The organism is Streptomyces physcomitrii (genome assembly GCF_012273655.1).
Lineage (GTDB): Bacteria > Actinomycetota > Actinomycetes > Streptomycetales > Streptomycetaceae > Streptomyces > Streptomyces physcomitrii.
On sequence record NZ_JAAWWP010000027.1, the window covers coordinates 1 to 57,390 of the forward strand.

47 protein-coding genes and 1 pseudogene (1 of these 48 only partly in view) are annotated in these 57,390 nt (G+C 74.2%); 18 read left to right on the forward strand and 30 right to left on the reverse strand.

Features of this window, described 5'->3' with window-relative positions:
* On the forward strand, positions 1-416 hold a 416-nt coding region (locus HFV08_RS28460), incomplete at its 5' end, for a transglycosylase SLT domain-containing protein (protein ID WP_168543330.1).
* A 230-nt stretch (positions 417-646) separates the two neighbouring features.
* On the opposite strand, the gene HFV08_RS28465 is transcribed toward HFV08_RS28460, so the two are convergent.
* The 5 genes from HFV08_RS28465 to HFV08_RS28485 form a co-directional block, all read right to left on the reverse strand.
* A complete protein-coding gene (locus HFV08_RS28465) occupies positions 647-3,097 on the reverse strand; it encodes a SpoIIE family protein phosphatase (RefSeq protein WP_168543331.1) in 2,451 nt (816 codons plus the stop codon).
* Between the two features lie 223 nt (positions 3,098-3,320).
* On the reverse strand, positions 3,321-4,301 hold the full coding sequence (locus HFV08_RS28470; protein WP_168543398.1) for a hydroxyacid dehydrogenase: 981 nt from the start codon (positions 4,299-4,301) through the stop codon (positions 3,321-3,323).
* Between the two features lie 128 nt (positions 4,302-4,429).
* Complete coding sequence (locus HFV08_RS28475; RefSeq protein WP_168543332.1) at positions 4,430-5,341, reverse strand: carbohydrate ABC transporter permease; 912 nt, start codon at positions 5,339-5,341, stop codon at positions 4,430-4,432.
* Entirely contained in the window at positions 5,338-6,267 is a 930-nt protein-coding gene (locus HFV08_RS28480) for a carbohydrate ABC transporter permease (RefSeq protein ID WP_168543333.1), read from the reverse strand. Before HFV08_RS28480 ends, HFV08_RS28475 begins: the two co-directional genes overlap by 4 nt.
* Complete coding sequence (locus tag HFV08_RS28485; RefSeq protein ID WP_312885869.1) at positions 6,267-7,547, reverse strand: ABC transporter substrate-binding protein; 1,281 nt, start codon at positions 7,545-7,547, stop codon at positions 6,267-6,269. The genes HFV08_RS28480 and HFV08_RS28485 overlap by 1 nt, the downstream gene beginning before the upstream one ends.
* Between HFV08_RS28485 and HFV08_RS28490 the strand changes: the two genes are divergently transcribed.
* Both HFV08_RS28490 and HFV08_RS28495 read left to right on the forward strand, forming a co-directional pair.
* On the forward strand, positions 7,540-7,743 hold the full coding sequence (locus HFV08_RS28490) for a hypothetical protein (RefSeq protein WP_168543329.1): 204 nt from the start codon (positions 7,540-7,542) through the stop codon (positions 7,741-7,743). The two genes, HFV08_RS28485 and HFV08_RS28490, sit on opposite strands and share 8 nt — an antisense overlap.
* 214 nt (positions 7,744-7,957) lie before the next feature.
* Positions 7,958-9,898, forward strand: a complete 1,941-nt coding sequence (locus tag HFV08_RS28495) for a DUF2264 domain-containing protein (protein WP_168543335.1) — start codon at positions 7,958-7,960, stop codon at positions 9,896-9,898.
* A 73-nt stretch (positions 9,899-9,971) separates the two neighbouring features.
* On the opposite strand, the gene HFV08_RS28500 is transcribed toward HFV08_RS28495, so the two are convergent.
* Positions 9,972-11,060: a LacI family DNA-binding transcriptional regulator gene (locus tag HFV08_RS28500; protein WP_168543336.1), complete on the reverse strand. Its 1,089-nt coding sequence runs from the start codon at positions 11,058-11,060 to the stop codon at positions 9,972-9,974.
* Between the two features lie 236 nt (positions 11,061-11,296).
* Between HFV08_RS28500 and HFV08_RS28505 the strand changes: the two genes are divergently transcribed.
* Positions 11,297-13,276 carry a right-handed parallel beta-helix repeat-containing protein gene (locus HFV08_RS28505; RefSeq protein ID WP_168543337.1) on the forward strand — a complete coding sequence of 660 codons (1,980 nt, stop codon included), beginning with the start codon at positions 11,297-11,299 and terminating at the stop codon, positions 13,274-13,276.
* A gap of 100 nt (positions 13,277-13,376) precedes the next feature.
* Here the strand turns inward: HFV08_RS28505 and HFV08_RS28510 are convergent, their stop codons facing one another.
* From HFV08_RS28510 to HFV08_RS28530, 5 genes are all read right to left on the reverse strand, one after another.
* Entirely contained in the window at positions 13,377-14,216 is an 840-nt protein-coding gene (locus HFV08_RS28510) for a sugar phosphate isomerase/epimerase family protein (RefSeq protein ID WP_168543338.1), read from the reverse strand.
* A complete protein-coding gene (locus HFV08_RS28515; RefSeq protein ID WP_168543339.1) occupies positions 14,213-15,373 on the reverse strand; it encodes a dihydrodipicolinate synthase family protein in 1,161 nt (386 codons plus the stop codon). The genes HFV08_RS28510 and HFV08_RS28515 overlap by 4 nt, the downstream gene beginning before the upstream one ends.
* A complete protein-coding gene (locus HFV08_RS28520; protein WP_168543340.1) occupies positions 15,370-16,521 on the reverse strand; it encodes a Gfo/Idh/MocA family protein in 1,152 nt (383 codons plus the stop codon). Before HFV08_RS28520 ends, HFV08_RS28515 begins: the two co-directional genes overlap by 4 nt.
* A 187-nt stretch (positions 16,522-16,708) precedes the next feature.
* Complete coding sequence (locus HFV08_RS28525; protein ID WP_168543341.1) at positions 16,709-18,505, reverse strand: ATP-binding SpoIIE family protein phosphatase; 1,797 nt, start codon at positions 18,503-18,505, stop codon at positions 16,709-16,711.
* Positions 18,506-18,727: 222 nt separating this feature from the next.
* The gene (locus HFV08_RS28530; protein WP_168543342.1) at positions 18,728-19,213 is read right to left on the reverse strand and encodes an SRPBCC family protein; all 486 of its coding nucleotides are present in this window, start codon (positions 19,211-19,213) and stop codon (positions 18,728-18,730) included.
* A 313-nt stretch (positions 19,214-19,526) separates the two neighbouring features.
* Between HFV08_RS28530 and HFV08_RS28535 the strand changes: the two genes are divergently transcribed.
* Complete coding sequence (locus HFV08_RS28535; RefSeq protein ID WP_168543343.1) at positions 19,527-21,815, forward strand: glycoside hydrolase family 3 N-terminal domain-containing protein; 2,289 nt, start codon at positions 19,527-19,529, stop codon at positions 21,813-21,815.
* A gap of 164 nt (positions 21,816-21,979) precedes the next feature.
* Here HFV08_RS28535 and HFV08_RS28540 read toward each other — a convergent pair whose 3' ends face one another.
* Complete coding sequence (locus HFV08_RS28540) at positions 21,980-23,206, reverse strand: metallophosphoesterase (RefSeq protein WP_168543344.1); 1,227 nt, start codon at positions 23,204-23,206, stop codon at positions 21,980-21,982.
* 271 nt (positions 23,207-23,477) lie between these two features.
* Here HFV08_RS28540 and HFV08_RS28545 point away from each other — a divergent pair, with 271 nt between their 5' ends.
* Positions 23,478-24,095 (forward strand): snapalysin family zinc-dependent metalloprotease, encoded by a 618-nt coding sequence (locus HFV08_RS28545; RefSeq protein WP_168543345.1) that lies wholly within the window; start codon positions 23,478-23,480, stop codon positions 24,093-24,095.
* A 264-nt stretch (positions 24,096-24,359) separates the two neighbouring features.
* Here the strand turns inward: HFV08_RS28545 and HFV08_RS28550 are convergent, their stop codons facing one another.
* The gene (locus tag HFV08_RS28550; protein WP_168543346.1) at positions 24,360-27,326 is read right to left on the reverse strand and encodes a LuxR C-terminal-related transcriptional regulator; all 2,967 of its coding nucleotides are present in this window, start codon (positions 27,324-27,326) and stop codon (positions 24,360-24,362) included.
* A gap of 147 nt (positions 27,327-27,473) precedes the next feature.
* On the opposite strand from HFV08_RS28550, the gene HFV08_RS28555 reads away from it, so the two are divergent.
* Positions 27,474-28,151: an ATP-binding protein gene (locus tag HFV08_RS28555; protein WP_168543347.1), complete on the forward strand. Its 678-nt coding sequence runs from the start codon at positions 27,474-27,476 to the stop codon at positions 28,149-28,151.
* A 94-nt stretch (positions 28,152-28,245) separates the two neighbouring features.
* On the opposite strand, the gene HFV08_RS28560 is transcribed toward HFV08_RS28555, so the two are convergent.
* The 7 genes and pseudogenes from HFV08_RS28560 to HFV08_RS28590 form a co-directional block, all read right to left on the reverse strand.
* Entirely contained in the window at positions 28,246-29,106 is an 861-nt protein-coding gene (locus HFV08_RS28560) for an SDR family oxidoreductase (RefSeq protein ID WP_168543348.1), read from the reverse strand.
* Between the two features lie 327 nt (positions 29,107-29,433).
* The gene (locus HFV08_RS28565) at positions 29,434-30,084 is read right to left on the reverse strand and encodes a DUF6629 family protein (RefSeq protein ID WP_168543349.1); all 651 of its coding nucleotides are present in this window, start codon (positions 30,082-30,084) and stop codon (positions 29,434-29,436) included.
* 124 nt (positions 30,085-30,208) lie between these two features.
* Positions 30,209-30,364, reverse strand: a complete 156-nt coding sequence (locus HFV08_RS28570; protein ID WP_168543350.1) for a hypothetical protein — start codon at positions 30,362-30,364, stop codon at positions 30,209-30,211.
* Complete coding sequence (locus tag HFV08_RS28575; protein WP_159392984.1) at positions 30,361-30,534, reverse strand: hypothetical protein; 174 nt, start codon at positions 30,532-30,534, stop codon at positions 30,361-30,363. Before HFV08_RS28575 ends, HFV08_RS28570 begins: the two co-directional genes overlap by 4 nt.
* A 329-nt stretch (positions 30,535-30,863) precedes the next feature.
* Positions 30,864-31,679 carry an SAM-dependent methyltransferase gene (locus HFV08_RS28580; protein ID WP_168543351.1) on the reverse strand — a complete coding sequence of 272 codons (816 nt, stop codon included), beginning with the start codon at positions 31,677-31,679 and terminating at the stop codon, positions 30,864-30,866.
* 107 nt (positions 31,680-31,786) lie between these two features.
* Positions 31,787-32,035 (reverse strand): annotated as a pseudogene (locus HFV08_RS28585) (DUF397 domain-containing protein); the annotation flags it as partial.
* Complete coding sequence (locus tag HFV08_RS28590; RefSeq protein ID WP_168543352.1) at positions 32,032-32,904, reverse strand: Sco1979 family transcriptional regulator; 873 nt, start codon at positions 32,902-32,904, stop codon at positions 32,032-32,034. The gene HFV08_RS28590 and the pseudogene HFV08_RS28585, both read right to left, overlap by 4 nt.
* 327 nt (positions 32,905-33,231) lie before the next feature.
* Between HFV08_RS28590 and HFV08_RS28595 the strand changes: the two genes are divergently transcribed.
* Positions 33,232-33,666, forward strand: a complete 435-nt coding sequence (locus tag HFV08_RS28595; RefSeq protein WP_078844726.1) for an ATP-binding protein — start codon at positions 33,232-33,234, stop codon at positions 33,664-33,666.
* Between the two features lie 48 nt (positions 33,667-33,714).
* Here HFV08_RS28595 and HFV08_RS28600 read toward each other — a convergent pair whose 3' ends face one another.
* The 7 genes from HFV08_RS28600 to HFV08_RS28630 form a co-directional block, all read right to left on the reverse strand.
* Entirely contained in the window at positions 33,715-35,820 is a 2,106-nt protein-coding gene (locus HFV08_RS28600) for a glycosyltransferase (RefSeq protein WP_168543353.1), read from the reverse strand.
* Between the two features lie 294 nt (positions 35,821-36,114).
* Positions 36,115-36,306 carry a DUF6381 family protein gene (locus HFV08_RS28605; RefSeq protein ID WP_040246760.1) on the reverse strand — a complete coding sequence of 64 codons (192 nt, stop codon included), beginning with the start codon at positions 36,304-36,306 and terminating at the stop codon, positions 36,115-36,117.
* 179 nt (positions 36,307-36,485) lie between these two features.
* Positions 36,486-37,517 carry a serine hydrolase domain-containing protein gene (locus HFV08_RS28610; RefSeq protein WP_168543355.1) on the reverse strand — a complete coding sequence of 344 codons (1,032 nt, stop codon included), beginning with the start codon at positions 37,515-37,517 and terminating at the stop codon, positions 36,486-36,488.
* Positions 37,514-38,449 (reverse strand): DUF6895 family protein, encoded by a 936-nt coding sequence (locus tag HFV08_RS28615; protein WP_168543357.1) that lies wholly within the window; start codon positions 38,447-38,449, stop codon positions 37,514-37,516. Before HFV08_RS28615 ends, HFV08_RS28610 begins: the two co-directional genes overlap by 4 nt.
* Positions 38,446-39,420, reverse strand: a complete 975-nt coding sequence (locus tag HFV08_RS28620) for a DUF6895 family protein (protein ID WP_168543359.1) — start codon at positions 39,418-39,420, stop codon at positions 38,446-38,448. The genes HFV08_RS28615 and HFV08_RS28620 overlap by 4 nt, the downstream gene beginning before the upstream one ends.
* The gene (locus HFV08_RS28625; protein ID WP_168543360.1) at positions 39,417-40,112 is read right to left on the reverse strand and encodes a hypothetical protein; all 696 of its coding nucleotides are present in this window, start codon (positions 40,110-40,112) and stop codon (positions 39,417-39,419) included. The genes HFV08_RS28620 and HFV08_RS28625 overlap by 4 nt, the downstream gene beginning before the upstream one ends.
* Positions 40,113-40,116: 4 nt before the next feature.
* Positions 40,117-40,299: a hypothetical protein gene (locus HFV08_RS28630; protein WP_168543361.1), complete on the reverse strand. Its 183-nt coding sequence runs from the start codon at positions 40,297-40,299 to the stop codon at positions 40,117-40,119.
* Between the two features lie 724 nt (positions 40,300-41,023).
* On the opposite strand from HFV08_RS28630, the gene HFV08_RS28635 reads away from it, so the two are divergent.
* The 9 genes from HFV08_RS28635 to xylB all read left to right on the forward strand — a co-directional run bounded on the left by HFV08_RS28635 (position 41,024) and on the right by xylB (position 53,122).
* Positions 41,024-41,857, forward strand: a complete 834-nt coding sequence (locus HFV08_RS28635) for a hypothetical protein (protein WP_168543363.1) — start codon at positions 41,024-41,026, stop codon at positions 41,855-41,857.
* Positions 41,857-43,986, forward strand: a complete 2,130-nt coding sequence (locus HFV08_RS28640; protein ID WP_168543365.1) for a bifunctional serine/threonine-protein kinase/ABC transporter substrate-binding protein — start codon at positions 41,857-41,859, stop codon at positions 43,984-43,986. Before HFV08_RS28635 ends, HFV08_RS28640 begins: the two co-directional genes overlap by 1 nt.
* Before the next feature lie 13 nt (positions 43,987-43,999).
* The gene (locus HFV08_RS28645) at positions 44,000-46,216 is read left to right on the forward strand and encodes a bifunctional serine/threonine-protein kinase/ABC transporter substrate-binding protein (protein WP_168543367.1); all 2,217 of its coding nucleotides are present in this window, start codon (positions 44,000-44,002) and stop codon (positions 46,214-46,216) included.
* A gap of 320 nt (positions 46,217-46,536) precedes the next feature.
* On the forward strand, positions 46,537-47,307 hold the full coding sequence (locus tag HFV08_RS28650; RefSeq protein WP_168543369.1) for a DeoR/GlpR family DNA-binding transcription regulator: 771 nt from the start codon (positions 46,537-46,539) through the stop codon (positions 47,305-47,307).
* 90 nt (positions 47,308-47,397) lie between these two features.
* Complete coding sequence (locus HFV08_RS28655; RefSeq protein ID WP_168543371.1) at positions 47,398-48,759, forward strand: ABC transporter substrate-binding protein; 1,362 nt, start codon at positions 47,398-47,400, stop codon at positions 48,757-48,759.
* Positions 48,756-49,712, forward strand: a complete 957-nt coding sequence (locus tag HFV08_RS28660) for a carbohydrate ABC transporter permease (RefSeq protein WP_168543373.1) — start codon at positions 48,756-48,758, stop codon at positions 49,710-49,712. The genes HFV08_RS28655 and HFV08_RS28660 overlap by 4 nt, the downstream gene beginning before the upstream one ends.
* Positions 49,712-50,581 (forward strand): carbohydrate ABC transporter permease, encoded by an 870-nt coding sequence (locus HFV08_RS28665; RefSeq protein WP_168543375.1) that lies wholly within the window; start codon positions 49,712-49,714, stop codon positions 50,579-50,581. The genes HFV08_RS28660 and HFV08_RS28665 overlap by 1 nt, the downstream gene beginning before the upstream one ends.
* The gene (locus HFV08_RS28670; protein WP_168543377.1) at positions 50,578-51,573 is read left to right on the forward strand and encodes a zinc-dependent alcohol dehydrogenase family protein; all 996 of its coding nucleotides are present in this window, start codon (positions 50,578-50,580) and stop codon (positions 51,571-51,573) included. Before HFV08_RS28665 ends, HFV08_RS28670 begins: the two co-directional genes overlap by 4 nt.
* A gap of 118 nt (positions 51,574-51,691) precedes the next feature.
* Entirely contained in the window at positions 51,692-53,122 is a 1,431-nt protein-coding gene (gene xylB, locus HFV08_RS28675; protein WP_168543379.1) for a xylulokinase, read from the forward strand.
* Between the two features lie 411 nt (positions 53,123-53,533).
* Here xylB and HFV08_RS28680 read toward each other — a convergent pair whose 3' ends face one another.
* Both HFV08_RS28680 and HFV08_RS28685 read right to left on the reverse strand, forming a co-directional pair.
* Positions 53,534-54,307, reverse strand: a complete 774-nt coding sequence (locus tag HFV08_RS28680) for an oxidoreductase (RefSeq protein WP_168543382.1) — start codon at positions 54,305-54,307, stop codon at positions 53,534-53,536.
* 165 nt (positions 54,308-54,472) lie between these two features.
* Positions 54,473-55,051, reverse strand: a complete 579-nt coding sequence (locus tag HFV08_RS28685; protein WP_168543384.1) for a TetR/AcrR family transcriptional regulator — start codon at positions 55,049-55,051, stop codon at positions 54,473-54,475.
* A gap of 94 nt (positions 55,052-55,145) precedes the next feature.
* Between HFV08_RS28685 and HFV08_RS28690 the strand changes: the two genes are divergently transcribed.
* Entirely contained in the window at positions 55,146-55,664 is a 519-nt protein-coding gene (locus HFV08_RS28690; RefSeq protein ID WP_168543386.1) for an META domain-containing protein, read from the forward strand.
* Between the two features lie 78 nt (positions 55,665-55,742).
* Here the strand turns inward: HFV08_RS28690 and HFV08_RS32620 are convergent, their stop codons facing one another.
* Positions 55,743-57,390, reverse strand: the 3' portion of a protein-coding gene (locus HFV08_RS32620; protein WP_168543388.1) for an N-acetylmuramoyl-L-alanine amidase. 491 nt of this gene lie beyond the right edge of the window; only the last 1,648 of its 2,139 coding nucleotides appear in the window; its start codon lies off the right edge, out of view; it ends in the stop codon at positions 55,743-55,745.

The following is a 57,390-nucleotide window of genomic DNA, read 5'->3' on the forward strand; positions in this document are numbered from 1 at the left end:
CGGAGAAGAAGGGCGAGAAGGCCGAGGGCAAGGCGAAGGCCGACCGCAAGGACAAGCCCGCCGCCAACCGCTCCTCGGACCGCAAGCCCACCTACGCGAACAACCTCGACGGCTGGATCCGCGAATCCCTCGCCATCATGAAGGACAAGGGCATCCCCGGCTCCTACGAAGGCCTGCACCGCAACATCATCCGCGAGTCCGCGGGCGACCCCAAGGCCATCAACGACTGGGACATCAACGCCATCAACGGCGTCCCCTCCAAGGGACTCCTCCAGGTGATCCCCCCGACCTTCGACGCCTACCACGTCAAGGGCACCCCCAAGGACATCTACGACCCCGTCGCCAACATCACCGCCGCCGCCAACTACGCCGCCGACAAGTACGGCTCCATGGACAACGTCGACAGCGCGTACTGACGGCCCCCTCGCGGCCCACCGGCACACCCCCCGCCGGTGACCGGGCGACACCCGCCGAAGGCCGGCACCCACCAGGTGCCGGCCTTCGGCCGTGCCCACCGCCGGGCCCGCTCAGTGCGGCCCGGCCGCCTCCGTACCGCAGGGTCCGCCCCCGGCACTCCCGGCGAGGGAGAGGTCCCGGCCGTCCAGGCTCAGCGGCCGGTGGAAGCGGGCGGCGGCCGGGGCGGACGTCACAGCCCCGGGCCGCTGTCCGGCAGTACCTGCTCCGCCCAGATGATCTTCCCGCCGGCCGAGTAGCGGGTGCCCCAGCGGCGGGCCAGCTGGGCGATCATGAACAGCCCCCGGCCGCCCTCGTCGGTGGTACGGGCGTGCCGCAGCCGGGGCGAGGTGCTGGTGCCGTCGGTGACCTCGCAGGTCAGCACCGACTGCCGGATGAGCCGCAGCCGGATCGGCTCGCCCGCGTACCGGATGGCGTTGGTCACCAGTTCGCTCACGATCAGCTCGGTGGTGAAGGCCATCTCCTGGAGCCCCCACTGCTCAAGCACCTCGGCGGCCAGCGCCCGCGCCCGCGCCACCTCCGCGGGGTCGGCGCGCAGCTCCCAGGTGGCCATCTGCTCCTCGCTCAGCCCGTGCGGGCGGGCCAGCAGCAGGGCGACATCGTCGGTACGGGCCTGGATCCCCATCCCCGCGAGGACGTCGTCGGCGGCGTCCTGGAGGTCGGTCCTGGCCCCGGCGAGCGCGGTCCGCAGCCGGGCGGTCGCCTCGTCCAGGTCGGTGTCGGCGGCGCGCAGCAGCCCGTCCGTGTAGAGGACCAGGGTGGCGCCCTCGGGCAGGGCGAACTCCACAGCCTCGAAGGGCAGCGCGCCGACGCCGAGCGGGGGCCCGGCGGGCAGTTCGGGGAAGGTGACGGTGCCCTCCGGCGAGAGCAGCGCGGGCGGTACGTGACCGGCCCGGGCGACGGTGCACAGACGGGTCGCCGGGTCGTGCACCACGTACAGGCAGCGGGCGCCGACCGCGGCGGTGGCCGCGCCCTCGACCTCCGGTTCCCCGGACTGCTCGTCGGCGACCCTGAGCACCAGGTCGTCCAGGTGGGCGAGAAGCTCGTCCGGCGGCAGGTCCATGTCGGCGAGGGAGTGCACCGCCGTGCGCAGCCGCCCCATGGCCGCGACGGCGTGGATGCCGTGGCCGACCACATCGCCGACGACCAGGGCGACGCGCGCGCCGGAGAGCCTGATCACGTCGAACCAGTCGCCGCCGACGCCCTCGTGCGCGGTGGCCGGCACATAGCGGTGGGCGATCTCCACCGAGGGCGGCACCGAGAGGATCTGCGGGAGCAGGCTGCGCTGGAGGGCCAGGGCGGTGCGGTGCTCGCGGGTGTAGCGGCGGGCGTTGTCCAGGCAGACCGCGGCGCGGGAGACGAAGTCCTCGGCCATCGACAGATCGTCGGGCTCGAAGGGGTCGCGGCGGTCGGAGCGGCAGAAGGTGGCGAGTCCGAGCACCTTGCCGCGGGCCCGCAGCGGCACCGCGAGCAGCGAGCGCACCGGATAGGTCAGCTGGACCGCGCTGCGCTGGGGATCGTGGCCGAGCCAGGAGAAGTCGCTGTCCGGGCCGGGCACCCGGAGCGTCCGGCCCTCGTGCATCGCCCGGCTCATCGGGGAGTCCACCGGGTAGTACGGGGCCGTGCCCAGCTCGGTGACGATGTCGGCGTTGCCGGGCCGCACGCTGAGGTGGGCGATCCGGCGCAGCTTGCCGCCGGAGTCCGGACCGGGTGTGCCGGCCGGTTCCTCGCTGCGCAGCACCGGTTCCAGGAGATCCACCACCGCGAAGTCGGCCATCCGGGGGACCGCGACCTCGGTCAGTTCCTCCGCGGTGCGCTGCAGGTCCAGGGTGGTGCCGATCCGGCTGCCGGACTCCATGAGCAGGTCCACGCGCTGCCGGGTCCGCCAGCGCTCGGTGATGTCGACGGCGGTGTAGCAGACACCGAGCACCCGCCCCTCGGTGTCGTCGAGCCGCAGGCAGGAGGTGGAGAAGGCGTGCTCGCGGTGCGGGTCGGCGGGGACGTAGCCGCGGTACTCGAATTCGCCCACCGGCTCCCCGGTCCGCAGCACCTCCCGCAGCCGCCCTTGGAGCACCCCGGGGTCGAGGTCCGGCAGTACCTCGGCCATGGTGCGGCCGAGGCGCCGCGCGCAGTCGGCCCCGGACATCGCGTCGAGGGCCGCATTGGTCCAGACGTAGCGCAGCCCGGGGTCGAGCACGCCGATGCCGAAGGGCGCGTTGCGCAGGAAGCGCTCCACCACCGAGTGGCTGGTGCTCCACCAGGGGTTGCGGGCCATGTCCACCGCGGAGAGGTGCCAGTGGCGTCCGCCGTCCGCCGTCAGCGCGGTGGCCTGCACCCCGAGGACGAGCGTGCGGCCGTCCCGGTGCCGGGCGCGGAGCACCCCGGTGGGCTCGGGGACCGGGTGCCGCGCGTTCAGGGCGGTACGCAGGGCGCCGCCGTTCTCGCCCTCGGCGAGGAGTTCCGCGACCGGCCGCCCGAGGACGTCCCGCGCGCGCAGGCCGAGCAGTCGGGCCGCCGCCTCGGACCAGCCCGTCAGCACTCCGCTGTCGTCGCAGACGGCGGTGGCTGTTCTGGGCAGATCGAAGGGGGCGGCCGGCTCTCCGCCGCCCTTGAGGCCGGGCATGGGCAACCCTTTCGGAGGCAGATGCCCCAATTCTCCGGCCTGCCCGGCCTCGCTGCCACCTCCGGCCGGTCCCCCGGCCCGACCACCGCTTCCCCGCCCCTCGAAGGCGCCGCTCTCACGGTGCGTACCCGCCGCGTACTCTCTGCGACCGCTCTCCGGGGGCAGGCGGCCGAGCGGATCAGACAGGTCAGGCGGATCAGACGGGTCAGGCAGGTCAGGCGGATCAGGCCGAGATGCGGGCCTCCTCGGGGGTGACCGCGTGGGCGAAGGGGCGGCCGTCGACGTAGCGGGCCAGTTCGTCGGCGGCAGCGGCGGCCATCCGGTGCAGCTCGGTGCCGAGGGAGCCGGCCACATGCGGGGTGAGGACGACGTTCGGCAGGTCGTACAGCGGTGAGTCGGGCGGCAGCACCTCGGGCACGGTCACGTCGAGGACGGCTTCCAGGCGCCCCGAGACCAGTTCCTCGGTCAGCGCCTCCTGGTCGACGAGCGAGCCGCGGGAGGTGTTGACGAGGGTGGCACCGGTCGGCATCAGGGCGAGGCGCCGGCGGTCGAGGAGGTGCCGGGTCTCGGGGAGTTCGGGCGCGTGCACGCTCACCACGTCGCTCGCGGCGCAGAGTTCGTCGAGACCGGCGGAGCGGGCGCCGAGCCGGGCGGCCTCCTCCGCGCCCACGTACGGATCGTGCAGCAGCAGTTCGAGGTCGTGGGCGCGCAGCAGTTCCAGGACCCGGCGGCCGATCCGGGAGGCGCCGACGACACCGACCGTACGGCGGTAGTTGCCCGCGCGGCCGTAGGCGGCCTGCCAGTCGTGGGCGGCCCGGCGGCCGCGGTAGTCCTCGCGCAGCCGCAGGATCTGCTTGTTGGCGAGCAGCACCGCGGCGACCGTGTACTCCGCGACCGGCAGGGCGTTCGCCCAGGCCGCGGAGGTGACATCGATGCCGCGCTGCCAGCAGGCCTCGGTGATGTGGTGCTTGACCGAACCGGCCGCGTGGATCACCGCGCGCAGCCGGGGCGCGCGGGCGAGCACCTCCTCGTCCAGCGGCGGGCAGCCCCAGCAGCTGACGATGACCTCGGTCTCGCGCAGCGCCTCGACGGCCCGCGGGGTGTGGAAGTCGTCGGCGACGAAGCCCGGGTCGAGGTCGGCGAGGCTGGTCAGCCTGCGCATGGTGTCCGGGTCGATGAGCCGTCCTGCGAGGTCGGCGTGCATGGCGAGCAGGGCCCGCGGGCGCCGTCGGCCGCCGGGCGCCGCGGCGGGCGCGGGCAGCGGGAGGGGGCTGTGCACGGAGGTCTCCCGTGGAGGATGGGGGTGGGCCGCGGAGGTCTCGCGGGTGCCGGTCACTTGACGCTCCCCGCGGTCAGCCCGGCCTTCCAGAACCGCTGGAGGGCGAGGAAGGCGACGACGAGCGGGACGACGGCGAGCAGCGAACCGGTCACGACCAGCGGGTAGTACTCGGGGAAGGAGCGGGTCTGGGTGTTCCACGAGTAGAGCCCGAGGCTGACCGGGAAGAGCTTGGTGTCGGAGAGCATCACCAGCGGCAGGAAGAAGTTGTTCCAGATCGCGGTGAACTGGAACAGGAAGACGGTCACGAAGCCGGGCATCACCATCCGCAGCCCGATCGACCAGAAGGTGCGCAGCTCCGAGGCGCCGTCCATGCGCGCGGCCTCCAGGACCTCGCCGGGTACGTAGCCCGCGCAGAAGACCCGGGCCAGGTAGACGCCGAAGGGGTTCACCAGGGAGGGCACCAGGACCGCCCAGTAGGTGTTGACCACGTCCAGCTCGGAGGCGAGCAGGTACATCGGCAGGGCGAGGGCCGTGGTGGGAACGAGGACCCCGAGCAGGACGAGGCCGAAGAGCTTCTCCTTGCCGGGGAAGTCGTAGACGTGGAAGGCGTATCCGGCGGCCACGCAGACCAGGGCGCACAGCAGGGCGCCGAACCCGGCGTAGAGCAGGGAGTTGAGGTACCAGCGGAAGTAGACGCCGTCGCCGGTCTCGGCGAGTCCCGCCAGGTTGTCGCCGAGGTTCCAGCGGGCGGGGGTCAGGGTGCGGCCGCCGAGCAGGTCCCCGGTGTTCTTCGCGGCGGCGGTCAGCAGCCAGAGCAGCGGGAAGAGGGTGTAGACGGTGGCGAGCACCAGGGCGCCGTTGACCGCGGTCTTCGACAGCGACCAGGGGCGGCGCCCGGGGGCCGGGGCGGGCGGCGGCAGCGGGCGGCTGCGGCGGCTCGACCGCACGGGGGCGGTGGTGCTCATGTCCGGGCCTCCTTCGCCTTGGCGGAGCGGCCGCCGAGGCGGGTGACGGCGAAGGAGAGCACGGCGGCGGTGAGCGCGAGCAGCACGGAGGCCGCGGCGGCCAGACCGTAGTCGTTGCGCTCGAAGGCGGCGGTGTAGGCGTACATATTGGGCGTCCAGGTGGTGACGACGCCGGGGGCCGCGTCGTGCAGGATCATCGGCTCGGTGAAGAGCTGGAGGGAGCCGATCACGGTGAAGAGCCCGACCATGGTCAGGGAGGCGCGGATCAGCGGGACCTTGATGCTGAGGGCGGTCCGCAGCGGTCCGGCGCCGTCGACCACGGCGGCCTCCAGGACCTCGCGCGGGATCGCCTGGAGCGCGGCGAAGAAGATGATGAGGTTGTAGCCGGTCCACTCCCAGAGCGCGATGTTGACGACGGCGGGCACCGGCTGGCCGAGCAGGTCGATCCGGTACCCGGCCGAGTCCAGCGCGCCGATCACCGGGCTGACGCCCGGGGTGTAGAGGTACATCCAGATCAGCGCGGCGATGATGCCGGGCACCGCGTGCGGCAGGAAGAGCGCGAGCTGGAAGAAGCGCCGGGCCCTGGCGAGCGTCGAGTCCAGGAGCAGCGCGAGGACCAGGGAGAGGCCGATCATCAGCGGGATGTAGAGCACGCAGTACTGGGCGAGGGTGAGAAAGCCGTCCCGGAAGGCCTCGTCCGCCAGGGCCCGCCGGTAGTTCCCGAGGCCGGTGAACGCCTTCTCCACGCCGCCGAAGCCGAGCCCGGAGCGCTGCTCGCGGTAGAGGCTGAGGTGGATCGCGTAGCCGATCGGCACCAGGGTGCAGGCGGTGAACAGGAGGAAGAAGGGGGCCAGGAGCAGCAGCGGCGCCCCGAGGGGGCCGCGGCGGCGCCGGGGGGCCGGACCCTCGGTGAGGGGGGCGGCCATCAGCGGCTCACCTCGATGCCGCGGTTCCTCAGTTCCCTCTCGGTGTCCCGCTGGGCGCGCCGCACGCTCGCGAAGAGGTCGCCGCCGCTCTTGAGCTCGGCGAAGGAGTCCTTCAGGGAGTTGTTGGTGACGCCCATGACCGGGCCCCAGGTCCACCGCTCGTTGATGGACACGGCGCCCTTGCGGTGGAGGGCGTAGACGTCCTGCCCGCCGAGGAAGCCGGTCTTGAAGGCCTTCTGCGCGACCGGCACCAGGGCGGGCGCCGCCGGGTACGCGGAGGAGGTGCCGGTGGCGATACGGGCCTTGAACCCGGCCGCGGTGGTGGTCGCCCACCTGGCGAACTCCACGGCGGCCTCGGCGTGTTCGCTGTCCTTGGCGACGGCGAAGGTGGTGCCGCCGACCATGCCGCTGGCGGGCTTGCCGTCCCAGCTGGGCAGCGGGGCGGCCCGCCACTTGCCGGACTGGTCGGGGACGGTCTCGCCGAGGACACCGGCGCCCCAGCTCGCGCCGAGGTAGCCGACGGTCTGGCCCTTCTGCAGCGAGGCGGTCCACTGCTGGGAGAAGGAGGGGGTGACCCGGATCAGGTCGTCGGAGATGAGCCGCTGCCAGAAGTCGGCGGTCCTGCGGGTGGCGCTCTGCTGGAAGTCGACCTTCCAGGAGTCCTTCCCGGTCTCGAACCACCGGGCGCCCGCCTGCCAGGCCATCGCCTCGAAGGCGCTCGCGTCGTCCGGGAAGAAGGTGGCGATACGGGCCTCGGGGTCGGCCTTCTTGATCTTCTCGGCGTCCGCGCGGAACTCCTCCCAGGTCTTCGGCGGGCTGGTGATCTTCGCCTTCTCGAAGACGTCCGCGCGGTAGTAGAAGGTCTGCGGCGCCACGTCCAGCGGCAGCGCCCACTTCTTGTCCCCGAGCGTGGTCAGCTCCACGGCCTGCGGCAGGTACTGCCCCTCGACGTCCGGGGTGACGTACTCGCTGATGTCCCGTACGGCGCCCTGGCTCACGAAGTCCGGCAGCTGCGGGTACTCGACGTTGAAGACATCGGGGGCATTGCCCGCCTTCACCGCGTTGGAGAGCTTGGCGTAGCCGCCCGCGTTGCCGGAGGGGATCTCCTTGTAGTCGACCTTGATGTCCTTGTGGGAGGCGTTGAAGGCGTCGACGACCTCCTTGGTGCCCTTGGCCCAGCCCCAGAAGGTCAGGGTGACCGGCTTGCCGTCACCGGCGGCCGAATCCTCGGAGCCGCCGCAGGCGGAGAGCGTCAGGCACAGGGCGGCCGCCGTGGCCACGGCGGCGGTGAGCACTCCCCGGCGGGAGGCCCGAGAGGAGGAAGAAGACGCAGAGGACACAGCACGGCTCCAGGGGATTCACGAACGCCGGCAGTCCCTCGGCGCTCCGGAAGGCGAAGTCAGGCTTGAATTGACCGCCATCCTGAAGCTCACATCGATCGACGTCAAGGTTTCACGATCAGATGATCTGAAATGATCAGACAACAATCCCGTCACCTCTCGCTCAGAGGCTCGTTTCCCGCTGGACAACAGCGCTTATCAGGGAGGTTGCGGGCTGCTATCGTCAGATCAACTCGATCGTTTGATCGCTTACGCCGGAGTGTGCCGCCCGCTTCCCCACCCGCACCGCACCCCTCCTGACCGGCGCGGACACCGGCGGCGCCCGGACCGTCCGACAAAGGAAATGATCCATGCGGCTGCCCCCCGAGGACCGGAAGCTGAGCCCGTACACCGGCTGGACCAGAAGCCACTGGGAGGCGGCGGCCGACGCGATGCTCGCCGCGGTCGCCCCGCACGCCACTCCCGGCCAGGCACTGATCAACCTGCCGGGCCCGCGCCCGAGTTGGTCCGGACCGCGCTCCGACGGCCTGGAGGGGTACGCCCGCACCTTCCAGCTCGCCGCGCTGCGCGTCGCGGGCGCCGGGGGCGAGGACCCGGCCGGTCTCCTCGACCGGTACGCCGCGGGCCTGGACGCCGGCACCCGGCACCCCACCCGCGCACCCGAGCTCACCGGCGGTGACGGCGAGTCCTGGCCGGTGATCACCGACCGCGGCCAGCCCATGGTGGAGGCCGCCACCGTCGCGCTCGCCCTGCGGCTCACCCGCCCCTGGCTGTGGGACCGGCTGGACGACGGCGTCCGCGAGCGGGCGGGCCGCTGGCTCGCCGAGGCGCTGCACCGCACCCCGCACGAGAACAACTGGTGGCTCTTCCCGCTCGCCGTCGGCGGCTTCCTCGCGGAGGCGGGCATCGAGACCGTGGCGGCCGAGGCGGCGGTCGCCCGCGGCCTGGAGAAGATCGACGGCTGGTACCTCGGCGGCGGCTGGTACACCGACGGCCGCCCCCGCGCCTTCGACCACTACAACGGCTGGGCCATGCACCTCACCCCGGTGCTCCACGCCCACCTGGCCCGGGACACCGCCCTGACGGCGCGGTACGGCGAGCGGCTCGCCGCCTATCTGGACGCGTACACCGGCATGTTCGGCGGCGACGGCGCCCCGGTGCACCAGGGGCGCTCGCTGAGCTACCGGTTCGCCGCCGCCGCGCCGCTGTGGGCCGGGGCGCTGACCGGGCGGACCCCGCTGGCGCCGGGCGCGACCCGCCGGATCGCCTCGGGGGCGCTGCGCTACTTCCTGGACCGGGGCGCGCTGGACGCCGAGGGCCGCCTCACCCTCGGCTGGCACGGCGCCCACCCGCCCCTGGTCCAGCCCTACTCGGGCCCCGCCTCGCCGTACTGGTCCGCCAGCGGCTTCCTCGGCCTCCTGCTGCCGCCGGACCACCCGGTGTGGACCGCGACCGAGGAGCCGGGACCCGCCGAACTCGCCGACACGGCAAGGGGGTTGCCCGAACCGGGCTGGCTGCTCCAGTCCACCGCGGCGGACGGGATCGTACGGCTGCACAACCACGGCAGCGACGACCAGCCCGCCGCCGAGGTGGCCCCCGACAACCCGCTCTACGCCGCGCTCGCCCACTCCACGGTGACCGGTCCGACCGAGGGGCTCCCGGACAACCACTTCGGGCTGCGGGACGGGGACGAGGTCAGCGAGCGCGGCCGGATCGAGCCGCTCGGCGCGGGCCCGGGCTGGGCGGCCTCGGCGCACACGCCCCGGCTCGGCGGCCGCCCCCTGCCCGGGGTCCGGGTCACCTCGCTGAGTCTCGCGGACGGCGCCGAGGAGGTGCGGCTGCACCTGGTGTCCGGGGCCGCGCCCGACACCCCCGTGGTGTGCGGCGGTTGGGCACCGGCGGGCGAGGAACTGCGGACCGGCGCCGAGGACGGCACCGCCTGGGTGCGCACCGCGGACGGGACGCACAGCGAGCTGCGCGGGCTGCTCGGTCTCGCCGGGGCCGAGGTGCGGACCACCGCGTCCGGTACCGCCTTCGGCCCGCGGGCGGCGGTGCCGGTGCTGCACGGGGCGACCGGGGCGGGCGGGAGCCTCTTCCTCGCCGCGCTGCGGCTGACCGGCGCCGATGCGCGGGACACCGGGGAGCGGCCCCGGGTGCGGGTGACACCGCGGCCCGCGGGCTGGTCCGTACGGGTGGACTGGCCCGGCGGCGGCAGCCACCGCGCGGAGGTCGCCGCGGGCTCGGTACGGGTGGCGCACTCCCCCGCGCCGCGGGCCGAGCCCGGCGGCTGAGCAGAGACTTCCCGGGCGCTCCCTCGGGCCCGGGGCTCCTCGGGTCTCCGGGGCGCCTCGGACCTGCGGGGCCTCAGGCCTGCCGTGCGCCCCGGACCGGCTCGCCGCAGGAGGCGCGCAGCTTGAGCGAGGGCAGCAACTCGACGTGCTGGACCGGGAGTTCACCGGGGGCGTCCAGGCGGCGCAGCAGGGCGTCGAGGGCGGTCGCGCCCACCGCCCGCTTGGGCGGCGCCACCGCGGTCAGCGGTGGCGCGGAGAGCGAGGCGAAGACGTCGTCGTAGGAGATGAGGGCCATGTCCTCGGGCACGCTGAGGCCGAACGAGCGCAGCAGGGGCGGGAGTTGGATGGCGTCCTGGTCGTTGTGGACGAGCAGGGCGCGCGCTCCGGAGGCGGCGGCCTCGGCGATCCGGGCGGCGACCTGCTGCCGGTCGACCGCGGAGCGGGGGTCGGCGGCGCTCGGCGTGTCGATCACCGGCGCCCCGCGCAGGCCGAGTTGCTCCACCGCCTGGGCGTAGCCCGCGCGCACCTCGTAGGCGGTACGGGTGTCGTCGCGGGCGGCGAGCAGCACCGAGCGGTGGCCGAGCCCGGCGAAGCGGCGCAGCGCGAGCAGGACGCCGTGCCGGTGGTCGGAGCAGACCGCGTCCAGCTCGGCGGCCGGGCTCGCGGGCGCCGCCCTGCGCTCCACCAGGACGGCGGGCACCGGCAGTTCACCGAGCCAGTCGCTCTCGTCGAGGCCGGTCCCGGGCTTCCAGTTCGGGGTGAGCAGCAGCCCGTCCACCGCCGATTCGAGCAGCCGCTCCACCTGGGCGCGGTCGTCGCCGGAGTCGTAGGGGGCGATGCCGAGGACCACCCGGGCACCGGCGGCCGCGGCGGCGGCGCTGGCGCCCGCGACCACCTCGTCGAAGTAGGAGCCCAGCGTCGGCACCAGCATGCCGATCAGCCGTTCGGCGCCGCCCCCGGCGGTCGCGGCGGCGCCCTCGGGCAGCGCGACCGCCCCGTGGGTGCGCACCAGCCTGCCCTCGTCCGCCAGCGCGGCGACATCCCGGCGCACGGTGACCGCCGGGATCTCCAGGCGGCTCGCCAGATCCACCACCCGTACGCTGCCGAGCCCGCGTACGGCTTCGAGGATGCGCCTGCGACGGTCCTGCGCCGAACTGCTCATCGGGCCCCTTCCGTGGTCTTCGCCGAGCCGCGGTCCCCCCGCCGCTCGCCGCGCTGCCGGGGACGATCCTGCACCGCTCGTCCTGACGACCGGCAGCCCGGGTCAGACAAGATACCCGATCATTTGCCCGTCGTTTGATCGCTTACCGATCGACTTGGTCAGAACCGTTGACTCGATCGAATGGCCGATTTTACGTTGTGGGACATTCACCGTCCCCTCCCTCCGGGAGTCCCACCATGCTGCTCTCCCTCAGACGGGCCGCGGTGGCCGGCCTCGTCCTCGCGGGCGCGCTCGCCGCCCCCGAGGCCGCCGGCGCCCCGGCCGCCGCCGACCGCTACCTCGACTGCTCGGCCGCCACGGCGGGTTCCGGCACCGAGCAGAGCCCCTGGAACAGCCTCGCCCAGGCGAACGGCCACACCTTCGGCCCCGGCGACCGGCTGCTGCTCAAGCGCGGCGCCACCTGCGAGGGGACCCTGAAGCCGAAGGGCTCGGGCAGCGCGAAGGCCCCGGTCCGGCTGGCTCCGTACGGCGCGGGATCCGCCCGGCCGGTGGTCGCGGGCCGGGCGGCCGGCACCGAGAAGGCGGCGGTGCACCTCTACAACGTCGAGCAGTGGGAGATCTCCGGCATCGAGATCACCTACCGGGACACCGGCGCCACCAAGCGCGAGCGCAACGGCCTCCTGGTGGAGATCGAGGACCTGCCGGACGGGGTCGGCAGCCACTACCGGGTGGACGACGTCTATGTGCACGACGTGAACGGGGACGCCACCAAGCAGAGCAACGGCATCCAGTTCCGGGTCAGCGGCACGAGAACCCCGACCAACTTCGACGACGTCCTGGTCGGCGACTCCCGTATCTCCCGGGTGGACCGGGAGGGCCTGACCAACTACAGCACCTGGATGTGCCGCCCGGAGTACGGCACCGGGGACGGCTGCGGCAGCAAGGTGAACTGGCGGGCCAACACCCGGATCGTCTTCCGCGGCAACACGATCGACGACACCGGCGGGGACGGGATCGTGGTGCGCGCCGCCGAGAAGGCGCTCGTGGAGCACAACACCGCCTACGACCTCGCGATGCGGCCGATGGGTGCCAACGCCGGTATCTGGACCATCAATTCGGACCACACCACGATCCAGCACAACGAGGTCCACCACGTCCGGCGGCTGAAGGACAACAACGACGGCATGGCCTTCGACGCCGACTACGGCAACAAGGGCGCCCTCTTCCAGTACAACTACAGCCACGACAACGAGGGCGGCTTCATGCTGTTCTGCGGGGCCTGCGGGGCGGGCTCCAGCGCCACCGGCACGGTCGTGCGCCACAATCTGAGCGTCGGGGACAAGAGCCGCTGGCTGTTCGCGGTGGGCGAGAAGGACGCGCAGGTCCACCACAACACCGCCTATCTGCCGAAGGGTTCGACGACGGCGATCATCCAGCAGGGCGCCGGTTCCTCCCTCACCCGGCTGAGCGGCAATGTCTTCCACAACCTCGGCTCCGGCGGCTACACCGGCTTCGGCGACAGCACCTACCGGCCCGGCGACTTCACCTGGCGCGGCAATGTCTTCTCCGGCAACCACCCGGCCAATGAGCCCGCCGACCCGCTGAAGGTCACCGCCGACCCCCGCTTCGTGCGGCAGGACGGGCGCGAGGCCGCCGACTACCGGCTCGCCGAGGGCTCCCCCGCGCGGGGCGTCGCACCGGTGCTCGCGGACGGCGGCAAGGACTACTTCGGCACCCCCCTGCCGCGGATCTGCCACCCCGACGCCGGTTTCCACCAGGCGAGCACGGTGGACGACGCCCAGTGCACCCCCGGCACCCTGATCCGCAACGGCGGCTTCGAGACCGGCTCGCCGAGCCCGTGGACCACCTACGGCGGCACCGCCCTCGACCCCGGCGCCCACCGAGGCGGCGGCGCCGTGCGCACCGGCCGCTCCCCGGCAGCCGCCGAGCAGGTGGTCGCGGTCGAGCCCGGCACCACCTACCGGCTCACCGGCTGGGGCCGCGTCTCGGCCCCGGGCACCGAACTCTCCCTCGGCGCCAAGTCCTACGACGACCAGGGCTCGACCGCACGCACGGCCTTCACCGGCACCGCGTACCGGGAGGGCTCGGTGCGCTTCACCACCGGGCCGGACGCGAGCACCGCGCGGATCTACTGCTATGCCCGCAGCGGCGAGGGGAACGGCTTCTGCGACGACGTCCGTCTGGTGGCGGAGTGAGGGCGGGGTGCCGGTGAGCCGTTGACAGCAAGCAAGCCCCACATCCCCCGTACCTACAGGGGGTTTGGGGCTTGTCCGCCGTCAACGGCCGGGACCGGCCTCACAGCACGTGCGCCGCATACCTCTCCGCCGTCTCCGCCAGGACGGCCGCGCCCTCGCGCTCCCACTGGCCCTCGTTGAAGATCTCCACCTCTACGGGGCCGGTCCATCCGGCCGCGGTGACCGCCGCGTGGAACCAGCGGAAGTCGACGCTGCCGTCGCCGAGTTGACCGCGGCCGAGCAGTACCCCGGCGGGCAGCGGGGTGATCCAGTCGGCGAGCTGGAAGGAGGCCAGGCGGCGGCCGGCGCCGGCCCGGGCGATGTCCTCGCCCACCCGGTCGTCCCACCACAGGTGGTAGGTGTCGACGACGACGCCGACCTGCTCGGCGGGGAAGCGCTCCGCGAGGTCGAGTGCCTGGCCGAGGGTGGAGACCACGCAGCGGTCCGCGGCGTACATCGGGTGCAGCGGTTCGATCGCGAGGCGCACCCCGGCCGAGGCCGCGTAGGGGGCGAGGACGGCGAGGGCGTCCGCGACCCGCTCCCGGGCGCCGTGCAGATCCCGGTCGCCCTCGGGCAGGCCGCCGCTGACCAGGACCAGGGTGCCGGTGCCGAGCGCCGCCGCCTCGTCCACCGCGCGCCGGTTGGACTCCTCGGCGGCGGCCCGGGCGGCCGGGTCCCGGTCGGTGAAGAAGCCGCCGCGGCACAGGCTGGTGACGGTGAGCCCGGCCTCGCGCACCAGCCGGGCCGCCGCCTCGACCCCGTACTTCTGCACCGGCGCCCGCCACAGGCCGACGCCGCCGATGCCCGCCCGGGCGCAGCCCTCGACCAGTTCGGGCAGCGACCACTGGCGGATGGTCTCCTGGTTGATGCTGAGGCGGGAGAGGTCGGGCGGGTTGCTCATCGGGGTACTCCGTGGACGTGCAGCAGGGCGGACATCCGCGCCTCGGCGAGCCCCGGATCGGGGAACAGGCCGAGGGTGTCGGCGAGTTCGTAGGCGCGGGCCAGGTGCGGCAGGGAGCGGGCCGAGTGCAGCCCGCCGACCATGGTGAAGTGGGACTGGTGGCCGCCGAGCCAGGCGAGCAGGACCACGCCCGTCTTGTAGAAGCGGGTCGGCTGCGCGAAGAGGTGGCGGGCGAGCGGGGTGGTCGGGTCGAGGAGGGACCGGAAGCGCTCGGCGTCCCCGGTGTCCAGGGCCCGTACCGCCTCGGCGGCGAAGGGGGCGAGCGGGTCGAAGACGCCGAGCAGGGCGTGGCTGAAGCCCTGGTCGTCGCCCGCGATCAGCTCCGGGTAGTGGAAGTCGTCGCCGGTGTAGCAGCGCACCCCGACGGGCAGCCGCCCGCGCAGGGCGATCTCGCGCTCCGCGTCGAGCAGCGAGACCTTGATGCCGTCCACCTTGTCGGGGTGCTCGGCGAGCACGGCGAGGAAGGACTCGGTGGCCGCGTCGAGGTCCGCCTCGCCCCAGTAGCCGTCGAGGTGGGGGTCGAACATCGGCCCGAGCCAGTGCAGGATCACCGGTTCGGCGGCCTGGCGCAGCAGGGAGCCGTAGACCTTCAGATAGTCCTCGGGGCCCTGGGCCGCGGCGGCGAGCGCGCGGGAGGCCATCAGGACGGCCTGGGCGCCGCAGCCCTCGACGAAGGCGAGCTGCTCCTCGTAGGCGGCGGTGACCTCGGCGAGGGTGTGCGGTCCGGGGCCGAGCTGGTCGGTGCCGACGCCGCAGGCGAGCCCGCCGCCGACCGCGCGCGCCTCGGCGGCCGAGCGCCGGATCAGCTCCTTGGCGCCCGCCCAGTCCAGGCCCATGCCCCGCTGCGCGGTGTCCATCGCCTCGGCCACCGCGAGGCCGTGGCCCCACAGATGGCGGCGGAAGGCGAGGGTGGCGTCCCAGTCGACGGCCGCCGGGTCGTCGGGGCCGGTGTCGGCCAGCGGGTCGGCGACCACATGGGCCGCGGAGAAGACCCGCCGGGAGGCGAGCGGCGGTCCGCCGGGGGCGAGGGTGAGCGCCCGTCCGCCGGGCCGGTAGTCGCGCAGGGAGCCGTCCGGCGCCGGGAGTCGCAGGGTCACAGGGTCAGCTCCGGTACGTCGAGGCGGCGGCCCTCGGCCGAGGAGCGCAGGCCGAGTTCGGCGAGCTGCACCCCGCGGGCGCCCGCGAGCAGGTCCCAGGACCAGGGCTCGTCGAGGACGACGTGGCGCAGGAACAGCTCCCACTGGGCGCGGAAGCCGTTGGTGAACTCGGTGTTGTCCGGGACCTCCTGCCACTGGTCCCGGAAGGACTCGGTGACCGGCAGATCGGGGTTCCACACCGGCTTGGGGGTCGCCGAGCGGTGCTGCACCCGGCAGTTGCGCAGCCCCGCCACCGCGGAGCCGTGGACGCCGTCGACCTGGAACTCGACCAGTTCGTCGCGGTTGACGCGCACCGCCCAGGAGGAGTTGATCTGGGCGACGGCGCCGCCCGCCAGCTGGAAGACGCCGTACGCGGAGTCGTCGGCGGTGGCCTCGTAGGGCGCGCCCCGCTCGTCCCAGCGGCGCGGGATGTGGGTGGCGGTGAGCGCCTGCACGGTGGTGACCCGGCCGAAGAGCTCGTGCAGCACGTACTCCCAGTGCGGGAACATGTCGACCACGATGCCGCCGCCGTCCTCGGCGCGGTAGTTCCAGCTGGGGCGCTGCGCCTGCTGCCAGTCGCCCTCGAAGACCCAGTAGCCGAACTCCCCGCGCACGGACAGGATCTCGCCGAAGAAGCCGCCGTCGATCAGGCGCTTCAGCTTGAGCAGGCCCGGCAGGAAGAGCTTGTCCTGGACGACGCCGTGCTTGACGCCCGCCTCGTCGGCGAGCCGGGCGAGGGCGAGGGCCCCGGCGAGCGTGGTGGCGGTGGGCTTCTCCGTGTAGAGGTGCTTGCCGGCCGCGATCGCCTTCTTGAGCGCCTCCTCGCGGGCGGCGGTGACCTGGGCGTCGAAGTAGATGTCGATGCTGTCGTCGGCGAGCACGGCGTCCAGGTCGGTGGACCACTCCCCCAGGCCGTGCCGCCCGGCGATCTCGCGCAGCGCGTGCTCCCGCCGCCCGACGAGCACCAGCTCCGGCCAGAGGGTGTCCCCGCCGCCGAGGTCCAGCCCGCCGTCCTCGCGCAGGGCGAGCAGGGACCGGACGAGGTGCTGGCGGTACCCCATCCGGCCGGTCACGCCGTTGAGGGCGATACGGATCGTTCTGCGCGCCATGTCTGGACCTCACTCACCCGATAGAAAGCGCTTTCTACGTGCGTACGCTAACCCTTCGCGCAGCGGTGGACAAGCGTGGGGGCGGAGGCGGGCGGCGCGGAGGCGCGCGGGGCGCCCGAGGCGCGGAGAGGCCGGCCGGCGGCACGGTTCCCCGGCCCGGGGCAGGGGGACCCAGACCCCGAGGCCCTTAGGCCCCGAGGTCCTGCTCCGCCCAGACCACCTTCCCGGTGGCGGTGCGGCAGGAACCCCAGCTGCGGCAGAGCATGTTGATGAGCTGCAGGCCGCGGCCGCCCTCGTCGCTCACGTCCGCGTGCTGGATCTGCGGCAGGTCGGGGCCGCTGTCGGAGACCTCGACCACCAGGCGTTCGCCGCGCAGCAGCCGCAGCTGCCCGGGGCCCTTGCCGTAGCGCAGCGCGTTGCCGACCAGCTCGCTGACCACCAGCTCGGTGACGTCGGCCAGCTCGTCGAGGCCCCAGGCGGCCAGCTGCTCGGTGACCCGGCGGCGGGCGGTGGAGGCGGCGGTGCCGTCGCCCGGCAGCTCCCAGACGCGCAGCTCGGTACCGGCGGGCGGGGCCTGGCGGGCGACCAGGAGCACCGCCTCGTCGAAGCGGGACTCGCCGGTGGGCGCGGAGGCGAGCAGACCGCCCTCGTCCAGGCGCCCGATCGCCAGGTCCTCGGCGGCCTCCCGCAGGCGCTCCAGCTGGATGTGCACATCGTCCTCACGGGTCTTCACCAGCCCGTCCGTGAAGAGCACAAGACGGCTGTCCGGCGGCACCGGCACCCGCAGCGGGTCGTACGGGATCACGCCCGCCCCGAGCGGCGCGCCGACCGGGACCGGCAGGAAGGCGGCGGCGCCGGACTCCTCGCGCAGCAGGGGCGGTGGGTGGCCCGCGCTGGCCAGGGTGTAGCTGGAGTCGGCGGGGTCGTAGACGGCGCACAGGCAGGTGGCGACCTGTTCGTCCTCCAGGTCGCGGGTGGCCAGCTCCAGGCGGGCGAGCACCCGCTCCGGCGCCATGTCGAGCATCATCAGGGTGCGGGCGACGGTGCGCAGCCGCCCCATGGTGGCCGCCGCGGGCAGCCCGTGGCCCATCACGTCGCCGACCATCAGGGCGGTGCGGCCGCCCGGCAGCGCCATCACGTCGTACCAGTCGCCGCCGACCCCGCGGGCGTCCATGGCGGGGGCGTAGTCGGCGTGCACCCGCAGGCCCGGGGTGTGCGGGGTGGCGCGCGGCAGCAGGCTGCGCTGGAGGGTGACCACGTGCTCGCGCTCGCGGCCGTACAGGCGGGCGTTGTCGATGAACACCGCGGCCTTGGAGGCGAGTTGCTCGGCGAGGGCCAGGTCGGTGGTGCTGAAGGGCGGGCTGCCCTGGGCGCGGACGAAGTCGGCGGTGCCGAGGAGGACTCCGCGGGCGATCAGCGGGACGGCGAGGTAGCTGTGCACGCCGGTGCGGCGCATCTTGTCGGCGGCGCTGTCGGTCGGGGCGACCCGGTCGAAGTCCTCGTCGGCCATCCGGCTGACCAGGACCGGCTTGCCCTGCCGCAGGCAGTAGCGGTGCAGCAGGGTCTCGCGCTTGCGCTCGGTGCGGATGATGGTCTCGCCGACCGGGGTGGGCTCCAGGGAGGCGAGGGAGTCCACCGCCTGGACCGCCATGGCGCGGCTGTCGGGGATGCCCGCGCCGGTCCAGCGGGCGCCCTCCTCGCCGCGCAGCACCGCTTCGAGGAGGTCGACGGCGGCGGCGTCGGCGAACCGGGGCACGATGAACCGGGCCAGCTCCTCGGCGGTGCGCTCCAGGTCGAGGGTGGTGCCGATCCGGGTGCTCGCGAGGTTCAGCCAGGCGAGCCGGGAGCGGGTGGTGAACTGCTCGGTCCCCGCCCCGCGTCCGCGCCGGAAGCGCAGGCTCCGGCCGGTGGAGTTGTGGGTGGTGGAGGCGTTCTGCGCGGCGAGCCGACTGGTCAGTCGCCGATTGCGGCTGCCGCCGTTCACCGTCCTGTCCTCCCCGTCACTGTCGCGGGCGCCCCCGCCCTACCGAGTGTGCGCCCGAACCGGCGTGGATGCCCGCCGTGCCCGGCGGGGCCTTTCGGTACGCGGACACTCATCGTAACCGCGCCACCCGGAAGTGATCCCCCGGCTGCACGGCGGGATTCCCGCGGATACCGGGCCGCGGGCACCGGGCGGCAGGCGCGGGCCACCGCGGTGGTACCCCGCTCAGGCCGCCTCGTACCCGCTCTCCAGGGACTCCTTGAGCCGCGCGAGGGTCACCCGCATCGTCCCGCGGTTGTGGGCGGACCGGTCGCGTACGCCGCTGACCAGGGTGCTGATGACCCTCATCAGGGGGCCGCGCTGGTCCACCCAGGTCTCGGTGACCTCGGTGGAGCGGCCGTCCGCGGTGGGGGCGAAGGCGTAGCTCCACTCGGCGACCGGCAGGCCCACGCCCCGCACCTCGAAGGTGAACCGCCGACCGGGCTCGGCGGCCGTGACGACGCACCGGGTCGACCAGGGGAGCCGCCGGGCGACGGCGTTGCGCCCGGTGAAGCGGTCGCCCGCCTGGAGCCCGGCGGCACCGACGTCCTTCACCCGGGCGCCGGTGCACTCGGGGCTCCAGCGGCCCATGTCGCCGACGTTCGCGACGGCCCGGTAGACGGCCTCCGGGGGCACGGCGATACGTATCGACTCCGAAACCGGCTGCTCCATGGATGCGGTCCCTTTCCTTCCTCGGCCGCGGTGGCCCCGCTCTGCCGCCGCACAGGTGACGCGGCCCCCGAAGGCTCGCCCGTGGAGCGCGCCGGGGCAAGGGGTCGTGGCGGACGCCACGTTCCTGACGGGGCGTCAACTGCGGTGCGGTGCGCGGCGGGTGGTGTCCAGGAGTGCCCGCCGGGCCGGTTCACCTGGTACGGAACACCTCGGTCCGCACCCTTGACGGGTACCGGGGCCGCCCCTAGCTTCGCTTCATCTTTCGCAGGCAGAGCGGGCGATCGACGGGACCCTGAGTCGAAGTGGTGAAGCCATGGCAGTGATCAGACGACGTACCCTCCTGTCCGCCGTGGGCGGCGCGGCCGTGGCCTCCGGCGCCGCGGTGCAGGGCGCCGCCGCGAGCGGGGCACCGGCCGCGGCGGGGCCGGCCCCGCTGGCGCCCGGCCCGCACGACGCGCGGATCCGCGCGCTCCTGAAGCGGATGACCGTCGAGGAGAAGCTGGGCCAGCTCCAGCAGCTGCCGTGGACCTGGGACACCGGGCCCGGCGGCGGCGAGACCAAGGAGATCGAGGACGCGGCGCGGGCCGGGCGGCTCGGTTCGGTGCTGAGCATCCTCGGCGCCGAGGCGACCAACGCGCTCCAGCGGATCGCGGTGGAGGAGTCCCGGCTCGGCATCCCGCTGCTCTTCGGTCTGGACGTGATCCACGGATTCTGGACAACGTTTCCCATTCCGCTCGCCCAGGCCGCCAGCTTCGACCCCGAGGTCAGCGCCCTGGACGCCGAGGTCTCCGCGCGGGAGGCCCGCTCCAACGGCGTGCACTGGACCTTCGCCCCGATGATGGACGTCACCCACGAGCCGCGCTGGGGCCGGATCGCCGAGGGCAACGGTGAAGACCCGTATCTGACGGCCGAGTTCGCCGCCGCGAAGGTACGCGGCTACCAGGGCGAGAGTCTGCGGGCGAAGGACCGGGTGGCCGCCTGCGCCAAGCACTTCGTCGGCTACGGGGGCGCCGAGGGCGGCCGGGACTACAACACCGTCGACGTCTCCGAGTCGCGGCTGCGCAACCACTACCTGCCGCCCTTCAAGGCCGCCCTGGACGCGGGCGCGGCCACCGTGATGGCCTCCTTCAACACCGTCAGCGGCATCCCCGCGCACGGGAACACCCACACCCTGACCCAGATCCTCAAGCGCGAGTGGAAGTTCGGCGGGGTCGTGGTCAGCGACTGGACCGGCGTTCAGGAACTGATCCCGCACGGCTTCGCCGAGGACGGCGCGGACGCGGCCCGGCTCACCCTGAACGCCGGGGTGGACATGGAGATGACCAGCACCCATCTGGTCGACCACGGCGCGAAGCTGCTCGCCCAGGGCGCCATCAGCCGGGCCCGGCTCGACGAGGCGGTCACCCGGATCCTGCGCCTGAAGTTCACCCTCGGCCTCTTCGAGAAGCCGTACGTGGACGAGTCCGAGGCGGTCGACGAGCCGAGCGCGAAGGCGCGGGCGGCGGCCCGGGAGACCGGCGCCCGCTCCATGGTGCTCCTCAAGAACGAGGACGGGGCGCTGCCGCTGAGCACCTCGGTGGGCTCGATCGCGGTGGTCGGCCCCTTCGCCGACTCGGCCGATCTGCTCGGCACCTGGGTCATCCCCAAGGCGCAGGAGCGCTTCCCGGCCGGGAAGATCCTGGACGCGGTGCGGAAGGCCGCCCCGAAGGCGAAGGTCACCCACGCCCGCGGCACCGACCCCGAGGGCGAGGACACCGGCGGCATCGCGGCGGCGGTCGCCGCGGCGAAGGCGGCCGAGGTCACCGTCGTGGTGGTCGGCGAGCCCGCGGCGATGAGCGGCGAGGCCGCGGCGCGCAGCGACATCACCCTGCCCGGCGCCCAGGAGAAGCTGATCGAGGCGGTGGCGGCGACCGGCCGCCCCTACGTGGTGGTCCTGGTCAACGGCCGCCCCCTGGTCCTCGGCGACTGGCTGGCGAAGGCACCCGCCGTCCTGGAGGCCTGGCACCCGGGTGTCGAGGCGGGCAACGCGGTCGCCGACGTCCTGTTCGGCAAGGTCAACCCGGGCGGCAAGCTGCCGGTCACCTTCCCGCGCTCGGCCGGGCAGATCCCCGTCTACTACAACCACGAGAACACCGGCCGCCCCTACGACCCGGAGAACAAGTACACCTCCAAGTACCTGGACCTGGCGCACGGTCCGCGCTTCCCCTTCGGCCACGGGCTCAGCTACACCCGCTTCGAGGTGGGCGCCCCGCGCCTGGGCGCCGACCGGATCTCCGCCGCGGCACTGCGTGGCGGGCGCACGGTCGAGGTCACGGTCAGCGTGCGCAACACCGGCAAGCGCGCCGGGGACGAGGTGGTGCAGCTCTATGTGCACGACCTCGCGGCGAGCCTGGCCCAACCGGTGCGCAGGCTGCGCGGGTTCCGCCGGGTCACCCTGGAGGCGGGCGAACGCACCACGGTCCGCTTCGCGCTGGGCGCCGAGGACCTCGGCTTCTGGACCAACTCCCCCGAGGGCGAGTTCCTGGTCGAGCCGGGAACTATCGACGTGTACGCGGGCGCCAGTTCGGCCACCGAGCAGAAGCGGACGCTGCGGATCACCTGAGGGCGGCGGGGCCGCACCACCCGAGGGCGGTGGATCCGCGTGACCTGAGGCGGGTCCGCCCGGCGCGATGCCGGACGGACCCGCCTCAGGGGCTCAAGGGGCAGGAGGCTCAAGGGCCAGCGGGCTCAAGGGGCCCCACGAATCGGCCCGTTCGGTCGGCGGCCTCAGCGCCCGGCCCTGACCCCCGCCTCGCCGACCGGCACCGTGGTGCGCACCCGGTGCGCCAACTGCGCCTTGCCGGCGGCGACATCGACGGTGTACGCCTCCAGGGTCAGCGCCTCGGCGCTCGCCCGCAGCAGCATGAACCCCCGGGCGGCGAAGTCCTGCCAGGCCGCCGGGTGCGTGAAGTGGGCTGTGCCGTCACCGGACTTGGCGGCCGCCCCGCAGACCACCGGCCGGGTGCCGCCGGTGCGCACGGTCGGCTCCAGGATCTGCAGGGTGTGGTCGTGCCCGGACATGATCAGGTCGGCCCGCCCGCAGACCACCTCCTCGTACAGCTCCTTGAGGTGGATCCCGCTGGTGTAGTCCCCGAAGGTGAAGCCGTCGTACGAACCGGCGCTGCCGTGCTTGCCGTTGTTCAGGTACGGGTGGTGGCTCAGCACGATCTTCCAGCGCGCCCGGGAGGCGGACAGCGCCCCGTCCAGCCAGGCCCGCTGCTCGCGCATGTACGGACCGTCCCAGTGGTAGTACGGGTCGAGCTGGATCACCGAGGAGGCCACCGGGTTGGAGTCGATCCCGAAGAACTCGACCAGCGGCGCCCCGCCTTCGGGCAGCGCGACCTGGTAGTAGCGGCTGGGCATGTACCAGCGCGGGGAGGTCCGGGCGTAGGCCACCTCGCGGTCGCCGCGGGAGGGGTCGCCGCCGCTGCCGGGGATGAGACCGGAGCAGTCGTGGTTGCCGAGGACCATCAGCCAGGGCACGTCGATACCGGTGTTGGGCGCCTCGAACTTCTCCTGGAACTCGGAGTCGTCGTCGGACTCGGGGCCGTTCTCGTAGATGTTGTCGCCGAGGCCCACGGCCAGCTGGACCCCCTCGGCGCGGCAGACCTCGCGGGCGGCGGCCGCCACCGCGTACTGCTCCTCGGCGCCGGTCCCGGCGTCCCCGGTGACCAGGACGGCGAACTCCCCGGCGCTGTTCGGGGCGGTGGGCAGCGGGAACTTCTCCACCGCCTCCCGTCCGGCGGCCGCCGCCGGGAAGCCCGTGGCACCCGGCAGCACGGTCAGCGCGGCCGCGCCCGCCACCGCCCCGCCGAGCAGCGAACGGCGCCCCACCAGGCGGGCGGTGCCGCCGGGTGCCTCCCCGGGCGCCGGTGCCTCCCCCGCCGCCGCCTTCGCGTCCAGCCACTGCCGCTCGGTCATGTCCGCGCTCGGCGGTATCAGGTCATCGCACATGGCGACTTTCTTCTCATGCCGACCGCCACGGCTGATGGCGAATCCATGAAGAGAGCGTGTACGTGGCGTGTGCCCCGGGCGTCTGGCGCCAACTACGGGTGGTCCGTGGGTACTTGGCGCGGCACCGGCGCCATTTTCTACGTATGCGTAGCCGGTGCCCTCCTGATTGTCGTGCCCATGAGCACACGACCAGAGTGCTCGTCACCCGGCCGGCCCGCGGCGAGACAACGGCCCGTGCGGCGCGCCGGAGACGAACAGGAGCACACCCCCCATGAGTGCACACCCACGCGCGCTGCGCCTCGCCCTGGGCCTCGCGGCGGTGGCCGCGGCCGCCGCGCTGCCGGCCACCGCCGAGGCGGCCGGCGCGGACAGTTCCCGCACCGCCGTCGCCGCCTACGCCCAGGGCGGGGACGCCGCCGGCGGGGACTTCTCCGAGCTGGTCCTGCGGGCGGCCCGCGCCAAGCAGGCCGAACAGCCCGGCCTGCAGACCGTGACCCTCACCTACAACGACTCGGCGGCGCCGGGCTACCAGGAGATCATCGACGCCAGCACCGAGATCTGGAACAGCTCGGTGCGCAATGTGCGGCTGGAGGAGACCGACGGCGAGGGCGACTTCCTCTACCGCGAGGGCGAGGGCCAGGGCTCGCACGCCAGCCGCGACGGCGGCTTCGTCTACCTGGACAGCAAGCAGATGGCCGACGAGGGCTTCGACCCCACCCGCGTCGTCGCCCACGAGACCGGGCACATCCTGGGCCTGCCCGACCACTACGCGGGCCCGTGCAGCGAGCTGATGTCCGGGTACGGCGGCGGCGCGGGACCGGACTGCGCCAACTCCCGGCCCGACGCGGACGAGCGCGCCGAGGTGGACCGGATCTGGGCCGGACGGTGACGCCGGCACCCCGGGGAGCGTTCCGGCGGCTGCTCCCGGGGGCGCGAACGGCCCGGCGCCCGGCGCCGGGCACGCCCTGAGCGGCTGAACGGACCGCGCCGCGGGGGCGGCCACCCACGCCCCCGCGGCCGGAGCCGCTCACGGCACAGGGCGCCGGTGCCCGGGAGACTCCTCACCCGTGCACCGGCGCCTTCGGGTTCCGGGGAGTCGCGGAACCCGGGGAACCGGGGAACCACGGAACCGGGAAACCAGGGGGCCGGAGGTTCAGGTCCGGGCGTCCGGCGCGTCCCGCTCTCCGGCGGCGCCCTGGTCCGGCGGCTCGGGCGGCAGGGCGGCGAGCCCCGCCCGGGTCTGCGCCCCGGTCTTGCGCATGGCGTGCGCGATGTGCTGCTCGACGGTGCGCGGCGACAGGTGCAGCGTCAGCGCGATCTCCCGGTTGGTCAGGCCGGAGGCGGCGAAGCGCGCGACCTCCTCCTCGCGCGGCGAGAGCCGGCCGCCGTAGCTGGGCCTGCCGCGCGGGCGGCGCTCCTCGGGCGGCTGGAGGTCGCGCAGCACCGCGCGCACCCGTGCCGCGTCCCAGAGCGCGCCGAGTCCGCTCAACTCGGCCACCGCGCGCTGGAGTTCGCCGAGGGCCCGGTCCGTCCCCGCGGCGGCGGCGAGGGTACCGGCCCGCTCCGTCGCGAGCGCCGCCAGATAAGGCCGGGGCAGCGCGGCGAAGGCGGCACCGGCACCGCGGAAGCGGCCGACCGCCTCGGCCACCTCGCCCTCCGCCTCGGCCAGCGCTCCCCGGCACCACTCCAGGGCGGCGCTCGCCGCGGGGGCGTCCCTGCCCTGAAGGCCCGCGGCGAACTCCTCGACCATCGACCGGGCCTGCTCCCGCTGCCCCGTGCCGAGCACGGCGTCCAGGGCCCAGGGCGCCGACTCGGCGGCCCACACCCAGACGCCCTTGGCGCGCAGCCGCCGCCAGGCCACGGCTGTCTCCGCGGCCGCCTCCTCGCGCTGGCCGCGGGCGAGCGCGAGCCGGATGCGCAGCGCGGAGGCCATCGCCATCACCGTCACCGGCGCGGCGTTCTCGGCAGGCGCGTGGGGCCCGTACAGGCGCCGCTCGACCTCGGCCCAGTCGCCGCGGGCCAGCGCGAGCCCGGCGAGCGCCATCCCGGGCAGCCCGCTGAGCATCGGCATCCCCTCGGACTCGTCGGCGAAGGCCCGGGCCCGCTCGGGCAGGTCCTCCCAGTGACCGGTCATCCAGTCGCGGAGCAGCTGGGCCCCGCGCCCGCTGGCGACGTTGTACGGGGTGCCGGTGCGCCGGGACAACTCGATGCCCTCGGCGAGCAGTCGGGTGGCCAGCGCGTAGTCGCCGATGCCCACCGCGTCCTCGCCCGCGTTGACCAGACCGCGGGCCGCGTGCTGGCGGCAGGCGAGCAGTCCGTGCTCGCGCGGCAGCCGGTCGAGGAGGGCGCGGGCCGCCGGGTGGCCGGTGCCGAGCAGCGCGCTGAGGCGGTTGGCGAGCACCGCGGCCCTGGCGACCTCGTCCCCGGAGCGCTCGGCCGCCTCCTCGGCGCCCTCCAGCCACCGCATGTTCTCGGCCAGCGAGAGCCCGGGCCAGTCCGGCATCGCCAGATGGGACATGGCCCGGGAAGCGAGGGCGGGGCGGTCGGCCAACTCCTCGACGGCGCGGATGAGTTCGGTGTTGCCCTCCAGCGGCTGCCCCGCCTGGTTGCTCAGCAGCATGCCGAGGTCGAGCCGGGCCTCCCCGCGTACCCCCCGGTCGAGGTCCGGGTCGTCGATGATCTGCCGGAGGACCTGCACCGCCCGATCCGAGCGGGGGCCCTCCAGGGCGTTGTGGGCGAGCAGGATCGCCAGCCGGTCGCGCAGCTGCCGGGGGACCCGGGCCACGGCGAGGGTGCGTTCGAGCAGGCTGATCGCGGCCAGATGGTCGCCGGTCCCGCCGTAGTGCCGGGCGGCGCGCTCCACGGCCCGCAGCCACAGCCGCAGCTGCCGGGCGCCGCGGCGGTGCCCGGCGACCCGCTCCCAGGGCACCGGCTGCTCGCGGCCCAGCATCTCGGCGGCGGCCCGGTGCAGCCGCTCCCGCACGGGCCCCGGCAGATGCTCCCGGACCGCCCGCGCGGCCAGCGGCACCCCGAAGCGGTAACCGTCCTGCCCGCTCTCCTCCAGGAGTCCCGCCGCCAGGGCCGCGGTGAGCGCCGCCTCGGGGTCGGGGCAGCGGGAGACCGCGGCCAGCTCGCCGGAGAGCGCGGGCACGTCGAGGACCGCGGCCGCCTCCACCACCGGACGGCAGGGCCCGGGCAGCGCGGCCAGCCGCCGCAGGGTCAGGGTGGCCAGGCGCGCCGGTACCCCGGCCTCGTCCACGTCCTCCGCGGTACGGGGCCGGGTGTCGCCGTCCGCGGGGGCGCAGAGCCCGAGCAGATCGACGAGCACCTGCGGGTTGCCGCCGGACCGCGCGTGCAGCCGTGCGGTGAAGCCGGGGCCGCACACTCCGGGCCCGAGCGCCGTCCGCGCGAGGTCCGCGGTCCGCTCCTCGTCCAGGGGCGCGAGGCGGTGCCGCAGCACGGTGAGCCGGGCGGGGTAGTCCCGCTCCCGGCCCCAGGGCAGACCGGGGACCGGCAGCTCCTCCGGCCGGTAGGCGAGCACCAGGGTGAGGTCCTCCCGTACCGGCCGGTCGAGCCACCGCCACAGGGCGTTCAGGGACTCCTCGTCCGCCAGGTGCGCGTCGTCGGCCACCAGGACGAGGGGGTGCGCGGGCGGGTCCGAGGCGAGCGCGGGGAGCGGGCTCCCGGCGGGGGGCCGGGGTGTCTCGTCGGAGCGGGTCGCTGTCCCGGTGGGGCGGGTCGCTGTCCTGACGGGGCCGGTCGCGCTCTCCTCGGTGAGGGGCGGCGTCGCCTCCGAGCGGGCCCGGTTCACCTCGGTGCGGCCCGGCTGCCCTTCACCGCGGGCCGGTTTCCCCTCACCACGAGTCGGCTTCCCCTCACCGCGTGCCGGTTCACGTGTCCGCAGGCCGGTCGGGGTGCAGTCCAGGAGGTGGTGCTCGGCCGCCGCGAACTCGCGGCATTCCAGGAGCCGGGTGATCAGGGCGCTCTTCCCGGTTCCGGCCGCGCCCTCGACGAGGAGGAGCAGGGGGCCGCGCGTCCGGGCGCGCGCGGTCCGCAGCCGCCACCAGCGCTCTCGTGCGGGGCGGGCACCGTCCGCGCCGACCTCTGTGCCCTCTGTCATCCCTCGGTCCGGTTTTTTTACGTACCCGTACATCAGTCTGCCCCGATTGAGATGCCCGTGCAGACACGGGGAGAGTGGCCGCATAAGCGGATGTTCCGGACATGGAGTCCGGAAGGCTCCCGGAGCGTCGCACGGCAGGAGGATCCCGTGACCAGTCCCGAGTCCCCGACGGGGACCCCGCCCGCGAGGGACCACCCGGAGGCGGCACCGGCCCGGGGCGGCGCACCGTTCGCGGTGTGCGCCCTGACCGCGGGCCCCGCGGCGATCCCGCGGCTGCGGCGGTTCGTACGGCACCTGGCCCGCACCTGGGGGCTCCCGGAGGACCTGGCGCACACTCTCGGGCTGGCCGCCACCGAACTCGGCACCAACGCGCTGCGGCACAGCGGCAGCCCGCAGCTGACCCTCACCCTCCGGCTCCGCGCGGGAGCCGCGGTCCTGTCCGTCGCCGACACGGGACGGTGGCTGCCCGCGCCCCGCGAGGCGCCGCCGGAGGATGCCCGGAACGCGGCCGCCCTCCCCTGCGGGGGCCGGGGGCTGGACCTGGTCCGGTCCTGTGCCACCCGGTGCGAGATCCACCGCGGGAGCACCGGGACCACGGTGACCGCCGTCTTCGCCATACCGCCTCCTGGTTCCGGCCCGGCCGCCGGTGACGCCGAGGCTCCCGAGGGGGCGTCGGACGCGGTCGCGCGCTGTGTCCGGCAAGACGACGAGGCGGCCCCGCGCGTTGCGCCCCGGCGGCGACCGGGGAGTGAGCCGGCTCACCTCGCGGGGCGTACGGACTGCGGATTCCTGCCCCGGTTGTCCACCGCGCCGGGCGCCCGCTGAGACTGCGGGGCGCACGCACTCCTCCGCGTCCCGGCGCGCACACCCCCACGCACCCGGCGCCCGGACCACCGCGCGCGCTCCACCACAGGCGAGTTCAGGCCAGCTCGGCGCCGTCCAGCCGCAGCAGCTGGTCCAGGCTGGTGGCGGGGTGGCCGGTCAGCCGGGGTACCGCGTCGCTGACCGCGGCCAGTTCACCGGCCGCGATGGCGGTGTACGTGGAGACCCAGGCGTCCAGCTGCCAGTCGGGGGCGCCGAAGGAGCGGCGCGAGGCGTAGGCCTCCTCGACGGTCTCCGGCCGGTAGGCGATCTCGCGGCCGAGGTGGTCGGAGAGCAGGGCGGCGACCTCGTCCAGGCCGAGCGCCTCGGGGCCGGTGAGGTCGTAGGTGGCCCCGAGGTGCCGGGGGGCGTCGCTCAGCACCGCCACGGCCGCCTCCGCGATGTCGTCCTGGGTGACCACGGCGGCCCGGCCGCGGCCCGCGGGGCCCCGGATGATCCCGTCCTCGCCGACCAGGCCCGGCATGAAGTCGGCGTAGAGGTTGTCCCGCAGGAAGGTGAAGCCGAGCCCGGAGGCGCGGATGTGCTGCTCGGTCGCCCAGTGGTCGCGGGCCAGGGTGAACGCCGCCTCGGGCGAGGCCCCCTGGAAGGAGACGTACACCAGATGCGCCACCCCCGCCTCGACGGCGGCGTCCACGAAGACGCGGTGCTCCCGGACCCGGTCGGCGGACTCGGAGGCCGAGACCATCAGCACCCGGTCGACCCCGCGCAGCGCCTCCCGCACCGCCTCCCGGTCGCCGAAGCTGCCGGGCACCGCGCGGGCGCCGGGCAGCTGCGGGGCACGGGCCGGGTCGCGGACCACCAGGGTCTGCGGGGTTCCGGAGGCGGCGATACGGCGGGCCACCCGCCCGCCGAGACGGCCGGTGGCGCCGGTCACCGCGAGGGTGGGGGCGGAATTCATGGGCGGGGCCTTTCGCGGGTGCCGTCGGGTGCGCTCCGAGCCTAGGGCCTGTCGTCACACTCCCCTCTGCGTTGCGACGCCTGGCACGCACTCTCGCCGCACCGGGCGTAAGGCCGAGTACATCCAGTACGAGGCCTTGCACCCGGCACTCCCCCCAGCTCTTCGAGCAGGGGGTACCCCCAGCGAGCACGCACCAGACGCCGCAACGCCGCCCTCCGGGCGACGAGGGAAGTGTGACGACAGGCCCTGGAGCCGCCGGTCCGGCCCTGCGCGTCCTCGCCCGGAAGGCGGCTCGTCGCCCGGAGGGCGGTGCGCGATCGCCAGGTCTCACGGCGGGACAGGGTGTCCGTCCTGCCGGGGCCCGGACGTCCGGCGCCGCCCCCTCGCCCAGGCGAGCAGCACCACCGAGCAGAGCGCGGCGAAGGCGCACCAGGTCGAGATGAACTCCAGTCGCCACAGCAGCCCGCACACCAGCGCCCCCGCCGAGGCCAGCGCGCCGAGCAGCACCAGGAGGCGGTCGCGGGAGAGCAGCAGCGGGCCGAGGGTGGCGAGCAGATAGCCCGCGAGCAGGAGGTGCGGGTACGGGAGCCCGATCGCGTACGCCATGGTGTGGCCCCGTACCTCCGCGCGTACGGTCCGGGTCAGGAGCACCTGGGTGAGCGCCGCCGCGGTGGCCGTGCCGAGGACGAGCAGGGGCAGCAGCCGGCGCCGGGTTCCGGGCCGGGCGGCGCAGAGCACGCCGAGCGGGACCCAGAAGGGCAGCAGGGGGAGGGCGATCACCGCCCAGGCCACGGTGGCGGGGCCGGTGCCCCCGTCCGCCCGCCAGATCGCCGCCTCGATGAGCTGGTGCGCGCCGAGGAGCAGCGGGAGCGCGGCGAGCGGCAGATCGCCGGGCCTGCGGACGGCGGCGACGGCGGCCGCCCCGACCGCGGTGACGGCGGCACCGGCCACCAGGTCGGCAGTCGCACTCCAGCACATGGCGCCTCATGCCTCCGGTCCGCGGACATCACCGTCGGATCCGAAGACTAGGGTCTGGGCTTCTCCGTCGCGCGCTTATCGAAGGCGGGGCGGACGGAGCCCTGACCGGCGGGCATCCCCCGGCTCACCGGTCGCCCCGGGAGGAGCCGGCGGATTCCTCGTCCTCGGGGCACCTCTTGTGCGAGTAGTTGGTGCAGCCGGCCGCCGAGGACGAGTCGTGGTGGTGTTCCTCGTACGGCTCGCCCGGGGTGATGCCCTGCTGGCAGCGGACGCAGATCATGCGACAGTCCTCTTCCTGCGGTGCTGGGCCGAGGAGGCGCGGCGGGCCTCGGTCCAGGTGGTCTTCAGGCCCCGGCCGGTGCAGCACAGCTCACCGCCGGGTGCCTTGCGGCAGCGGGCACAGTCGACGAGGTGTGCCAGGAAGAGGTCGTAGGCGTCCTGCACGATCATGCCGCCCCGCCTCCCCGGCCGCGCCCCGCCGGTTCACCGGACCGGGACCGTGCGGGGCCGAGGCGGGCGTGCCCGCGGGTTCCCGTCCCCGGCTCGGGTGGCGGGTTCCCCTGCCCGGCCACCGCTGCCTCGTCGCACGACCGTGCTCTCGCACGCGGTGCCACCGTGTTCATCGGGACTCCCTCGAAAACGTCCGCGCGGGTGGGGGTGGGCGGCGCGCACGTGATCGGATTCGTTTCTGGAACTGCCCCCGGGGAGAAGCTGGTCGTGGTCTCTGCCGCCGTCCGCCGGTCAGGCCCGGCGGACGGCACCGCCGTGGTGCTCGCGCGTCACGGCTTGATGCCCACCCCCGCCCACAGGCTGATCTGGGTGTCCGTGGGGGTGTCGGGCCCGTCGACCTGGGTGGGCCGCCAGCGGTGGCAGATGGTGAGACCGGGTTCGAGCAGGTCGAGCCCCTCGAAGAAGCGGGCCACCTCCGCCTTCGTACGGAACCGCACCGGAGTGCCCGCGCCGTTGTAGACGGAGGCGAGCTTCTCCCAGGTGGGCGGGTCGAATTCGGGTGTGGCGTGGCTGAGCGCGAGGGCGCTGCCCGAGGGCAGGGCCCCCATCAGCCGGCCGACGATGCCGTACGGGTCGGCGTCGTCGGTGACGAAGTGCAGCAGCGCGTTCAGCGACAGGGCGATCGGCTGGGAGAGGTCGAGGACCTCGCCCAGCTCGGGCGCGTTCAGCAGCGAGTCGGGGTCGTGGAAGTCGGCCTCGATATAGGCGGTGCGGCCCTGCTGTGAGCTGCGCATCAGGCGCTCGGCGTACTTCAGGACCAGCGGGTCGTTGTCCGCGTAGACCACCCGGGCCTCGGGGACCACCGACTGCGCGACCTGGTGCACATTCGGTTCGGTGGGTATCCCGGTACCGATGTCGAGCCACTGGCGGATGCCGTGCTCCTGGGCCAGCGCCCGGGTGGCACGGTGCATGAAGGCGCGGTTCTCCCGGGCGCAGGCGAAGACGTTCGGATTGGCCTCGGCGGCCGACTCGGCGGCCTGCTTGTCGATCGCGAAGTGGTCCTTGCCGCCCAGGTAATAGTCGTACATACGCGCGGAGTGCGGCCTGGTGGTGTCGAGATCCCGGCCGAGGTGGGTGCTGCTCATCCTGTCCCTTCCAGAAGATGTACTGCGGTGTGCCGGGTGGCCCGGGGTCTGAGGTGACCCGTCGCCTTTCCCTCTCTGGCGTTGCTGGTGGTCCGCTGTCCGCCGGATCCGGCCGTGAGGTGATCGGCCAGGCCCTGCTTGACGCCCTGGACGAAGGCGCCGATCTCCTCGGGCGTGTAGATCAGCGCGGGCCCGGCCGGGTCGGTCGACTGGCGTACCGCTATCCGTCCGTCGGCGAGCAGCTTGGTCTCCACGCACTGGCCGCCGTTGGGACCGCTCCACGGCCGCTCCCAGCCGTGTTCGCCGAGGTCCGTGGCGGGCATGCCGTTGTAGACGCTGCCGTCGGCGATGCTCATGAGTACTCCTTGCGCATGCGGTTCAGGAGCGCCTTGCTCTCCTGGGAGGAGGTCAGCAGGGACATCCTGTTGTGCGCTTCGAGATGAGCGACGACGTCCTCACGCTGGTCCATGTACATGGAGGCCGAGAGGACCTCGCTGTAGACGATGTCCGGCAGCTCCGGCTCTTCGAACCGGAAGTAGGTGAAGGGGGCGCAGGCCCCGACATGGGCGCCGACGGTGAAGGGCAGGATGTCGATGCTGACGTGCGGCAGCTCCGAGACCTCCAGGAGGCGGTCGATCTGCTCGCGCATCACCTCGGGGCCGCCGACGACCCGGTGCAGTACGGCTTCCTCCATGACCACCCAGACGGTCGGCGCCTGCTCCCGTTCGAGGAGTCCCTGGCGCCGCAGCCGCAGGTCGACCCGGCGCTCCAGCTCCTCCTCGGGGCCGTGCGAGAGGCCGCCGCTCAGGACGGCGCGGGCGTAGGCGCGGGTCTGGAGGAGCCCGGTGACGTAGTGCGGCTCGTAGGTGCGCAGGGTGGTGGCGCCGGTCTCCAGGCTGACGTAGGCGGTGAACCAGGTGGGCACCACATCGCGGTAGACGTGCCACCAGCCGGGCTTGTTGGCCTGTTCGGCCAGGTCGACGAACTCCTCGATCTCCTGCCGCCCGGCGCCGTAGGTCTCCAGGAGCTTCTCGACGTAGAGGGGCTTGAGGGCGACCTCGGCCTTCTCCAGGCGGCGGATGGTCAGCGACGTCACCCGCAGGGCCTTGGCGGCGTCGTCCAGGGAGGCTCCCGCGGCCTGGCGCATGTCCTGCAGCCTGCGGCCGAGGATCATGCGCAGCACCGTCGGCGCACTGGTGCCGGCGCCGGATCGAGCTTCGCTCACGCTCCGCCTACCTCCTGAGGGTCAGTCAACATTCCGAGTGTGACAGCGACTTGATGATCTCGCTAGCCCGAGAGCGTCCTTCTGAAAATATCAGGGTTCCGGTTGCAGCATGAACTGACCTACGAGCATGATGACGTCTGTGAGCGAGCCCCTCCGATCGGACCGTCGGCCGTCAACTCGCGGCTACGGCTGGGGAGTTGCACATTCGGCGTCGAGGCAGCAGGTCGAGCCCGGCCCTGCGTCCGCCTTCCGTGCCGGGCGCCCGCTCAGGTCCGTCCTCCGCACCGCGTCCGCCCTCCCTGGAAAGCGATCAACGTGACCCCCCACATGGTCTCTTCGCCCCGCCCGTTAGCGCTCCCCTACCCGCCCCGGGAGCACTGGTTCGGCCTCTCCTCACTCCGTACGAACATGCGCGTCGCGCGGGACACCGTGCGCGGAAGGCTGCGCGCCTGGCAGTTGCCCGGGGAGGTGTGCGCGGACGCGGTGCTGCTCGTCTCCGAACTGGCGACCAACGCCGTCGTCCACTCCGGGAGCAGCCGGGTGCTGTGCGGGCTCTCGCTGACCTCGGGGACCCGGCTGCGGATCGAGGTGCACGACGAGGGGCAGATGGCGGTCTGCCCGCCCGGCGCGCAGGCGGGCCCGGAGGACGAGGGCGGCCGGGGCCTGCTGATCGTGCAGCAACTGGCGGACTCCTGGGGGGCGGCCCGCTCGACCCGTACCGGGGGCAAGGCGGTCTGGGCGGTCCTGCGGTTCGATCTCTGAGCCTGCGTCAAGTCCCCGTCCGGGCAAGGCCGGACGGGGACTCGGGCTCTACTCCGGGTCGAGGTCCCGGGCGCTCAGCGCGAGGTCGTTGCGGACAGTGAAGAAGGGCTTGACGCGGGTGGTGCCCCGGACGGGGTGCGGGTGCAGCCGGACCGGGAACACATCGGTCCTCTTGCGGTCGACGCCGTCGCCGGTGATGCGCCCGAGCGGGATGGGCCCGGCGTCCGCGGCCGTCTCCAGGGCGAGGTCCCAGACATCGTGCGCGACCGCCCGGCGCGCGAGCGCGGCGCGGTACGGGAGCACGCACCGGAAGACGTCCTCGCCGAGCGGCTCGACCGGCACCGTGAAGTCGTACTCCGCTCCGGCGCGGGAGGCCGCCCGCACCCGGGCCCCGTCGAGCGGGACCTCCGCGAGGGTGAGCAGATGCGCGGTCAGCCGCGCGGCGTCCTCGCCGACCCGCAGCCGCCCGACCTCGGCGTGCGCGGGGCGGCGCCAGGTGCGCAGCGCCAGATAGCCGTCCTCGGTGGTGTACGGGATCCAGGCCGAGACGCCCTGCGCGTCCAGGACCGGCGGCCGTCCGAGGAGCCGGGCCTGCTCGGTGAGCCCGGAGACCAGCCGGACCCGCCGGCCCGTGCCGTGCTCCGCGAGGTAGCAGTCCCAGCGGCCCTCGGCGAGCAGGTGCTCGCCCTGCTTCAGGGTGACCCCGACCTGGCGCGGCTCGAAGGCGCCCGGCGGACGCAACGGGGTCCGGATCTCCCGGTGTTCGGGATCCCGGCGCAGCCTGGCGACGAAGTCGAACTCCCCGGGCGGCAGATCCGGCGCCTCGAACCGCACCTGGACCCCGCCCTCGGAGGTCGCGCGGGCGAAGGCGAGCGGGGGCACCGGCGCGGGGTGGTCCTCGGGCGCCGCGGCGGCCCGGCGCGGTCCGGTCCGCGCCGCCGGGGGACGCAGCGCCGCGCGCACCCGGCCGAGCAGACCCGGTCCTCCGGCGCCGCCGCGGGCGGTGCGCAGCGCGGCGAAGAGGTCCTCGTAGGCGCGGGCGCAGGCCTCGGGGGCGTAGGCGGCGGCCCTGGCGCGGGCGGCGTCGCCGAGGCGGCGGCGCCGGGGTTCGTCGGACATCAGGGAGCCGAGGGCGCGGGCGTAGGCGGCGGTGATCTCCTGCTCCGTGCCGTCGAGGGGGACCAGGAGTCCGTCCCTGCCGTGGCCGATGATCTCGCTGGGCCCGTGCGGGCAGTCGGTGGCGACCACCGGCACCCCGCAGTGCATCGCCTCGACGATGGTCATCCCGAAGGACTCCATGTCCGAGCAGACCGCGGCGACCGAGCCCTTGGCCCACTCGGTCTCGATCGGGGCGACGGCGCCGCGCAGGGACACCCGGTCGTACAGGCCCGAGCGGTCGATCTGCTCGCGCAGCCGGGCGCGTTCGGGGCCCCGGCCGTACAGCCTGAGGGTCCACTCCGGGTGGTCCTCGGCCAGCATCCCGAAGGCCCTGATCAGCCGGTCGTAGCGCTTGACGTGGACCAGGCGCCCGGCCGCGACGACCACCTGGGAGTCGAGGCTCGCGGGCTCGGTGCCGGGGGCGGGTACGCCGTTGGGCACGCAGCGGATCTCGGTGGCCGCGCCGGGCAGGGCCGCGCGGTACTGGGCGGCGTCGGCCTCGGAGACCGTGACGAAGGCGTCGAGGGCGCGGATCGCGGCGTTCTGGTCGCGCTGGAGCCGGTCGCCGTGCGCGTCCAGGGAGAGGTGCTCCTGGCCGATGCGCAGGGCGCGGCGGCGGCCGTGGCGGGCGAGGTAGCCGTTGAGGATCGGGCGGGTCGCGATCACCACGTCGGCGTCGGTGCGCTGGAGGAAGGCCGCGATCCGCCGGTCGTGCCGGGCGGTGTAGCGCAGGGTGCCGAAGTCCACGCCCGCGTCGGGGAACATGGTGTTGCCCGGCTCCGGCGGCGGGTCCGCGTCCGGCGCGCCCTCGCGCACGTCGAGCAGCGAGGTGAGCCGCACCCGCGGGTCGAGCGGCAGCCGCGGGGTGTCGGCGACCTGGTGCACGCTGACGACCTCGACCTGGTGGCGGGCGGCCAGCGCCCCGGAGAGGTTCGCCGTCGAGCGGATGGTGCCGCCGATCCCGAAGGCGTTGTGGATCAAGAACACGATCTTCACTGCTCACGCCCCCGGGCGCCCAGGCCGCGCTCCCGCCCGCGGGCGGTTCGCGGACCACCGTTCCCCGCGCGCGCTGCGCGGGGCTGCCCGGCCGCGCCCTCACCGTGCGCCGACCGGCCGGGACATTAAGTCACGTAATGTCGGATTCAGTCAAAGAAGGACCGTCTTGTTCGTGTCGCTCTCAACTGGGCTGTGGCGAGCGGGCGTTGACGGCCCCCGGCCGGGGCCGCTGCCGTCCGGAGAGCCCGCCCCGGTCCGGCGGGTACGCGGCCGGGCGCGGGCTCCGGTCGGGACTCAGCCCATCGGCCGGGCCTCGCCCGGGCCCGGGCGGTCCGTCTTCTCGCTCTGCTCCTGCAGGTGGCGCGCCTTGTTCTCCAGGCGCTCGCGCGCCTCGGGGTCGCTGCTGCGCTCGGCGGCCTCCCGCAACTCCTGGGCCTTCTGCCGCATCTGCGCGGCGCGTGCGCCCGGTTCGTCCGCAACGCTCATGATCACTCCTGTGGTGAGATGCCGTCGGCGTATCGCCTGATGAGGTCCGTGCACCGTGGTGCCGGCCTTGTCAGGGAAACAGCACTCGCCCTCCCTCGCATCATCAGCGACTACGCTCCGCCATCGCCGCTCACCGCCGGGCCCGGCGGGCGCCGCCCGGGCCCGGTCCGCCGCCGCCATCAGAAGAGGTCGTACGCCTGCTGCTGGAGGGTGCTGCCGCGGGTGTAGCGCCGGTTGGCGAGGGCGACCAGGGCGGTGCCGGTCGCGGGGCGCAGGGCGAGGAAGGCCTCCTGACCCGGGGTGGCGCCGCTGTGGAAGAGGAGCGGGCCGCTCGGCGTCGGGTGGCTGAACCAGGTGAGGGTGTGGCTCTGCCGGTGCCCCCGGCCGCGGCGCAGCACCGGCTCGCGGACCGCGCACAGCGCCTCCCCCAGCTCCGGGCAGCGGCCGGGCTCCAGCAGCGCCTCCAGATAGGTGAGCAGCTCCCCGGGTGTGGCGCGGACACCACCGGCCGCGAGGAAGGCCCCGGGCTCGAAGGCCGGAACGGCGGTGCGCCCGTCCCCGCCGTGCCCGGTGGCGTCCCCCGGCGGCCCCGCGGCGGCCCCCGGCGGCCCCGCGCCGAGGGCGGTGCCGGGCAGCCCGAGGGGCGCGAGGACCTGCTCCGCCATCAGCTCCGGGAAGGGCCGCCCGGTGAGGTGTTCCAGGGCGGGGGCGAGCAGGGCCACCCCGAAGTTCGAGTAGTGCCAGCGGCTGCCGGGCGCGCGGCGGGGGCGGCTGCGCGCGAAGGCCGCCGTCAACTGCGCGTATGTAGAGCCCTGGTAGGGGTTCCGGCGCCGGGTGAGGGCCCGCCGGTACAGCTCGCGGGGCAGCCGGGGCAGGCCGGAGGTGTGGGTGAGCAGGGTGTACGGGGTGATGGCGTCCCGGTGGCCGTGCGGCGGCGGGGGCTGCGGGAGGAGGGCGGTGAGCGGGGTGTCCAGGCCGAGGACGCCGCGGTGGGCGAGGTGGGCGAGGAGCAGCCCGGTGAAGGTCTTGGTGGCGGAGCCGATCTCGTGGCGCAGCTCGGCGCGGGGCTCCGGACCGGCGGCGCGGGCGGCGGTGCCCGCGGCGGCGAACCGGCGCTCGCCGTCCTGGGAGCAGGCGAAGACGACGTCGGGTGCGCTGACGGACCGGGCCGCGGCGAGCAGCCGCTCCGCGGTGAGGCGCGGGGTGGTCACGGGCCGGGCGGGCTGAGGGCGCTCATCGCGCGGGAGACGGCCATGGTGGAGGCGAAGAGGGCGACGATCGTGGGGTGGTGCACCGCCTCGAAGACCTCCTCGGTGTCCCCCTCGGGCATCGCGCCCCGGGCCGGCATGGCGCCCTCCGGCTGCTGGGCGGCGGCATAGCGCTGCCAGACGCCGGGGTCCAGGGCGGGCACCGGCAGGCAGGCGTCCACGACGAGGAGTTCGCCGAGCAGGTCCCAGTGCCGGGCGGCGGCCCACTCGTCGGTCCAGGCGGGCAGCCACAGGCGCAGATACTCCCCGAGCGCGGCGGGCAGCCGCTCGGGGCGGCGGCCCCAGTCGGTGAGGTGGAAGACGGTGTGGGTGACGGCGTAGGCCATGTGCGAGTCGGCGCTCCAGGGCTCCGGGGTGTGCCCGAGCCAGGTGTGCGCGGCGGCCTGTTCGGCGGAGGTGCCCGGGGTGAGTCCCGCGCGCGCCTCGAAGCGGCTGAGGCCGAGGCGGCGGTTGGGCGGCCCTTCGAGCACCTGCCAGCTGGTGGTGCGGCTGACCAGGCGGATGTGCTCCTCCAGGGCCGGGTTGCGGTAGCCCAGTTCCCGGAAGGGCACGTACAGCTCCATCGGGATCGGGGAGAAGGGCTCGTCCCGCTGGAGCCAGTTGAGCAGGGTGCCGCCGTGCAGCCCCTCGCGCCAGACGAAGTCGAGCAGGTTCTCGATCTGTACGGCCTGCTGGGATCCGGCCACGCCCTCGCGGATCAGGATCCGTCCGACCAGGCCGAGTTCGCCGATCTGCTTGAACCGCGACTTGACCAGGTCGGGCGGGGTGAGCGCGGGGTCGCCCGCCCGGAACTGCTCCCGGTGGGCGTCGAGCCAGTCCAGGGCGCCGGCTCCGACCCGGTGGAGCAGGGGTGCCAGATCGACGGTGGTCGTCACGTCGCCTCCAGGAACGATTCGGGCAGCCTCGCGGCGGGCTCCCGCGTACGGCGGCGGTGGTGGAGGGTGAGCGAGGCGGCGAGGGCGAGCACCACGGTGGCGTGGTAGCTGTGCGCGAACTCGCCGGGTGCCCGCTCGGCCAGTTCCCTGCTGTGCGGCAGGGCGCCGTCGGGGCGCTGGGCCCGCGCCAGGGTGTGCCAGGCCGCCGCGAGGCCGGGCGGCTCCTCGTCGAGGACGGCCGCCACCGCGAGGAGTTCGCCGGTCAGGTCCCAGTCCCCGGCCTCCACGGTGCAGGCGAGCCAGGCGGGCAGCCACAGCCGCAGGTGCTCGCGCACCTCGGGCGGCAGGCCCGCGGGCCGGGTGCCCCAGTCGGTGAGGTGGAAGACGTGGTGGGTGGCGGCGTACCCGGACTGGGTGGTGAAGGACCAGGGTTCCGCGAGGCCGCCGAGCCAGGTCGCCGACTGGGCGGCGGCCCGGTCCCGGTGCGGGCTGAGGCCGAGGGTGCGCTCGGCGTGCAGGACGGCGAGCGTGCGGGTGGCGTCGCGTTCGGCCAGGCGCCACTGCCGGGTGCCGGTGAGCCGCCGCACCTGGCGCTCGAAGCCCGGGTGGCGCAGGCCCGCCTCGGCGAAGGCCGCGTACATCTCCAGCGGGTAGGTGGCGAAGGGCTCCCGCCGGGCGAGGGCGGCGAGGACCTCGCCCTCGGCCGTCTCCCGCCAGGCGAAGGCGAACAGGGCGCGGGCCAGCGCCTCCCGCCTGCCGCCCGGCTCGCCGACGCAGGCGATGGTGTGGCTGAGCTGGGCGAGTTCGGCGAGGGGGCGCAGGGTGCGGTCGCGGGGGTGCGCCGGGTCGGTGGGGTCCGCGGGGAGCCGGAAGTCGGACTCCCGGTCGCGGGCCCAGCTCAGGGCGCGTACGGCGAGCTGGTCGAGGTCGGGGAGCTGGTCGGGGTCAGGGAGCTGGTCGGGGCCGCTCACCGGACCGCCCCCGCGCGCAGCAGGGCCGCGGCCCGGCAGTGCAGGAGCACCCGGGCGTCGGCGCCGCCCAGGTGGGCGGTGAACTCCAGGCCCGGGTCCAGGCCGAGCGAGGCGGGCACCTCGGGGGCGAGGGCGAGCCAGCGTCCGGCACCGGCGGCCTGGAGCCAGTCGCGGCGGCGGACCGCGCGGACGAAGCCGCGCGCCAGGTCCTCGGTGCGGCCCGCGACGGCGGCGGCGAGCGGGGAGGGCTCCGGACCGGCGAGGGCGGCGGCGGGCGCCAGGCGCCGGGTCAGCTCCTGCCAGGGTTCGGTGGCGACCCAGGAGAGGGCGGCGGCGCCGTCCACCGGCGGGGCGGGCGCCTCGGTGCCCCTCGCGCGCGCCACGGCGGCCCGCATGCCCCAGTGGTTCCACAGGCTGGAGAAGGAGGCGGCGGGCGGAAAGGCCCGCGCGGCGGCGGCCACCAGTTCGCTCTCCTCCGGCGGGCGGTCCTGCCCGAGGAGCAGCCGCGGGGCGAGTACATCGGCGCCGAGCACCCGGGCCGCGGCGAGCAGGACGGGGTCGTCGGGGCCGGTGGTCACGGAGTCCAGGACCCGCGTGCGGTCGTCCCCGCCGCCGAGGGCGGAGACGACCGCACGCGCGAGCTCCTGGACCGTCCCCGCCAGCGAGGCGGAGGCGTCGAGCTCTTCCTTCACGCCGTCAGCTCTTCTTCGGGCGCGGGGTGGGCGGCGAGAGCAGCAGCGCTCCGCCGACCAGGAGGAGTGCCGCGCACTCGGCCGAGTCGTGGAATTCGCCGTCGGCCTCCGCCGGGTTCAGCAGGGCCTCCACGTCCTCGGTCAGCTCTTCCGCGCGGACCGGGGCCGAGGTGTCGAGGGGAAGCATGTCATCAACTCCTTGTCAGAGCTGGGTCCGTGGGCCTCGGACCGGACCGTTGGGCGCGGGCTGTTCCCGCGCCTCGGCCGTCGGACGGACCGCCCGGCCACCCGGGGTCGCGCCCCTTCCAGGGGGCGCACGGGGGCAGGGGCGAACCACCGCGGAAACGCTGTACGGATCCCGCGGCTCCGGACGCCGTGTCCGGCCGGTGCGCGCATGCCGGACCCGCGCGCTCCGCGGGGGCGGGGCGGCGCGTCCTTCGGCGGTGGACACCGGGAGTTCACGAATCCCTGTGTGCTGTGCCACTTCAGGCAAACGCCATCCACCGGTCGGTGCAAGGCGAGCGGGGCCGAACCACTCCGCGGGACCAATCCCGCCGCTCTCGACAGGAGGGCCGCCGCCCCTGCCACTAGAGTGCCCCGCGCCCCCGGGCCGCGCCTCGGACCCTTTGCCCCGCGGTGCGCACGACCGCCCCGACTGCCCGCTTCACAGGCGCACTTGGCCTTTCCCTCCGAGGGGCACCGGCCCGTACGCTCCTGCTCCGGACCCGGGCCGCACGGCGCGGGGCGGAAGGTGCTCCCGGGCGGGAACCGAACGGGGCGGTTGCGGCATCCGTGGGTAACAGAGAGTGTCCGGCGGGGGCCGGGCGGTGCCGAGGGGCCGGGGGCTCGGGCACCGGACAGACGAACAGGGGGCGGGGCGGATGAGGCGGTTGCGGGAGAGACCCGGGCGTGTGGTGGGGGTGCTCGCGGCGGGGGCGCTGCTCGCCGCGGGATGCGCGGACGGCGGCGGGAGCGGGGACGGCCGGGCGAGTCGCGGACCGGCGAAGCCGCGGGGCAAGGGCGGCACCGCGAGCGCGGCTCCGGCGGCCCCCGCTCCAGCCCCCGCGCCGACGATCGAGGCGGATCCCGGAAAGCAGCCCAAGTCCCCTGCCGAGGCGCGGGAGTTGGTGCGCGAGGTGATCGCGGACCCGGCGCTCTTCGGCGGCTCGGTGGAGCAGGCGCGGCCCTACGAGAGCGATCCGGCCACCTGGTCGGTGCTCGGCGGCGACTGCGTCTGGGCGCGCGAGCCGCTGCCGAATGACGTACTGGCCACCCTCACCCGGCACTTCGTACTGCCCGCGGCGAAGGGCAAGGGGCCGCTGCGGCTGAGCGCGACGGTCACCGTGCACCCGACCGTGCTCGACGCTGCCTGGGAGCAGGCGGGGATGCTGGAGGAGGCGATCGGCTGCTCCGAACAGACCCTGCGCCAGGGCGAGAAGCTCTCGAAGCTGGTGTCCACCGCCTACGCCTGGGGCGAGGGCGGCAACGCCTACGCCGAGGACTCCCTGATCGAGCTGGGCGAGTGCACCACCGAGGGGCAGGGCGGCCCCTATCCGTACCAGTGGCAGCAGGCCACCTTCGGTCCGGTGGTGGTGAGCGTCTCCGCTTGCGCGGGCGAGGGCTGGGACAAGCGGGAGACGATGGCGGCGGCCCAACAGCCGGTGCCCCGGATGCTGTTGCGCGCGGAGAAGGCGATCGGCCGGCCGGTCGAGTCCAAGTCCGGCTCGTCCAAGGGGAGTTCGTGATGGAGCGGTTGCTTCCCGCGGATCCCTCGCACTGGGGCGGGCACCGGCTGCTCGGGCGGCTCGGCTCCGGCGGCATGGGCGTGGTCTATCTGGCCCGCACCCCCTCGGGCGAGCTGGCCGCGGTCAAGGTGATCCAGCCCGAGTACGCCGAGGAGCCGGAGTTCCGGGCCCGGTTCGCCCGCGAGGTGACCGCCGCCCGGCAGGTGGACAGCCCCTGGGTGGTACGGGTGCTCGGCGCCGACACCGAGGCGGCGGCGCCCTGGCTGGCGACGGCCTATGTGCCCGGCCCCTCGCTGGCCGAGGCGGTCACGGCGTACGGCCGGCTCCCCTCCCGGGCCGTGCGGTTGCTCGGCAAGGTGCTGGCGCGGGCGCTCGGCGCGGTGCACGCGGCGGGGCTCGCGCACCGCGATGTGAAGCCCGGCAACGTCCTGCTCGCCCTGGACGGCCCCCGGCTGATCGACTTCGGCATCGCCCGCCGCACCACCGGCGAGGAGACCGCGCTGACCGCGGCGAGCGTGGTGGTGGGCACCCCCGGCTACCTCTCCCCCGAGCAGGCCAGGGCCGGCCGGGCCGGGCCGGCGAGCGATGTGTTCTCCCTCGGCTGCGTCCTCGCCTACGCGGCCACCGGGCAGCCGCCCTTCGGCACCGGCGAGAGCGGCGCGCTGCTCTACCGCACGGTCCACGACGAGCCGGACCTCTCGGCCGTCGAGGACGAGGCGCTGCGCGCGCTGCTGCGCCGCTGCCTGGCCAAGGACCCCGAACTGCGGGCCACCGCGGCCGAGTTGGACACGGCACTGATCGAGGACTCGGTGCGGCCCGGCATCGACTGGCTGCCGGACAGCGTGGTGCGGATGGTCTCCGACCGGGCCGCCGAACTCCTCGCGCTGCCGGGTGTCGAGGCCACCGAGGTACCGGCCGCGCCCGCCCCGCCCGGACGCCGCCGTTTCCTCGCCCTCGGCACCGGTGCGGCCCTGCTCGCCACCGGGGGCGGCGCCGGGGCGTGGGCGCTGCTGCGGGACGGCGACGACGGCGCAGCCCCGGCCGGGCGGCGCTGGGTGCTCGGGGTGCAGGCCGATCTGTCCGGCCCCGACAAGGCCTGGGGGCGCACCCAGGAGCAGGCGGCCCGGCTCGCCGTGGAGCAGTTCAACTCCCGTACGGACAAGGCCTTCACGCTCAGCCTGCGGGTGGCCGACGACCGCGGCGAGGCGGCGCGGGCGCGGGAGGTGGCCAAGAAGCTGGCCGGGGACCGGGACGTGCTGGCGGTCCTCGGGCCGACCTCCGCGGTCTCCGCCCCGGCGGTGGAGGCCTACGAGGGTGCCCGGCTCCCGCTGGTCTCGGTCTCCGAGCTGTCCGTCTCGGGGGCGACCTCGGCGCTGATGGGTCAGGCGCGGTACTACTTCCGGGCCGCGCCGATGACCTCGTACACGCCCTTCGGCACCGCGCTGGCGCTGGTGATGCAGCGGGCCTCGAAGCTGGGCATGCTGGTGGACCGGGCCGGGCGGCTGCTCGGCTGGGAGCCCGCGCAGCTGCTCCACGGGGCGGGGCGCATCGCGCAGTTGGAGATCCTGGACCGGGTGGTGCCCGCGGTGGTCACCGCACTCGACCCGGTGGCGCGGGACATCCTCGGCCGCGGCGCCGACAGCTTCTACTACTCCGGCACCGCCGAACGCGCCGCCGCCGTCGCCCGGCTGCTGCACCGGGAGGGCTTCACCGGACCCCGCTTCCTCGACCCCTTCTCGGCGACCGCCGCCTTCACCGAGGCCGCGGGCGAGGCCGCCGAGGGCTGGCAGACGGTGGTCTCCTACTCGGACCCCGGCGCCAAGGCGGCGCGCGCCTTCGCCGCCGCCTACCGGAAGCGCTACGGGAAGGCGCCGGGCGTCTGGGCGGTGGAGGCCTACGACAGCGCGCGCCTGGTCATCGACCGGCTCGCCGCGCTCGCGGGCGCCGAGGCGCGCCGCCCCGGCGGTGAACGGCTCGCCGAGGCGCTGCGCAAGGCCGAGTTCACGGCGATCAACGGCACGTACACCTTCGACGAGAGCCTCGCGCTCGACGCCCAGCGGGTGTACCGCTACGAGGTGCGCGGCGGCCGCTTCCGCTACACCGGTCCGCTGACCGTCGGCGGGGTCTGAGGAGGGCGCGGGGATGCGGGCACTGCGGCACCAGGACCCCGAGGAGGTGGGCGGCCACCGGCTGCTCGCGCGGCTCGGGGCGGGCGGCATGGGCGTGGTCTATCTGGCCCGCGCGGGCGGCGGCGCCCTGGTGGCGCTGAAGGTGATCCGCGCCGAGTACGCCGCCGACCCGGACTTCCGCGCCCGGTTCCGGCGCGAGGCGGGCCTCGCCGGGCGGCTCTCGGGCCGCTGGACGGTGCCGGTGCGGGCGGCCGACGCCGAGGCCGCCGAGCCGTGGCTGGCCACCGACTTCGTCCCCGGGCCCTCGCTCGCGGAGGCGGTGGCCGGGTACGGACCGCTGCCCGCGCCCGCGGTGCTCGGCCTCGGCGCCCGGCTCGCCGAGGCCCTGGCCGAGGTGCACGCGGCGGGCCTGGTGCACCGGGACGTGAAGCCGGGCAATGTGCTGCTCACCCGGGACGGGCCGCGCCTGATCGACTTCGGTATCGCCCGCGGCGGCGGCACCACCGCGCTGACCGCGGCGGACGCCGTGATCGGCACGCCCGGCTACCTCTCCCCCGAGCAGACCCGGATGCACGGCGGCGAGGTCGGCCCGGCGAGCGATCTCTTCTCGCTCGGCTGCGTGCTCGCCCACGCGGCCACCGGGCGGGCGCCGTTCGGCGGCGGGGACGCGGTGGCGGTGCTCTACCGCACCCTGCACGAGGCCCCCGACCTCGACGGACTCGGGCGGCTGCCGCCCGCGGCCCGCGCGCTGATCGAGGGCTGCCTGTCCCGGGAGCCCGGCGCCCGGCCCACCGCCGAGCGGCTGCGCGCCGGACTGGCCGCGCTCGGCGGCACGGCCGACCCGCGCGGCCAAGGCGGCTGGGGCGCGGTGGCTCCGGGGCCCGGCGACGACTGGCTGCCCCCGGCCCTGCTGCGCCTGGTCGCCGAGCGTGCGGCCCGCGCCCTCGACCCGCCGCCCCGGCTCGCGGCACCGGAGGGCGCCCCGGCGGACCCGGCGCCCACGACCGCCGAGGTCGCCCCGGCCGGGCCCGCCCGGCGCCGGTTCCTGGTGGTGGGCGGTGCGGCGGCCGCGGTGCTCGCCGCGGGCGGGGCCGGTGCCGCCGTGCTCGCGGCCCGCGGCTCCTCCTCGGCGGCGGACGGCCGCCCGGTCCGTCTGCTCGGCCTGCACGCCGAGTCGACCGGCGAACTGGGCGCCACCGGGCGGGCGTTGGAGCACGGGGCCCGGCTCGCCGTGGAGGCGCACAACGCCCGTACGGACTCGCCCTTCCGCTTGGCCCTGAAGCGGGTCGGCGACGGCAGCGCGGCGCGGGCCCGCGCGGGCGCCGAGGCGCTGCTCGCCGCGGACCCGCCGGTGGTCGCGGTCCTCGGCCTCGCCACCGCCGAGGCGCTGAAGGCGGCGGCCCCGCTCTACGACCGGGCCGGGACCGCGATGGTCCTGGTCTCCTACGACGGCGGCGCCGTCTCCCCCGCCGAGCAGCGCACCCTCTGCGTGACCCGGGCGACCGGGGCGATGGCGGCCATCCCGCTGCTCTCCTATCTGACCCGGGTACGGGAGGTGAGCCGGACCGCGGTCGTCCAGGACCTCTCCGGCGGCGCGGCGGCCGAGCAGTTGGCCCGGGACCTGCGCGAGTCCCCGCCCTCCGAGGGCACCACGCGCGTCCACCAAGTCCGCGCGGACCAGCGGGACTTCGGCGCGGTCACCGCCGCTGCCCTGGCCGGCCAGCCCGGTGCGGTGGTCTACGCCGGGGCGTCCCCCGAGCGTGCCGCGGCCCTCGCCCGGGAGCTGGCCGCCGCGGGGTACACCGGGGTGCGCGCCGCCACCGAGCCGGTGCTGCGGCCCGCCTTCCTGGACGCGGCGGGCGGGGCCGCGCGGGACTGGGTGATCGCCGCCCCGTACACCGACGCCGCCGCCGGACTGACCGCGGCGGCCCGGGAGTTCGGCGCGGCCCACCGGAGGCGCTACGGCGGGCCGCCGCCCCGTTGGTCCGCCGAGGCCTACGACGCGGTGGGCCTGCTCGCCCAGGGCCTCGGCCGCCTCGACGGCTCCCGCGTCGAGCCGCGGGCGCTCGCGGACACCCTCTTCGGCCTGAGCCACCAGGGCGTCGCCAAGACCCTCAGCTTCGCCGCCGACAACACCCGCACCCTCACCTGGAAGAACACCGGCTTCCTCTACCAGGTCCGCGAGGGCGCCTTCCGCTTCCTCGGCCGCTACGACCAGGTGCGGGACTGAGGGGTCCGCGCACCGGTTCCGGTCGGCGGCCCGTAGCGGCCCCGAGGGCGCCCGGCCCGGCACCCGTGCCCGGGGAACGGGCAGCGAACGGGCAGCGCCAAGGCCCCAAAAGGGCGCCCGCCCGCTGCCCGTTCGGCCCGAGGCACTGCTCATCGCGGGGCCCGGGGCGCTGCAAACGGGCAGAACCGGGCACCGTCCGCGTTGCGCGGTGTCTGTTCGGGCAGGCCGGGGCACAGTAGAACTTCCCTCACGAGTCCGAACGGGCACCCCTGGCCACGGCCGGGCTCCCCGGCGGCGGCGAAGGCGAGGTGAGGACCGGCATGGCGGCACTGGGCACGGACGAGCGCAGACGGCGCATCGTGCAGGCGGCGCGGGAGGCCGGCTCGGTGGATGTCACCGAGCTGGCGGCCCAGCTGAACGTGGCGAAGGAGACCGTCCGGCGCGATCTGCGCGTACTGGAGGACCACGGCCTGGTCCGGCGGACCCACGGCGGGGCCTATCCGGTGGAGAGCGCGGGCTACGAGACGACGCTCGCGCACCGCACCACCATGCACGTACCGGAGAAGCGGCGGATCGCGGCGGCGGCCGTGGAACTGCTCGGTGACGCGGAGACGGTCTTCGTGGACGAGGGCTTCACCCCGCAGCTCATCGCGGAGGCGCTGCCCACCGACCGGCCGCTGACGGTGGTGACCGCCTCCCTCGCCACCGCCTCGGCGCTGGCCCGGCACGAGAAGACGGTGGTGCTGCTGCTCGGCGGCCGGGTCCGCCCGGGCACGCTGGCCACCGTGGACCACTGGACCACGCAGATGCTCTCCGGCTTCGTCATCGACCTGGCCTTCATCGGCGCCAACGGCATCTCCCGGGAGCACGGGCTCACCACTCCCGATCCGGCCGTCGGCGGGGTGAAGGCGGAGGCGGTACGGGTCGCGCGCCGCCTGGTCTTCGCCGGGAGCCACACCAAATTCGGGGCGGTGAGCTTCTGCCGCTTCGCCTCGGTGGGCGATCTGGAGGCCATCGTCACCAGCACCGCCCTGCCCGCCGCCGAGGCGCACCGCTACGCGCTGCTCGGCCCGCAGGTCGTCCGCGCCTGAGCCGCCCGCGGACCCCGCGCCCCGCCCGCCCCGCACCATCGAACTGTCCCCCTGTGCCCTTGTTGTGCACGCGTTTCCCCTGGAGCCTTCATGCGAACACCGAGCCGACGAAGGCCGCGTACGGTGGCCGCCCTCGCCGCGGGGGCACTGCTCCCGCTCTCGCTGACCGGGTGCTGGAAGGGAGCCGCCGGTTCGGGCGGCGACTCCCTGAACGTCCTCATGGTCAACAACCCGCAGATGCAGGAGCTGCGCAAACTGACCGCCGCCCACTTCACCAAGGAGACCGGCATCAAGGTGAGCTTCACCGTGCTGCCGGAAAACGATGTCCGCGACAAGATCAGCCAGGACTTCGCCAACCAGGCCGGGCAGTACGACGTGGCCACCCTCAGCAACTACGAGATACCCATCTACGCCCGCAACGGCTGGCTGCGCCCGCTGGACACCTATGAGGCGAAGGACACCGCCTTCGACCGCGAGGACATCCTCGCGCCGATCCGGCAGTCGCTGCGCGGCGAGGACGGCAAGGTCTACGGCGAGCCCTTCTACGGCGAGTCCTCGTTCCTGATGTACCGCAAGGACGTCTTCGAGAAGCAGAACCTCGAGATGCCCGCGCACCCCACCTGGAAGCAGGTGGCCGCCCTCGCCGCGAAGGCGGACGGCTCCCAGCCCGGCATGAAGGGCATCTGCCTGCGCGGACTGCCCGGCTGGGGCGAGCTGACCGCCCCGCTGACCACCGTGGTGAACACCTTCGGCGGCACCTGGTTCGACAAGGGCTGGAAGGCGCGCCTCGACTCCCCGGAGTTCGCCAAGGCGACCAAGTTCTACGTGGACCTGGTGCGCGAGCACGGCGAGGCGGGCGCCGCCCAGTCCGGCTACGCCGAGTGCCTCAACAACATGACCCAGGGCAAGAGCGCCATGTGGTACGACGCCACCGCGGGCGCCGGCTCCCTGGAGGCCAAGGGCTCCCCGGTGAAGGGCAAGATCGGCTACGTCCCCGCGCCGGTGGAGCGCACCAAGGGCTCCGGCTGGCTCTACTCCTGGGCCTGGGGCGTCCAGAAGGCCTCGCCCAAGGCGGACAAGGCCTGGAAGTTCCTCTCCTGGGCCTCCGGCAAGAAGTACGAGCGCCTGGTCGGCGAACGCTTCGGCTGGGCCAACGTGCCCGCGGGTAAGCGCAGTTCGACGTACGAGATCCCCGAGTACCGCAAGGAGGCGGCCGCCTTCCAGTCGGTGACCCGAGAGGCCATCCAGGGCGCGCGGCCCACCGACCCCGGGGTGCAGCCCCGCCCGGCGCCCGGCATCCAGTTCGTCGGGATCCCCGAGTTCACCGACCTCGGTCTGAAGGTCTCCCAGGAGATCAGCGAGGCCATCGCCGGACGCCAGTCGGTGGACTCGGCCCTTGAGACCTCACAGGGACTCGCCGAGAAGATCTCCGAGGAGTACGAGGGACGATGAGTGCGCTGACCAACACCCCCGCCCCGGCCGCCGTCGCCGGGCCCCCGGCACCCGAGGCCTCGGCCCGTCAGCGGCGGCTGCGCGCCTGGGCCACCAGGGCGCCGCTGCTCCCGGCCCTGATCTTCATGATCGTGATCACCCAACTGCCCTTCGTGGCCACGGTGTTCATCTCCTTCATGGACTGGAACGCGCTCTACCCGGACGCCCGCCACTTCGCCGGATTCGAGAACTACCGCGAGGTGCTGAGCGACGAGGCGCTGCGCCGCTCGGTGCTGACCACCGTGCTGCTCACGGTGACCGTGGTCCTGGTGAGCCTGGTCCTCGGCCTCGTGCTCGCCCTGCTGCTCAACCGGCGCTTCCCCGGCCGCGGCCTCGCCCGCACCCTGCTCATCGCGCCCTTCCTCCTGGTGCCGGTGGCCGCCGCCCTGCTGTGGAAGCACGTGCTCTTCAACCCCGAGTACGGACTGCTCAACGGGCTGCTGAACTGGGTCTTCGGGGACGGGGCCGCGCAGCCCCAGTGGGTGACCGACCATCCGCTGCCCGCCGTGGAGGCGGCGCTGATCTGGCAGTGGACGCCGTTCATGATGCTGATCCTGCTCGCCGGTCTGCAGAGCATGTCCGCCGAGCAGATCGAGGCCGCCCGGATCGACGGCGCGGGCAACTGGCAGATCTTCCGCCATCTGACGCTGCCGCATCTGCGCCGCTACCTCGAACTGGGCACCCTGCTCGGCTCGGTGTACATCGTGCAGAACTTCGACGCGGTGTTCACCATCACCTCCGGCGGCCTGGACACCGCCAACCTGCCCTACACCGTCTACCAGACCTTCTACCAGGCCCATGAGAACGGCCTCGCCTCCGCGGCCGGGGTGCTCGTGGTCATCGGCTCCCTGATCCTCGCGACCTTCGCCCTGCGCGTGGTCTCGTCCCTCTTCCGTGAGGAGGTGGCGCGCTGATGAGCGCCACGGCAACCGCCCCCGACGGCGCCGCCCGCGCCCGCTCCGCCCGCACCCGGCAGGGCCTGCTCTCCCTGGTCACCTGGGCCCTCTCGCTGGCCTTCTTCCTGCCGATCGCCTGGATGGTGCTGACCTCCTTCCACTCCGAGAGCGACGCGGCCACCAATCCGCCCTCGCTCGCGGCCTCGCTCACCCTGGACGGCTACCGGGACTTCTTCGGCGCGGACGGCGGCGCGAGCCCCTGGCCCTCGCTGCTCAACTCCCTTGTCGCCTCGGGTGGTTCGACCCTGCTGGTCCTGGTCCTCGCGCTGCCCGCCGCGTACGCGCTCTCCATCCGCCGGGTGGAGAAGTGGACCGACGTGCTCTTCTTCTTCCTGTCCACCAAGATGCTGCCGGTGGTCGCCGGACTGCTGCCGGTCTACCTCTTCGCCCGGGACGCAGGGCTGCTCGACAACATCTGGGTGCTCGTCCTGCTGTACACCTCGATGAACCTGCCGATCGCGGTGTGGATGATGCAGTCCTTCCTCGCCGAGGTGCCGGTCGCCGTCATCGAGGCCGCGCAGATCGACGGCGCCCGGCTGCCGACCGTGCTCAGCAGGGTGGTGGCGCCCATCGCCGCGCCCGGCATCGCCGCCACCTCGCTGATCTGCTTCATCTTCTCCTGGAACGAGATGCTCTTCGCCCGGGTCCTGACCGGCGTCACCGCCCAGACCGCCCCGGTCATGCTGACCACCTTCATCACCAGCCAGGGCCTGTTCCTGGCGAAGGTGTGCGCCGCCTCCCTCATGATCTCCCTGCCGGTGCTCGCCGCGGGGTTCGCCGCCCAGGACAAACTGGTCCAGGGCCTGTCCCTTGGAGCTGTCAAGTGAAGGCCGCAGTCATCGAGTCCGTCGGGAAGGTCACCGTCGCGGAGGTCCCCGACCCCACCCCCGGGCCGCGCGAGGTCGTGGTGGAGGTCGCCGCCTGCGGGCTGTGCGGCACCGATCTGCACATCCTCCAGGGCGAGTTCGCACCGACCCTGCCGGTGGTGCCCGGTCACGAGTTCGCCGGGCGGGTGGTGGGGCTCGGCTCCGAGGTCACCACCCTGACCGCGGGCGACCGGGTCGCCGTGGACCCCTCCCTGTACTGCTACGAGTGCCGCTACTGCCGTACCGGCCACAACAACCTCTGCGAGCGCTGGGCCGCCATCGGCGTCACCACCGCGGGCGGCGCCGCCCAGTACGCGGTGGCCCCCGCCGCCAACTGCGTCCGCCTGCCCGACCACATCCGCACCGAGGACGCCGCCCTGATCGAGCCGCTGTCCTGCGCGGTACGCGGCTACGACGTCCTGAAGTCCCAGCTCGGCTCGCGTGTCCTCATCTACGGCTCGGGCACCATGGGCCTGATGATGCTGGAGCTGGCCAAGCGCACCGGCGCCGCCGCCGTGGACATGGTCGACCTCAACCCGGAGCGGCTCGCCACCGCCCGTACCCTCGGCTGCTCGGCCGCCGCCGCGGGCGCCGACGAGTTCGACCGGCCCGGCGGCTGGGACCTGGTCGTCGACGCCACCGGCAACGCCAACGCCATCCAGGACGGCCTCGGCCGGGTGGCGCGGGCCGGGACCTTCCTGCAGTTCGGGGTGGCCGACTACGCCACCACCGCCACCATCGAGCCGTACAAGATCTACAACCAGGAGATCACCATCACCGGCTCGATGGCGGTGCTGCACAGCTACGAACGCGCCGCGGAGCTCTTCGCCGCCGGCGTGCTCGACCCGGAGGTGTTCATCAGCGACCGGCTCCCCCTGGAGCAGTACCCGGCGGCCCTGGAGCGCTTCGCCTCCGGCAAGGGTCGCAAGATCGTGGTCACCCCGGGTAGTTGAGGACCGGGGCACGGCCTTCGTACGGTACGGGCGGACGGGCGCCGGACCCCGTCCGCCCGCGGTGCCGACGTGCCGGGGCCCGCAGTGACCGCAAGCCCGCTCAGCACACGGAGGCGTGATGGCCGCTCAGCGCATCGTCATCGGTATCGACAGCTCGACCCAGTCCACCAAGGCGCTGGCGGTCGACGCCGAGAGCGGCGCCGTCCTCGGCACCGGCCGGGCGGCCCACGAGGTCACCACCGGCGAGGGCCGGGAGAGCGATCCGGCGCAGTGGTGGCGGGCACTGACCGAGGCGGTGGCGGCGACCGGCCATGCCGAGCGGGCCGAGGCCGTCGCGGTCGGCGGGCAGCAGCACGGCCTCGTCACCCTGGACGCCCGCGGCACGCCGGTGCGCCCCGCCCTGCTGTGGAACGACGTCCGCTCCGCCCCGCAGGCCGCGGCGCTCCGGGAGCGGTGGGGCGCCGCCGAGTGGGTACGCCGGGTGGGCAGCGTCCCCGGCGCCGCGCTCACCGTCGCCAAGTGGGCCTGGCTGCGCGAGAACGAGCCGCACCGGGCCGAGGCCACCACGGCGGTACGGCTGCCGCACGACTACCTCACCGAGCGGCTCACCGGTACCGCCGCCACCGACCGGGGCGATGTCTCGGGCACCGGCTGGTGGACCCCCGAAGGCTACGACCGGGAGATCCTCGACCTGGTCGGCCTGGACGAGGCGATGCTGCCGACGGTGCTCGGCCCCGGGCGGGCCGCGGGCACCGTACGGTCCGGACTCCCCCTGCGCGAGGGCGCGTTGGTGGCCGCGGGCACCGGCGACAACATGGCCGCCGCCCTCGGCCTCGGCCTGCGGCCCGGACAGCCCGCGCTCAGCCTCGGCACCTCCGGCACCGTCTACGCGGTGACCCGCGGGCGCCCGCAGGACCCGAGCGGCACCGTCTCCGGCTTCGCCGACGCCCTCGGCAACTGGCTCCCGCTCGCCTGCACCCTCAACTGCACGCTCGCGGTGGACCGGATCGCGGCCCTGCTCGGCCGCGACCGGGAGGAGGTGGAGCCGGGCGGCGGCGCCGTCGTCCTGCCCTACCTCGACGGCGAGCGCACCCCCGATCTCCCCTACTCCGCGGGCCTGTTCACCGGCCTGCGGCACGACACCACCGCGGGCCAGCTCCTCCAGGCCGCCTACGACGGCGCCGCGTACTCCCTGCTCGCCGCCCTGGACGACGTCCTCGCGGGCAGCGGCGAGGAGGGCGCCGAGCTGCCGCTGCTCCTGATCGGCGGCGGGGCCAGGGGCACCGCCTGGCAGCACACCGTACGGCGGCTCTCCGGCCGTGCGGTACGGATCCCCGAGGCCCAGGAACTCGTGGCCCTCGGCGCCGCCGCACAGGCCGCCGCCCTGCTCACCGACGAACAGCCGGACGAGGTGGCCCGCCGCTGGCGCACCGCCGAGGGCCCCCTGCACGCCCCGCTGCCGAGGGACACCGAGACCCTGGAGCGGATCGCGGGGACGCTGGAGCGGGCGGGGGCGCTGGTGGACCCACCCGGCGGAAGAGCCACCTGATGGGCGCTTGAGGCACGCCTCCTCCTCTCAGCCGCGACAGGCACCGGCGCGGACGAGGAGGCGGACGATCAGCGCGTACTTCTGGTCCCGCGTGCGCCGGGCACTGCGCAGAGCCGTACCGGACTGGGAAACGCTCGGCCTCTGCTGGGGAGCGGTGGCCGTCGGCGCCGTGACGCTCCTGCCGCCCCCACGGGGCGAGGAGGAGCCCGGCACCCGGACCGCGGACGACACCGGGGCGCCGCTCAGCGGTCCGCCCGCGGGCCACCCGGAGCGTGCGGTCCCCCACGCTGCCGCTGAGCGAGGTGGAGCGCGCACTCCGGTCGCAGCTGAGCTGACCGCGCCGGGCCCGGGTTGGGGCCCGGGTTCCGGGGCTCGGATGCGCCCGGGCCCGCAGCCTCAACCGGCCGTCCGCTACACGGTCTTGATGACCCCGCCGTCCACGAAGTAGTCGGCGCCGGTGATGTTGGCGGCGTGCGGGGAGGCCAGGAAGGCGATCAGGGCCGCCGTCTCGGCCGGTTCGGCGAGCCGCCGGGTGGCGATGCCCATCCGGCGCGGCAGCTCCGCGAGGAACTCGGCGTGGCTGACGCCCGCCTCCCGCGCCAGGTCCGCGGCCATGCTGTCGGCGCCCTTCCAGTTCTCGGTGAGGGTGGGCCCGGGGCTCACCGTCACCACCCGCACCCCCTGCGGGCCGAGCTCCTCCGAAAGCGCCTTGCTGAGGTTCGTCAACGCGGCCTTGGCGGCGCCGTATTCGACCGGGGGGTGAGCGAAGCGGGCCCCGATGGAGGAGACGTTGATGATGACTCCGCGGGCTTCGAGCAGTGCGGGGAGCGCCGCCCGGGTGGTGCGTACGGCGCTGAAGAGGTTGAGGTCGAGCGCCTGCTGCCAGTGCTCGTCGGTGAGGTCGGCGAAGCTCTCCCCGTGGGCGATCCCGGAGCGGACACCGCCGACGTTGTTCACCAGGATGTCGATGCCGCCGAGTTCCTCGCGGGCTCGGGCGACCGCCGCCGCGGGACCCTCGGGCCCGGAGAGGTCGGCGGTGATCGACAGGGCGGCCCCGGGCACGGCGCTGCGGGCGACTCCGGCGACCCGTACCCCCTCCGCCGCCAGCGTCTGGACGACGGCCAGCCCGATGCCCTTGCTGGCTCCGGTGACCAGGGCGGTCCGACCCTTCAGGCGCAGATCCATGACGGTACCTCTTTCTTGAACTTGGATTACAGAATGCGGGAAAGGGTGAATGGAGAGGAGGACGGAAACAGAGGGAAAAGGGCGAGCCGCGCGGGGAAGCGCACGGAGTGGCGTCGCGGCAAAAGCGAGCGGGGCGGGTGACGGTCAGGCCCCGGCCCGTACCGGTCAGAGCGCCCGCATCGCCGCGTCCACCAGTCCGCCGAGGCGTTCGGGGGCGGGGTCGGCCTTGGCCAAAACCCGGATGCCGTTGATGGCGGCGAGCAGCAGGCGGGCCAGCGCCCCCGCGTCCGCCGTGCGGTCGACCTCCCCCGCCGCCTGCGCCTCCAGGACCGCCCCCTTGAAGGCGGCCTCCTGACGCTCGAAGGTACGCCGCACCAGATAGTTCACGGTCTCCTCCGACACCCCGAACTCCACTGCGGTGTTGGTCGCCAGACACCCCCGGCGCCGCGCGTCCTCCAGGGCGGCGCGCACCACGAGTTCCAGCGCGGCGCGGAGGCGCGCCCTGGGTGAACCGGCGCCGTCGAGCACCTCGATGAGGCGTACGGTCTCGCGCTCGTAGTAGCGGCGCAGCGCCAGCTCGAAGAGCTGCCGCTTGCTCCCGAAGGCGTTGTACAGGCTGCCGCGGCCGATGCCGAGCGCCTCCACGAGATGCTGCGGAGACGTGCCGGAGTAGCCACGGGTCCAGAAGACCTCCATCGCGCGGTCCACGGCCAGATCGGGATCGAATTCCTTGCTGCGCCCCATGACCTCACTGCACCATTTCTTGACCTGCAAGTCAAGAAAAGCTCTCCCTGTGCCCGTGAGGCAACCAGCCCGGCCCCTGCCGCGTCACACAAGCATGAGACGGACTGCCGGTACCGCCGCCGCCCTCGCCGCGCTGACCCTGCTCGGATCCTCGGTCCTGACAGGATGCGGCACCGAGAAGAGCGAGAGTTCACGGCGGGGCGCCGCCGCCATCACCGGCGTGAAGTGGACCCCCGAGCGGGTCACCCACGGCGGCAGGACCTACTCGGCCCTGCCGGGCTCCCGCCTCACCTTCCGCGGGGACCGGGCGGAAGGCTCCCTCTGCAACGACTTCAGCAGCGACATCAGCATCGACGGCACCAAGCTGACCGTCGGCAAGACGGTGGCCACCAAGCGCGGCTGCCGCGCCGAGGGCGGAAAGGGCGACCACCCCTTCGAGGAGCAGTTCCTCGCGGTCTTCACCGGAGAGCTCGACATCGTGCTCACCCCCGACGGCAAGTCCCTCTCCCTGAACGGAAAGGGCGACGACTCCCTCGCCCTCAGCGCCCCGCAGCCCACCCCCGAAGCGACCGCGAGCCCGCCGGCGGACCCGGACGCTCCCACCGGGAACTGAGACCCGGGGCGCATCCGGCCGCGTAGGGCAGCCGAAGGCCCCCGCGGGAGATCCGCGGGGGCCAGGGGCGGCGATCCGTCAGAAGGCGGTTTCGCCGGGGAGGCCGAAGAGGTCGTGCCATTTCGCCCCGGCACCGAAGGAACTCCCGGTCGACAGACCGACATACACATCAGCCGAGGCATTCTTGGTGAAGGTCACGATGTCGGCCTTGCCGTCACCGTCGAAATCACCCACATACGGGAACTCACCGGCCGGAGTGAACGAGTCGTTCCACTTCACACCCGGGCCGAACTTCGCACCGTCCGACAGGGCCACATACACATCACGGTCCGCGTTCGAGGTGAACGTCACGATGTCGTCCTTGCCATCACCGTTCACATCACCGACCCGGGGCTGCTCCGCACCCGGAGCGAAGAACTCATGCGCCAACGTCGCCGGAGCGAACCCCGAACCCGTCGACAACGACACGAACACATCACCCCGCGTACCCTGCGTGAACACCACCACATCGTCCTTGCCGTCACCGTTCACATCGGCCACCGCGGGGAACTCACCGTTCGGGGCAAGGAAGTCATGCCACTTCACCCCGGCACCGAACTCGGACCCGTCCGACAACGCCACGAACGCATCACCATTCGCATCATTGGTGAACGTCACGATGTCGTCCTTGCCATCACCGTTGAAATCACCCGTCGCCGGAACCTCACCCCCCACCGCGAAGAAATCGTTCCACTTCACCCCACCGGAGAAGGCAGACCCACTCGACAACGCCACATACACATCCGCCAACGACCCCCGCGTGAACGTCACGATGTCGTCCTTGCCGTCACCGTCGAAGTCACCACTCGACGGCACCTCACCACTCAACGCGAAGTAGTCGTTCCACTTCACCGTCGTCCCCGAAAAACCCGACCCCGTCGACGTCGCCGCATACACATCCGCCGCCGCACCATGCGTGAACGTCACCACATCCGCCTTGCCGTCACCACTGAAGTCGGTCGGCGAACCACCCAGCTTCAGCCCACCGCCGGACTGGACCAGGCTCATGTAGTAGTTCCAGTTCCAGTGCGGGCCCGGGTCGGTGTGGTCGTTGCCGGGCACCTCGTTGTGGCCGACGATGTGCGCCCGGTCCTTCGGGATGCCGTGCCGGTCCGCGAGGTGCCTGGTGAGCGCGGCCGAGGAGCGGTACATGGCGTCCGTGAACCAGGACGGGTCGCTGACGTAGCCCTCGTGCTCGATGCCGAGGGCCGAGGGGTTGGCGGAGCGGGCGTGGTAGGCGGTGTCGCCGTCCCGGACCATCTGGGTCACCTCGCCGTCCGAGGAGCGCAGGATGTAGTGCGCGCTCACGCCGGACGCCGGGTTCTGGAACCAGCTGATGGAGCCCGCGTACGAACCCTGCGTCACATGGATGACGATGGTCCGGATCGCAGAGGAGCGTCCGCGGGCGTAGTTGCCCGCAGCGGCCGGGATCCAGCGCGCCGGCGGGTAGTCCTCGCTGAGCACGGAGGCGTCGGCGGTCTGCTTGCCGCCGGTGGCGGGCCGGGCGTCCAGCGAGGGGACGTCCTCGTAGCGGCCGCGGTCCGGGGTGATCCGCTGCCGGGGAACGCCGAGTTGCTCGCCCTCGGGGGTGCGGGCCCGCACGCCCTGGGCGAGGAAGGTGTAGACGGCATCGGCGTAGAGCCGCGCCGTGCTGTCGTTCCCGGCGCCCGAGTAGCGGGCGATCGCG

Coding starts and splice junctions, on each gene's coding strand:
- HFV08_RS28465 (WP_168543331.1), bottom strand. CDS start 3,097: ATGCCCGGCCTCAAGGGCGGCGGAGAGCCGGCCGCCCCCTTCGATCTG.
- HFV08_RS28470 (WP_168543398.1), bottom strand. CDS start 4,301: ATGCACGCCGACCTCGCAGGACGGCTCATCGACCCGGACACCATGCGC.
- HFV08_RS28475 (WP_168543332.1), bottom strand. CDS start 5,341: ATGAGCACCACCGCCCCCGTGCGGTCGAGCCGCCGCAGCCGCCCGCTG.
- HFV08_RS28480 (WP_168543333.1), bottom strand. CDS start 6,267: ATGGCCGCCCCCCTCACCGAGGGTCCGGCCCCCCGGCGCCGCCGCGGC.
- HFV08_RS28495 (WP_168543335.1), top strand. CDS start 7,958: ATGCGGCTGCCCCCCGAGGACCGGAAGCTGAGCCCGTACACCGGCTGG.
- HFV08_RS28500 (WP_168543336.1), bottom strand. CDS start 11,060: ATGAGCAGTTCGGCGCAGGACCGTCGCAGGCGCATCCTCGAAGCCGTA.
- HFV08_RS28505 (WP_168543337.1), top strand. CDS start 11,297: ATGCTGCTCTCCCTCAGACGGGCCGCGGTGGCCGGCCTCGTCCTCGCG.
- HFV08_RS28510 (WP_168543338.1), bottom strand. CDS start 14,216: ATGAGCAACCCGCCCGACCTCTCCCGCCTCAGCATCAACCAGGAGACC.
- HFV08_RS28520 (WP_168543340.1), bottom strand. CDS start 16,521: ATGGCGCGCAGAACGATCCGTATCGCCCTCAACGGCGTGACCGGCCGG.
- HFV08_RS28530 (WP_168543342.1), bottom strand. CDS start 19,213: ATGGAGCAGCCGGTTTCGGAGTCGATACGTATCGCCGTGCCCCCGGAG.
- HFV08_RS28535 (WP_168543343.1), top strand. CDS start 19,527: ATGGCAGTGATCAGACGACGTACCCTCCTGTCCGCCGTGGGCGGCGCG.
- HFV08_RS28540 (WP_168543344.1), bottom strand. CDS start 23,206: ATGTGCGATGACCTGATACCGCCGAGCGCGGACATGACCGAGCGGCAG.
- HFV08_RS28545 (WP_168543345.1), top strand. CDS start 23,478: ATGAGTGCACACCCACGCGCGCTGCGCCTCGCCCTGGGCCTCGCGGCG.
- HFV08_RS28550 (WP_168543346.1), bottom strand. CDS start 27,326: ATGACAGAGGGCACAGAGGTCGGCGCGGACGGTGCCCGCCCCGCACGA.
- HFV08_RS28560 (WP_168543348.1), bottom strand. CDS start 29,106: ATGAATTCCGCCCCCACCCTCGCGGTGACCGGCGCCACCGGCCGTCTC.
- HFV08_RS28565 (WP_168543349.1), bottom strand. CDS start 30,084: ATGTGCTGGAGTGCGACTGCCGACCTGGTGGCCGGTGCCGCCGTCACC.
- HFV08_RS28570 (WP_168543350.1), bottom strand. CDS start 30,364: ATGATCTGCGTCCGCTGCCAGCAGGGCATCACCCCGGGCGAGCCGTAC.
- HFV08_RS28575 (WP_159392984.1), bottom strand. CDS start 30,534: ATGATCGTGCAGGACGCCTACGACCTCTTCCTGGCACACCTCGTCGAC.
- HFV08_RS28580 (WP_168543351.1), bottom strand. CDS start 31,679: ATGAGCAGCACCCACCTCGGCCGGGATCTCGACACCACCAGGCCGCAC.
- HFV08_RS28595 (WP_078844726.1), top strand. CDS start 33,232: ATGGTCTCTTCGCCCCGCCCGTTAGCGCTCCCCTACCCGCCCCGGGAG.
- HFV08_RS28605 (WP_040246760.1), bottom strand. CDS start 36,306: ATGAGCGTTGCGGACGAACCGGGCGCACGCGCCGCGCAGATGCGGCAG.
- HFV08_RS28630 (WP_168543361.1), bottom strand. CDS start 40,299: ATGCTTCCCCTCGACACCTCGGCCCCGGTCCGCGCGGAAGAGCTGACC.
- HFV08_RS28640 (WP_168543365.1), top strand. CDS start 41,857: ATGGAGCGGTTGCTTCCCGCGGATCCCTCGCACTGGGGCGGGCACCGG.
- HFV08_RS28645 (WP_168543367.1), top strand. CDS start 44,000: ATGCGGGCACTGCGGCACCAGGACCCCGAGGAGGTGGGCGGCCACCGG.
- HFV08_RS28650 (WP_168543369.1), top strand. CDS start 46,537: ATGGCGGCACTGGGCACGGACGAGCGCAGACGGCGCATCGTGCAGGCG.
- HFV08_RS28655 (WP_168543371.1), top strand. CDS start 47,398: ATGCGAACACCGAGCCGACGAAGGCCGCGTACGGTGGCCGCCCTCGCC.
- HFV08_RS28660 (WP_168543373.1), top strand. CDS start 48,756: ATGAGTGCGCTGACCAACACCCCCGCCCCGGCCGCCGTCGCCGGGCCC.
- HFV08_RS28665 (WP_168543375.1), top strand. CDS start 49,712: ATGAGCGCCACGGCAACCGCCCCCGACGGCGCCGCCCGCGCCCGCTCC.
- xylB (WP_168543379.1), top strand. CDS start 51,692: ATGGCCGCTCAGCGCATCGTCATCGGTATCGACAGCTCGACCCAGTCC.
- HFV08_RS28680 (WP_168543382.1), bottom strand. CDS start 54,307: ATGGATCTGCGCCTGAAGGGTCGGACCGCCCTGGTCACCGGAGCCAGC.
- HFV08_RS28685 (WP_168543384.1), bottom strand. CDS start 55,051: ATGGGGCGCAGCAAGGAATTCGATCCCGATCTGGCCGTGGACCGCGCG.
- HFV08_RS28690 (WP_168543386.1), top strand. CDS start 55,146: ATGAGACGGACTGCCGGTACCGCCGCCGCCCTCGCCGCGCTGACCCTG.